The 57,671-nt window shown below is 39.9% G+C and carries 46 protein-coding genes, 1 tRNA gene and 1 riboswitch (1 of these 48 running past the window's edge); of the genes, 40 read left to right on the forward strand and 7 right to left on the reverse strand.

Features of this window, described 5'->3' with window-relative positions:
- From N8M20_RS05980 to N8M20_RS06050, 15 genes are all read left to right on the forward strand, one after another.
- On the forward strand, positions 1–619 hold a 619-nt coding region (locus N8M20_RS05980), incomplete at its 5' end, for a mucin-binding protein (RefSeq protein WP_261079416.1).
- 241 nt (positions 620–860) lie between these two features.
- Complete coding sequence (locus N8M20_RS05985; protein WP_261079417.1) at positions 861–1,736, forward strand: Rpn family recombination-promoting nuclease/putative transposase; 876 nt, start codon at positions 861–863, stop codon at positions 1,734–1,736.
- A 161-nt stretch (positions 1,737–1,897) separates the two neighbouring features.
- Positions 1,898–3,799, forward strand: a complete 1,902-nt coding sequence (gene abc-f, locus N8M20_RS05990; RefSeq protein ID WP_261079418.1) for a ribosomal protection-like ABC-F family protein — start codon at positions 1,898–1,900, stop codon at positions 3,797–3,799.
- A 2-nt stretch (positions 3,800–3,801) separates the two neighbouring features.
- Entirely contained in the window at positions 3,802–4,665 is an 864-nt protein-coding gene (locus N8M20_RS05995) for an Rgg family transcriptional regulator (protein ID WP_261079419.1), read from the forward strand.
- Positions 4,666–4,744: 79 nt separating this feature from the next.
- Entirely contained in the window at positions 4,745–5,923 is a 1,179-nt protein-coding gene (locus N8M20_RS06000; RefSeq protein WP_261079420.1) for an MFS transporter, read from the forward strand.
- Between the two features lie 92 nt (positions 5,924–6,015).
- Complete coding sequence (gene ligA / locus N8M20_RS06005) at positions 6,016–7,974, forward strand: NAD-dependent DNA ligase LigA (RefSeq protein ID WP_261079421.1); 1,959 nt, start codon at positions 6,016–6,018, stop codon at positions 7,972–7,974.
- Positions 7,975–7,976: 2 nt separating this feature from the next.
- Positions 7,977–8,936, forward strand: coding sequence for a diacylglycerol kinase family lipid kinase (locus tag N8M20_RS06010; protein WP_261079422.1), 960 nt, complete (start codon positions 7,977–7,979; stop codon positions 8,934–8,936).
- A gap of 22 nt (positions 8,937–8,958) precedes the next feature.
- Positions 8,959–11,238 carry a type I pullulanase gene (gene pulA / locus N8M20_RS06015; RefSeq protein ID WP_261079423.1) on the forward strand — a complete coding sequence of 760 codons (2,280 nt, stop codon included), beginning with the start codon at positions 8,959–8,961 and terminating at the stop codon, positions 11,236–11,238.
- Between the two features lie 266 nt (positions 11,239–11,504).
- Positions 11,505–12,929 carry an NADP-dependent glyceraldehyde-3-phosphate dehydrogenase gene (locus N8M20_RS06020; protein WP_261079424.1) on the forward strand — a complete coding sequence of 475 codons (1,425 nt, stop codon included), beginning with the start codon at positions 11,505–11,507 and terminating at the stop codon, positions 12,927–12,929.
- Positions 12,930–13,205: 276 nt separating this feature from the next.
- A complete protein-coding gene (gene glgB, locus N8M20_RS06025; RefSeq protein WP_261079425.1) occupies positions 13,206–15,134 on the forward strand; it encodes a 1,4-alpha-glucan branching protein GlgB in 1,929 nt (642 codons plus the stop codon).
- Entirely contained in the window at positions 15,124–16,266 is a 1,143-nt protein-coding gene (locus tag N8M20_RS06030) for a glucose-1-phosphate adenylyltransferase (protein ID WP_020901397.1), read from the forward strand. Before glgB ends, N8M20_RS06030 begins: the two co-directional genes overlap by 11 nt.
- Complete coding sequence (glgD, locus tag N8M20_RS06035) at positions 16,256–17,395, forward strand: glucose-1-phosphate adenylyltransferase subunit GlgD (protein WP_261079426.1); 1,140 nt, start codon at positions 16,256–16,258, stop codon at positions 17,393–17,395. The genes N8M20_RS06030 and glgD overlap by 11 nt, the downstream gene beginning before the upstream one ends.
- Positions 17,392–18,825, forward strand: a complete 1,434-nt coding sequence (gene glgA / locus N8M20_RS06040) for a glycogen synthase GlgA (protein WP_261079427.1) — start codon at positions 17,392–17,394, stop codon at positions 18,823–18,825. Before glgD ends, glgA begins: the two co-directional genes overlap by 4 nt.
- A 58-nt stretch (positions 18,826–18,883) precedes the next feature.
- Entirely contained in the window at positions 18,884–19,528 is a 645-nt protein-coding gene (gene serB / locus N8M20_RS06045; RefSeq protein ID WP_261079428.1) for a phosphoserine phosphatase SerB, read from the forward strand.
- An 8-nt stretch (positions 19,529–19,536) separates the two neighbouring features.
- Complete coding sequence (locus tag N8M20_RS06050; protein WP_261079429.1) at positions 19,537–20,652, forward strand: glycerate kinase; 1,116 nt, start codon at positions 19,537–19,539, stop codon at positions 20,650–20,652.
- On the opposite strand, the gene N8M20_RS06055 is transcribed toward N8M20_RS06050, so the two are convergent.
- The gene (locus N8M20_RS06055) at positions 20,649–21,095 is read right to left on the reverse strand and encodes a DUF1694 domain-containing protein (RefSeq protein ID WP_061760006.1); all 447 of its coding nucleotides are present in this window, start codon (positions 21,093–21,095) and stop codon (positions 20,649–20,651) included. The genes N8M20_RS06050 and N8M20_RS06055 overlap by 4 nt on opposite strands.
- 163 nt (positions 21,096–21,258) lie before the next feature.
- Here N8M20_RS06055 and eno point away from each other — a divergent pair, with 163 nt between their 5' ends.
- The 6 genes from eno (at position 21,259) to N8M20_RS06085 (ending at position 28,101) form a co-directional block, all read left to right on the forward strand.
- On the forward strand, positions 21,259–22,563 hold the full coding sequence (eno, locus tag N8M20_RS06060) for a surface-displayed alpha-enolase (protein WP_000022821.1): 1,305 nt from the start codon (positions 21,259–21,261) through the stop codon (positions 22,561–22,563).
- Between the two features lie 431 nt (positions 22,564–22,994).
- Positions 22,995–24,254, forward strand: a complete 1,260-nt coding sequence (locus N8M20_RS06065) for a UDP-N-acetylglucosamine 1-carboxyvinyltransferase (RefSeq protein ID WP_261079430.1) — start codon at positions 22,995–22,997, stop codon at positions 24,252–24,254.
- Between the two features lie 15 nt (positions 24,255–24,269).
- Positions 24,270–24,821 carry a GNAT family N-acetyltransferase gene (locus N8M20_RS06070; RefSeq protein WP_033677137.1) on the forward strand — a complete coding sequence of 184 codons (552 nt, stop codon included), beginning with the start codon at positions 24,270–24,272 and terminating at the stop codon, positions 24,819–24,821.
- Positions 24,814–26,091: a CBS-HotDog domain-containing transcription factor SpxR gene (gene spxR, locus N8M20_RS06075; protein ID WP_261079431.1), complete on the forward strand. Its 1,278-nt coding sequence runs from the start codon at positions 24,814–24,816 to the stop codon at positions 26,089–26,091. Before N8M20_RS06070 ends, spxR begins: the two co-directional genes overlap by 8 nt.
- 15 nt (positions 26,092–26,106) lie before the next feature.
- Complete coding sequence (locus N8M20_RS06080; RefSeq protein WP_000631543.1) at positions 26,107–26,967, forward strand: methionyl aminopeptidase; 861 nt, start codon at positions 26,107–26,109, stop codon at positions 26,965–26,967.
- A gap of 216 nt (positions 26,968–27,183) precedes the next feature.
- Positions 27,184–28,101: a bifunctional riboflavin kinase/FAD synthetase gene (locus N8M20_RS06085; protein WP_261079432.1), complete on the forward strand. Its 918-nt coding sequence runs from the start codon at positions 27,184–27,186 to the stop codon at positions 28,099–28,101.
- Positions 28,102–28,188: 87 nt separating this feature from the next.
- On the opposite strand, the gene N8M20_RS06090 is transcribed toward N8M20_RS06085, so the two are convergent.
- Positions 28,189–29,037 carry a YitT family protein gene (locus N8M20_RS06090; protein WP_000592057.1) on the reverse strand — a complete coding sequence of 283 codons (849 nt, stop codon included), beginning with the start codon at positions 29,035–29,037 and terminating at the stop codon, positions 28,189–28,191.
- Positions 29,038–29,178: 141 nt separating this feature from the next.
- Between N8M20_RS06090 and N8M20_RS06095 the strand changes: the two genes are divergently transcribed.
- From N8M20_RS06095 to N8M20_RS06135, 9 genes are all read left to right on the forward strand, one after another.
- Positions 29,179–30,018, forward strand: a complete 840-nt coding sequence (locus tag N8M20_RS06095; RefSeq protein WP_261079433.1) for a DegV family protein — start codon at positions 29,179–29,181, stop codon at positions 30,016–30,018.
- Positions 30,019–30,125: 107 nt separating this feature from the next.
- Positions 30,126–30,401 carry an HU family DNA-binding protein gene (locus N8M20_RS06100; protein ID WP_001284637.1) on the forward strand — a complete coding sequence of 92 codons (276 nt, stop codon included), beginning with the start codon at positions 30,126–30,128 and terminating at the stop codon, positions 30,399–30,401.
- 214 nt (positions 30,402–30,615) lie between these two features.
- Complete coding sequence (gene ccdA2 / locus N8M20_RS06105) at positions 30,616–31,323, forward strand: thiol-disulfide oxidoreductase-associated membrane protein CcdA2 (RefSeq protein WP_261079434.1); 708 nt, start codon at positions 30,616–30,618, stop codon at positions 31,321–31,323.
- 11 nt (positions 31,324–31,334) lie between these two features.
- Positions 31,335–31,901: a thiol-disulfide oxidoreductase-associated lipoprotein SdbB gene (sdbB, locus tag N8M20_RS06110; RefSeq protein WP_049500758.1), complete on the forward strand. Its 567-nt coding sequence runs from the start codon at positions 31,335–31,337 to the stop codon at positions 31,899–31,901.
- Between the two features lie 122 nt (positions 31,902–32,023).
- On the forward strand, positions 32,024–33,415 hold the full coding sequence (locus N8M20_RS06115; protein ID WP_261079435.1) for an APC family permease: 1,392 nt from the start codon (positions 32,024–32,026) through the stop codon (positions 33,413–33,415).
- 385 nt (positions 33,416–33,800) lie between these two features.
- Positions 33,801–34,718: a zinc-binding lipoprotein AdcAII gene (adcAII, locus tag N8M20_RS06120; RefSeq protein ID WP_000744916.1), complete on the forward strand. Its 918-nt coding sequence runs from the start codon at positions 33,801–33,803 to the stop codon at positions 34,716–34,718.
- A gap of 7 nt (positions 34,719–34,725) precedes the next feature.
- Positions 34,726–37,746, forward strand: coding sequence for a pneumococcal-type histidine triad protein (locus N8M20_RS06125; RefSeq protein WP_261079436.1), 3,021 nt, complete (start codon positions 34,726–34,728; stop codon positions 37,744–37,746).
- Between the two features lie 162 nt (positions 37,747–37,908).
- On the forward strand, positions 37,909–41,028 hold the full coding sequence (locus tag N8M20_RS06130; RefSeq protein ID WP_261079437.1) for a pneumococcal-type histidine triad protein: 3,120 nt from the start codon (positions 37,909–37,911) through the stop codon (positions 41,026–41,028).
- Between the two features lie 209 nt (positions 41,029–41,237).
- Complete coding sequence (locus N8M20_RS06135; protein WP_261079438.1) at positions 41,238–45,002, forward strand: pneumococcal-type histidine triad protein; 3,765 nt, start codon at positions 41,238–41,240, stop codon at positions 45,000–45,002.
- Between the two features lie 35 nt (positions 45,003–45,037).
- On the opposite strand, the gene pepT is transcribed toward N8M20_RS06135, so the two are convergent.
- Entirely contained in the window at positions 45,038–46,261 is a 1,224-nt protein-coding gene (pepT, locus tag N8M20_RS06140) for a peptidase T (RefSeq protein WP_261079439.1), read from the reverse strand.
- A gap of 153 nt (positions 46,262–46,414) precedes the next feature.
- Here pepT and hemH point away from each other — a divergent pair, with 153 nt between their 5' ends.
- Positions 46,415–47,509, forward strand: coding sequence for a ferrochelatase (gene hemH, locus N8M20_RS06145; protein ID WP_261079440.1), 1,095 nt, complete (start codon positions 46,415–46,417; stop codon positions 47,507–47,509).
- A 40-nt stretch (positions 47,510–47,549) separates the two neighbouring features.
- Here hemH and mscL read toward each other — a convergent pair whose 3' ends face one another.
- Positions 47,550–47,930: a large conductance mechanosensitive channel protein MscL gene (gene mscL / locus N8M20_RS06150; RefSeq protein WP_261079441.1), complete on the reverse strand. Its 381-nt coding sequence runs from the start codon at positions 47,928–47,930 to the stop codon at positions 47,550–47,552.
- Between the two features lie 82 nt (positions 47,931–48,012).
- Positions 48,013–48,444, reverse strand: coding sequence for a GtrA family protein (locus N8M20_RS06155; RefSeq protein WP_261079442.1), 432 nt, complete (start codon positions 48,442–48,444; stop codon positions 48,013–48,015).
- 28 nt (positions 48,445–48,472) lie between these two features.
- Positions 48,473–48,570: riboswitch (PreQ1 riboswitch) on the forward strand.
- Here N8M20_RS06155 and N8M20_RS06160 point away from each other — a divergent pair.
- From N8M20_RS06160 to dapA, 7 genes are all read left to right on the forward strand, one after another.
- Positions 48,568–49,077 carry a QueT transporter family protein gene (locus N8M20_RS06160; RefSeq protein ID WP_261079443.1) on the forward strand — a complete coding sequence of 170 codons (510 nt, stop codon included), beginning with the start codon at positions 48,568–48,570 and terminating at the stop codon, positions 49,075–49,077. It overlaps the preceding riboswitch by 3 nt.
- A gap of 100 nt (positions 49,078–49,177) precedes the next feature.
- Positions 49,178–49,250 (forward strand) — tRNA-Thr (locus tag N8M20_RS06165).
- 818 nt (positions 49,251–50,068) lie between these two features.
- Positions 50,069–50,332: a hypothetical protein gene (locus N8M20_RS06170; protein WP_261079464.1), complete on the forward strand. Its 264-nt coding sequence runs from the start codon at positions 50,069–50,071 to the stop codon at positions 50,330–50,332.
- Positions 50,333–50,364: 32 nt separating this feature from the next.
- Positions 50,365–50,952 (forward strand): ABC transporter ATP-binding protein, encoded by a 588-nt coding sequence (locus tag N8M20_RS06175; protein ID WP_261079444.1) that lies wholly within the window; start codon positions 50,365–50,367, stop codon positions 50,950–50,952.
- 3 nt (positions 50,953–50,955) lie between these two features.
- Positions 50,956–52,140 (forward strand): hypothetical protein, encoded by a 1,185-nt coding sequence (locus tag N8M20_RS06180; RefSeq protein ID WP_261079445.1) that lies wholly within the window; start codon positions 50,956–50,958, stop codon positions 52,138–52,140.
- 282 nt (positions 52,141–52,422) lie between these two features.
- The gene (locus N8M20_RS06185; protein WP_000542463.1) at positions 52,423–53,499 is read left to right on the forward strand and encodes an aspartate-semialdehyde dehydrogenase; all 1,077 of its coding nucleotides are present in this window, start codon (positions 52,423–52,425) and stop codon (positions 53,497–53,499) included.
- A gap of 55 nt (positions 53,500–53,554) precedes the next feature.
- Positions 53,555–54,490 (forward strand): 4-hydroxy-tetrahydrodipicolinate synthase, encoded by a 936-nt coding sequence (gene dapA / locus N8M20_RS06190; RefSeq protein WP_261066063.1) that lies wholly within the window; start codon positions 53,555–53,557, stop codon positions 54,488–54,490.
- 46 nt (positions 54,491–54,536) lie between these two features.
- Here the strand turns inward: dapA and mnmE are convergent, their stop codons facing one another.
- Together mnmE and N8M20_RS06200 are read right to left on the reverse strand one after the other, a co-directional pair.
- On the reverse strand, positions 54,537–55,910 hold the full coding sequence (gene mnmE, locus N8M20_RS06195; protein ID WP_261079446.1) for a tRNA uridine-5-carboxymethylaminomethyl(34) synthesis GTPase MnmE: 1,374 nt from the start codon (positions 55,908–55,910) through the stop codon (positions 54,537–54,539).
- A gap of 137 nt (positions 55,911–56,047) precedes the next feature.
- A complete protein-coding gene (locus tag N8M20_RS06200; protein WP_001117401.1) occupies positions 56,048–56,230 on the reverse strand; it encodes a 4-oxalocrotonate tautomerase in 183 nt (60 codons plus the stop codon).
- Positions 56,231–56,353: 123 nt separating this feature from the next.
- Between N8M20_RS06200 and N8M20_RS06205 the strand changes: the two genes are divergently transcribed.
- Both N8M20_RS06205 and prfA read left to right on the forward strand, forming a co-directional pair.
- Complete coding sequence (locus tag N8M20_RS06205; protein WP_000068143.1) at positions 56,354–56,944, forward strand: thymidine kinase; 591 nt, start codon at positions 56,354–56,356, stop codon at positions 56,942–56,944.
- Positions 56,941–57,671, forward strand: the 5' portion of a protein-coding gene (gene prfA / locus N8M20_RS06210; RefSeq protein ID WP_261079447.1) for a peptide chain release factor 1. Its footprint extends 349 nt past the window's final position; the window shows 731 of its 1,080 coding nt (coding positions 1–731); its start codon is at positions 56,941–56,943; the stop codon falls past the right edge of the window. The genes N8M20_RS06205 and prfA overlap by 4 nt, the downstream gene beginning before the upstream one ends.

Consider the following 57,671-nt stretch of genomic DNA (forward strand, 5'->3'; position numbering starts at 1 on the left):
TAAAACCATCACCCGTACCATCAAGTATGTCGATGCGACTGATGAAACGACAGAAGTAGCTAGACCAGTTACGCAAACAGTTGAGTTAACAAGAACCAACAAGCGTAACAAAGTGACAGGTGAAGTAACAGAAGGAACTTGGTCAACAGGTAACTGGGAAGAAGTGGTATCGCCAGAAATTGCAAATTATGGTAAACCAGATTTACCAAAAGTATCGAATGAAGAAGTAACAGCAAATTCAAAAGATACGACTATTTTGATAAGGTATGACCGTTTATCAACACCAGATAAACCAACTCCAGAAAAACCGGAAATTCCAAACCCTCAGGAGCCCGGTACCCCAGATGTACCTAATCCAGATAAACCAACCCCACAACCAAATCCAGAGCATCCAAGTGTTCCGACACCAATCCCAGAGCCAACTCCAGAACCAGATACTCCAAGACCTGAAACTCCAGTGAGTCCAGATCCAGAAGTTCCGACTTATGAGACAGGTAAGAGAGAGGAGTTGCCAAATACAGGTACCAAAGCCAATGCTACCTTGGCTAGCGCTGGTATCATGACCTTGTTAGCTGGTCTAGGACTAGGATTCTTCAAGAAAAAAGAAGATGAAAAATAAAGCTCTTTATCAACTGTAGCAGGTTGAGAAAAGCTAAGATTAAGAAGAGGCTGAGAAAAAAGCCTCTCAAATCAGAAAAACGCATAGTATCAGGTGTTGAACAACCTTGATATTATGCGTTTTATTGTGGGAAGATTTACTTCATTTTGTTTTTTCTACACTTTTTCCGAATAAATAGATAGAGCTAGAGAATCTAGTAAACCTAGATTGAAAAATGTGCTATAATGAAAGGAGAAGAAATATGACTGTACGTCATCCGGGCATTAGCCCAACTAATGATTTGGTTGCTAAGAAAATCTTTAGCAATCCAGAAATCACTTGTCAATTTATCCGCGATATGCTGGACTTGCCAGCAAAAAATGTGACCATTTTGGAGGGAAGTAATATTCATGTCTTGCCTTCCCTGCCCTACTCGGCCCAGGATTTCTATACCAGTATAGACGTCTTGGCGGAGTTGGATAATGGAACGCAAGTAATTATTGAGATTCAAGTTCATCATCAGAATTTTTTCATCAATCGCCTATGGGCTTACCTGTGTAGTCAGATCAATCAAAACCTAGAAAAAATTCGCCAACGCGAAGGTGATACTCACCAGAGCTATAAACACATCGCACCAGTATACGCTATCGCTATTGTAGATAGTAATTACTTCTCAGATGACTTAGCTTTTCACAGTTTCAGTATGTGCGAGGATACGACAGGTGAGGTTTTAACAATTACAAACAATGGACAGGAAAACCATCTGGTTAAGATGGCATTCTTGGAATTAAGAAAGTACAGAGAAACCAGCAAAGACGAGGTTCGCAAACCGTGGTTGGAGTTTTTCGGGAATAAGCCCTTTACCCAACAACCCGAGCGAGCCATCAGCCAAGCAGACCAACTGCTGGACTACAAGAGCTGGTCCGAGGAGGACAGGAAAATGTTTAGTCAACTACGTATGCGCGAAGAACAGGCCTTGTTAGCACAGGACTATGCCTTGGAACAAGCTGAAGAAAAGGGTATTGAACGTGGAAAACTGCTTGCTTTTTTAGATATGGTTCGTAAGCATCTTTTGACATCTGAGGTTGCCAGTCAGCAGTTGGGTATGTCAGTATCTGAGTTTGAGGCACTATTGTAAACGAGTGAAAATATTTTACCAGCTATCTTGCAAAATAAATAGAGTTTCTAATCAAAATATTTCTGAATACTGAGAATAAGCAGAGCCGGTTTTTCTAGGATATTTGGGTCAAGACTTACGATTATCTTGAATGCCTTAGGGAAACATGCTATACTACTTGTATGATTATTTTACAAGCTAATAAAATTGAACGTTCTTTTGCAGGAGAGGTTCTTTTTGATAATGTCAACCTGCAGGTTGATGAACGAGACCGAATTGCCCTCGTTGGGAAAAATGGTGCAGGTAAGTCTACTCTTTTGAAGATTTTGGTTGGAGAAGAGGAGCCAACTAGTGGAGAAATCAATAAGAAAAAAGATATTTCTCTGTCTTACCTAGCCCAAGATAGCCGTTTTGAGTCTGAAAATACCATCTACGATGAAATGCTTCATGTCTTTGATGACCTGCGTCGGACTGAGAAACAACTTCGTCAGATGGAGTTGGAGATGGGTGAAAAGTCTGGTGAGGATTTGGATAAACTGATGTCAGATTACGACCGCTTATCTGAGAATTTTCGCCAAGCAGGTGGCTTTACCTATGAAGCTGATATACGAGCGATTTTAAATGGATTCAAGTTTGACGAATCTATGTGGCAGATGAAAATTGCCGAGCTTTCTGGCGGTCAAAATACTCGCTTGGCTCTAGCCAAAATGCTCCTTGAAAAGCCCAATCTCTTGGTATTGGACGAGCCAACCAACCACTTGGATATTGAAACCATCGCTTGGCTAGAGAATTACTTGGTAAACTATAGCGGTGCTCTCATTATTGTCAGTCACGACCGTTATTTCTTAGACAAGGTTGCGACAATTACGCTAGATTTGACCAAGCATTCCTTGGATCGTTATGTGGGCAATTACTCTCGTTTTGTCGAGTTGAAGGAGCAAAAACTAGCAACTGAGGCAAAAAACTATGAAAAGCAACAGAAGGAAATTGCAGCTCTGGAAGACTTTGTCAATCGCAATCTAGTCCGAGCTTCAACGACCAAACGTGCCCAATCTCGCCGAAAACAACTGGAAAAAATGGAACGTTTGGACAAGCCTGAAGCTGGAAAGAAATCAGCCAACATGACCTTCCAGTCTGAAAAAACGTCGGGTAATGTTGTCCTGACTGTTGAAAATGCAGCTATTGGCTATGATGGGGAAATATTGTCAGAGCCTATCAATCTAGACCTTCGTAAGATGAATGCTGTTGCTATTGTTGGACCAAACGGTATTGGAAAATCAACCTTTATCAAGTCTATTGTGGACCAGATTCCGTTTATCAAGGGTGAAAAGCGATTTGGCGCTAATGTTGAGGTTGGCTACTATGATCAGACTCAAAGCAAGCTGACACCAAGCAATACTGTACTGGATGAACTCTGGAATGATTTTAAACTGACACCAGAAGTTGAAATCCGTAGCCGTCTAGGTGCCTTCCTTTTCTCAGGAGATGATGTTAAAAAATCAGTCGGCATGTTATCTGGTGGCGAAAAAGCTCGTTTGCTTTTGGCTAAATTGTCTATGGAAAACAACAACTTCTTGATTCTGGATGAGCCGACCAACCACTTGGATATTGATAGCAAGGAAGTGCTAGAAAATGCCTTGATTGACTTTGATGGAACTCTTCTATTCGTCAGCCACGACCGTTACTTTATCAATCGTGTGGCAACTCATGTACTGGAATTGTCTGAGAAAGGTTCGACTCTTTACTTGGGAGATTACGACTACTATGTTGAAAAGAAAGCAGAAGTAGAAATGAGTCAGACTGAGGAAACTTCAACTAGCAATCAAGCAAAAGAAGTAAGTCCAGTCAATGACTATCAGGCCCAGAAAGAAAGTCAAAAAGAAGTTCGTAAGCTCATGCGACAAATCGAAAGTCTAGAAGCTGAAATTGAAGAGTTAGAAAGTCAAAGTCAAGCGATTTCTGAACAAATGTTGGAGACAAACGATGCCGACAAACTGATGGAATTACAGGCTGAACTGGATAAAATCAGCCATCGTCAGGAAGAAGCCATGCTTGAGTGGGAAGAATTATCGGAGCAGGTGTAAAGATGGAACATCTTGGAAAAGTATTTCGTGAATTTCGGACAAGTGGAAATTATTCTTTAAAGGAGGCTGCAGGCGAGTCCTGCTCAACTTCTCAGTTATCTCGCTTTGAGCTTGGGGAGTCTGACTTAGCAGTCTCGCGTTTCTTTGAGATTTTGGATAACATTCATGTCACAATCGAAAATTTCATGGATAAGGCAAGGAATTTTCATAATCATGAACATATTGCCATGATGGGACAAATTGTGCCTCTTTACTATTCAAATGATATTGCAGGTTTTCAAAAGCTTCAAAGAGAACAACTTGAAAAGGCTAAGAGTTCAACGACTCCCCTTTATTTTGAGCTGAACTGGATTTTGTTGCAAGGTCTGATTTGTCAAAGAGATTCGAGTTATGATATGAAGCAGGATGATTTGGATAAGGTAGCAGATTATCTCTTCAAAACAGAAGAATGGACCATGTATGAGTTGATTCTTTTCGGGAACCTCTATAGTTTCTACGATGTGGACTATGTCACTCGGATTGGTAGAGAAGTTATGGAGAGGGAAGAATTTTACCAAGAGATTGGGCGTCATAAGAGATTGGTTTTGATTTTGGCCCTCAATTGTTACCAGCATTGTTTAGAGCATCTTGCTTTTGATAATGCTAGCTATTTCGAGGCTTATACAGAGAAGATTATTGGTAAAAACATTAGTCTGTATGAACGAAATATTTTACATTACCTCAAAGGTTTTGCCTTGTACCAAAAAGGACAGTGTAAAGAAGGCTGTAAGCAGATGCAAGAGGCCATGCATATTTTTGATGTGTTAGGTCTTCCTGAGCAAGTAGCCTATTATCAGGAACACTACGAAAAATTTGTCAAAGATTAATTTTCCCAAATAAGGGAAAAAATAAAAAGCTCCTTTCGGTTTTGATACAATAGTTTCAAAATTTGAGAGGAGTTTTTATATGAATCGCTATGCCGTACAGTTGATTAGTCGTGGAGCTGTTAACAAGATAGGAAATATGCTCTATGATTATGGAAATAGTGTCTGGTTGGCTTCCATGGGGACTATCGGACAGACAGTTTTAGGAATGTATCAGATTTCTGAACTCGTCACATCTATTCTCGTAAATCCTTTTGGCGGAGTCATTTCAGACCGTTTTTCTCGTCGTAAGATTTTAATGGTGACAGACCTTGTTTGTGGGATTCTTTGTCTGGCTATTTCTTTTATAAGGAATGATAGCTGGATGATTGGAGCTTTGATTGGGGCTAATATTGTGCAGGCGATTGCTTTTGCCTTTTCTAGACCTGCAAATAAGGCCATTATCACAGAATTGGTAGAGAAGGATGAACTGGTCCTCTACAATTCTCGTTTGGAGTTGGTCTTGCAGGTTGTCAGTGTGAGTTCTCCTGTACTTTCTTTTCTGGTCTTACAATTTGCAAGTCTTCGCATTACCTTGGTATTAGATGCCCTTAGTTTTTTTCTCGCTTTTGGCTTGGTAGCCCTGCTTCCCAAAAAAGAAGAGAAGACTTTGGGGGAGAAGAAACTTACATTCAAAGTTATTTTTTCTGATATCAAGGAGGGAGTTCACTATATTGTGAAGCAAAAGGAAATCTTCTTTTTGTTAGTCATGGCTTCAAGTGTCAATTTTTTCTTCGCAGCTTTTAATTACCTCCTCCCCTTTTCAAATCAGCTCTATGGAATTCAAGGTGCCTATGCCACTATTTTAACAATGGGTGCTATCGGTTCTATTGTTGGGGCGCTGTTAGCTAGTAAGATTAAAGCCAGTATGGAAATGCTTCTGTTTTTATTGGTTCTGACTGGACTTGGAGTGATGATAATGGGATTGACTCTCCCATCCTATCTGACTTTTTCAGGAAATTTCGTTTGTGAATTGTTTATGACGATTTTCAATATTCACTTTTTTACTCAAGTACAAACCAAGGTTGAAGGTGAATATCTGGGAAGAGTTCTCAGTTCGATTTATACCTTAGCTATACTATTTATGCCTATTGCAACAGGTTTAATGACCTGGCTTCCAAGTGTCCATCTTTATTCTTTCTTGATTATTGGACTAGGAGTTGTAGCCTTATCTTTCTTAGCTCTCGGATATGTTCGAACCCGTTTTGAAAAAGAGACATAAGTTTGCTTGGACTTCAAAAATAATTTCAAACTAAGTGTTTTTTCCGCCCTTCTCGTTTGTGAGGAGGGCTTACTTTATGGTAAAATGGTCTTATGAATAAAAGAATGAATGAGTTAGTCGCCTTGCTCAATCGCTATGCGACTGAGTACTATACCAGCGACAATCCGTCGGTTTCAGACAGTGAGTATGACCGCCTTTACCGTGAGTTGGTTGAGTTGGAGGCTGCCTATCCAGATCAAGTATTAGCAGACAGTCCGACCCATCGTGTTGGTGGCAAAGTCTTAGATGGTTTTGAAAAATACAGTCATCAGTATCCTCTTTATAGTTTGCAGGATGCTTTTTCACGTGAGGAGCTTGAAGCTTTTGATGCGCGTGTTCGTAAGGAAGTGGCTCATCCAACTTATATTTGTGAGCTAAAAATCGATGGTTTGTCAATCTCGCTTACCTATGAAAAGGGGATTTTAGTTGCAGGTGCAACGCGTGGAGATGGTTCTATTGGGGAAAATATCACAGAAAATCTCAAGCGTGTTAAGGATATTCCTTTGACATTACCAGAAGAGTTAGATATCACTGTTCGTGGGGAATGTTACATGCCACGCGCTTCTTTTGACCAGGTTAATCAAACTCGCCAAGAAAATGGAGAGCCTGAATTTGCCAATCCTCGTAATGCAGCGGCAGGAACCCTGCGTCAGTTGGATACAGCAGTAGTTGCCAAGCGTAATCTTGCAACGTTCCTCTATCAAGAAGCTAGCCCTTCAACTCGTGACAGTCAAGAAAAGGTTTTGAAGCATCTTGAACAACTTGGTTTTGTAGTTAATCCTAAGCGAATTCTGGCTGAAAGCATGGATGAGATTTGGAATTTTATCCAAGAAGTAGGACAAGAACGGGACAATCTGCCTTATGATATCGATGGGGTGGTGATCAAGGTCAATGACCTAGCAGGTCAAGAAGAACTTGGTTTTACCGTTAAGGCTCCAAAGTGGGCAGTAGCCTACAAGTTTCCTGCAGAAGAAAAAGAAGCTCAGCTTCTGTCAGTTGACTGGACAGTAGGCCGTACGGGTGTTGTGACCCCAACTGCCAATCTGACACCAGTACAGCTAGCTGGAACAACTGTTAGCCGTGCGACCCTGCACAATGTAGATTATATTGCTGAAAAAGACATTCGCAAGGACGATACGGTTATCGTCTATAAGGCAGGAGATATCATTCCTGCTGTCTTGCGTGTGGTAGAGTCCAAACGGATTTCTGAAGAAAAACTAGATATCCCTACAAACTGCCCAAGTTGTGACTCTGACTTGTTGCACTTTGAAGATGAAGTAGCTCTGCGTTGTATTAATCCGCGTTGTCCTGCTCAAATCATGGAAGGCTTGATTCACTTTGCTTCTCGTGATGCCATGAATATTACAGGTCTTGGTCCATCAGTAGTTGAAAAGCTCTTTGCTGCTAATCTGGTTAAGGATGTGGCGGATATTTACCGCTTGAAAGAAGAAGATTTCCTCCTTTTAGAGGGAGTTAAGGAAAAGTCTGCTGCTAAACTTTATCAGGCCATCCAGGCTTCCAAGGAAAATTCTGCTGAGAAGCTCTTATTCGGTTTGGGCATTCGCCATGTCGGCAGTAAGGCCAGTCAGCTTTTACTTCAACATTTCCATTCGATTGAAAATCTGGCTCAGGCAGATCCAGAGGAAGTGGCTAGTATTGAAAGTCTGGGTGGCGTGATTGCCAAGAGTCTTCAGACTTATTTTGCGACAGAAGGCTCTGAAATTCTCCTCAGAGAATTGAAAGAAGCTGGGGTCAATCTGGATTATAAAGGTCAAACTGTAGTAGCGGATGCAGCCTTGTCAGGTTTGACCGTTGTATTGACAGGGAAATTGGAACGTCTCAAGCGCTCAGAAGCTAAAAGCAAACTCGAAAGTCTAGGTGCCAAGGTAACAGGCAGTGTTTCTAAAAAGACCGACCTTGTCGTTGCTGGTGCAGATGCTGGAAGTAAACTTCAAAAGGCACAAGAACTTGGTATTGAGGTTCGAGACGAAGCTTGGCTAGAAAGTTTGTAACAATGACAGAAGATAGAAAACGTGCGCGTTTAATTTATAACCCAACCTCAGGGCAGGAAATTATCAAGAAAAATATAGCAGAAGTGCTGGATGTTTTGGAAGATATTGGCTATGAAACCAGTGCCTTTCAAACGGCTCCAGAACCTCTTTCGGCACAAAAAGAAGCTGAGAGAGCAGCCAAAGCTGGTTTTGATTTGATTATTGCTGCAGGTGGTGATGGAACAATTAATGAGGTAGTCAATGGGGTTGCCTCGCTCGATAAGAGACCTCAGCTTGCTATCATCCCAACAGGTACGACTAATGATTATGCGCGTGCCCTAAAAATTCCAATGGGTGATCCTGTTGCGGCTGCTCAGATTATTGCTAAAAATGAGACCATTCATATGGATATTGGACGAGCTTTTGGCGACAAATATTTTATTAATATTGCCGCTGCTGGAACCTTAACCGAATTGACTTACAGTGTTCCAAGTGAAGTCAAGACGCGTCTTGGTTATTTTGCCTATGTTGCTAAAGGCATTGAAATGTTTCCTAAGACCAAGGTTCGTCCAGTGAGAATCACACACGATCAGGGGGTCTTTGAAGGAGAGGTGTCCTTGATTTTTGTTGCCTTGACCAATTCCATTGGAGGGTTTGAGCAGTTAGCGCCTGATACCAAGTTAGACGATGGTAATTTTACTCTGATTTTGGTCAAGACAGACAAGCTATTTGATATGTTGGGCTTATTGATACAGGCCATTAATGGTGGTCAGCATGTCTCAGACGTCAATATCGAATACCTTAAAACTAGCAAACTACGTTTAGAAGTTTTAGATGATCAAGAACCATTTATGCTGAACCTAGATGGGGAATATGGAGGAGATACCCCAGTTGAACTTCAAGTCTGCCATCATCACATCGAATTTTTTGTCAATCGAGACGAGATTGGTCAAGAATTTATTAGTGAAATAGAAACGAATTAAAAAGTAAAAAGGAAAAATAAAAATGTATAACTACCCTATGCGCATTCATTACCATCGCAAGAATGGTGAATACGACACTTGCTCTTTTGTAAAGAGTAAGGATCAACGAATTGATTTACTAACTTACCAAGAAGATTATTTTGGAGCCTTATTTAGCTTTGAACACCCAAGTGCTCATCCCTTAGAAAGCTTGAATTTTGTGGTTCATACAGGCCAAACTAGTAAAGAATATGCTATCCGTTTTAATCACTATCCCCTCTTAACAGAGGTCTGGATTTTGGAAGGCGATGATAGAATTTATTATTCTGAAAATCCTGCTATTGCCAGTCCTTTCTATAAGAATCAAAATCCTTTTGCCTTTGACAAGGCTATTAACAGTGCTAGTTTTGATCACCATTGGGGCTACCAAGGTGAATTGGGTTGCCGTGTAGAGGACAATCAGGCTCATTTTGCTCTATGGGCTCCAACAGCGACAGAAGTGCAGGTTGTCGTTTATGAATCAGCTGCTAATGATGCTCCTGTTTGGAAGACCTTTGAGATGGAGAGAGGCAATAGCTACTCCTATAATCACAAGGACAATACAATCGGTGTCTGGAGTTTGGATGTTGAGGAAGATTTGACTGGTAAGGCTTATCAGTATCAAGTCCAATTCCCTCACCACCAAACAGTGACACGCGATCCCTATACCATCGCGACCAGTCCTGATGGCAAACGTTCAGCTATCCTGAGCCATGAAGAAAAGCAAGTTGCAAACTTCGAGGTCAAGCACGGTTCAGAGGCTACTTGGCGCTTGGCAAATCCATGTAAGGCAGTTATTTGTGAAATGCACATTCGTGATTTGACCAAATCACCGACCTCAGGTGTGGATGAACATCTTCGAGGAACTTTCTTAGGTGCTGCACAGACTGGAACAGTTAACCAGTACGGCCAAGCAACTGCTTTTGATTACATCAAGAAGCTGGGCTACAATTATGTTCAGTTGCAACCAATTGCAGACCGTCACAAAGAATACGATGAGGATGGGAATGTAACCTACAACTGGGGTTATGACCCACAAAACTATAACGCACCAGAAACGAGCCTTTCAACTAATCCAGACGACCCAGCTCAGGTTATTCGTGATTTGAAGACCATGGTTCAAGCTTACCACGATGCGGGTATTGGTGTTATTATGGATGTGGTCTATAACCATACCTTCTCAGTTGTTGATGCACCTTTCCAAACAACTGTCCCTGATTACTATTATCGTATGAATCCAGACGGTACCTTCCAGAATGGAACAGGCGTTGGAAATGAAACAGCCAGTGAACACGAAATGTTCCGCAAGTATATGATTGATTCTCTTCTATACTGGGTGCAGGAATACAACATTGACGGTTTCCGTTTTGACTTAATGGGGATTCATGATGTCAAGACTATGCAGATGATTCGTCAAAGCTTAGATGAAATCGACCCTAACATTATCCTCTATGGAGAAGGTTGGGACATGGGAACAGGTCTTGCCCCTTATGATAAGGCTAAGAAAGACAACGCCTACGAAATGCCAAATATTGGTTTCTTTAATGACAATCAGCGCGATGCTGTCAAAGGTGGAGAAGTTTACGGTGCAATTAAATCAGGTTTTGTCAGTGGTGCTGCGACAGAGCCAATTCTTGCCAAAGCAATCCTAGGCAGTCGTGAATTAGGAACCTATACACATCCAAATCAAGTACTTAACTATGTGGAAGCCCATGACAATTACAATCTTCACGATTTATTGGCAACTCTTCATCCAGACCAAAGTTCAGAACAAATCATGCGCAAGGTTGAGACAGCCACAGCTATGAACCTACTCATGCAAGGGATGGCCTTTATGGAAATCGGTCAAGAATTTGGTCGTACCAAACTAGTTGCGACTGGTGAAAATGGTGAGTTGACCCATGATGATAGAGAGCGTGCTATGAATAGCTATAATGCTCCAGACAGTGTGAACCAAGTGAACTGGGACTTGATTAATGAGCGTCAAGATAGTATTGAGTTTATCCGTCAGATGATTCGATTGAAGACAGGAACCGGTGCCTTTTCTTACCCTACTTATGATGAAATTTACCATCATGTTTTTATTCATTCAGCAAATGAACATAGTGGTTTGATTGTCTATGAAATTCATGGAGAAGATCACCTCTTGGTAGTCTTTAATGCTAAAGGACAAGACTTCCAGTTTGAAAATGCTGGAAATCTAGAACTATTGGTGACCAATAGCCATTTAAGTGATAAAGACATGGTTGGTGGCGTCAGTGCCAGCGTCTTTAAAGTCTTGTAGAAAAAATCAAAAGTTTTAAATTGTGTAGTATAATTTCTAGGATATCTTCTTGCTAAAAATTATAAAACTCAATGAAGAATAACATAGCATGAAAAAGGTTTAGTTCCTCTAAGCCTTTTCTTCTTGTACTGACTGCTTAACAAAAGAGTTCAAATAGTTTGAAAAGTCAAGCTTGTGAAAATAATCTCAAAAATATTGCAAAAAGGGTTGTAATTTTCTGAAAATTTGGTAAAATATATCTTAATCATTTTCAGGAGGACGAGAATTTGACAAGATATAATAATTTAGTAAATGGAGAATGGAAATCATCTGAAAAAGAAATTACGATTTATTCACCAATCAATCAAGAAGAATTAGGGACAGTACCTGCTATGAGCCAAGCAGAAGTAGATGAGGCTATGCAAGCTGCGCGTGCAGCCCTGCCAGCATGGCGAGCTTTATCAGCAGTTGAACGTGCGTCTTATTTGCATAAAACAGCAGCTATTTTAGAACGTGATAAGGAAGAAATTGGTACTATCCTTGCCAAAGAAGTAGCAAAAGGGATTAAAGCAGCCATTGGAGAAGTAGTGCGTACAGCAGACTTGATTCGTTATGCTGCTGAGGAAGGTCTCCGTATCACTGGACAAGCAATGGAAGGTGGTGGTTTTGAGGCAGCAAGTAAAAATAAACTGGCTGTTGTCCGTCGTGAGCCGGTTGGAGTCGTGCTAGCTATTGCTCCCTTTAACTATCCAGTCAACCTTTCTGGATCTAAGATTGCTCCGGCCTTGATTGCAGGGAATGTGGTTATGTTTAAGCCACCAACACAAGGTTCTATTTCTGGTCTCTTGTTGGCTAAAGCCTTTGAAGAAGCAGGAATTCCAGCAGGTGTTTTCAATACCATTACGGGACGTGGTTCAGAAATTGGGGATTATATCATTGAGCACAAAGAAGTCAACTTCATCAACTTTACAGGATCAACCCCTATCGGAGAACGTATTGGTCGTTTAGCTGGTATGCGTCCTATCATGCTGGAGCTTGGTGGGAAAGATGCAGCTCTTGTACTAGAAGATGCAGATTTGGAACATGCTGCCAAGCAAATTGTTGCAGGTGCCTTTAGCTACTCAGGGCAACGTTGCACGGCCATTAAACGTGTTATTGTTCTCGAAAGTGTTGCAGATACATTAGTTACTTTGCTTCAAGCAGAGGTTGCTAAATTAACAGTTGGTGACCCATTTGACAATGCTGATATTACACCTGTTATTGACAATGCTTCAGCCGACTTCATCTGGGGCTTGATTGAGGATGCACAAGCAAAAGGGGCTCAGGCTCTTACACCAATCAAACGTGAGGGCAATCTTCTCTGGCCAGTGCTTTTTGACCAAGTTACAAAAGATATGAAAGTAGCATGGGAAGAGCCATTTGGCCCTGTTTTACCTATTATTCGTGTGGCTAATGTAGAAGAAGCAATTGTCTTTGCCAACGAATCTGAATTCGGCCTTCAATCCTCAGTCTTTACAAATGATTTCAAAAAAGCCTTTGAAATTGCTGAAAAACTTGAAGTGGGTACAGTTCATATTAATAATAAAACCCAACGTGGTCCAGATAATTTCCCCTTCCTTGGTGTCAAAGGTTCTGGTGCTGGTGTTCAAGGAATTAAATATAGCATTGAAGCGATGACAAATGTCAAATCCATTGTTTTTGATGTGAAATGAAATGTAAAATCAGGAAATTGTTTTCCTGGTTTTGTTTTTTACATAAAAACAATGCTATATTTGGATAAAATACGAACTTTGTGATATGATAGTAATCAAAAAGAGGAAGTTTTCACAAACTATCTGTCTTTCCTTGATTTATAAGTGAATGGATAAGTTCATTTTTTGAAGATTTTCAAAAGAATTTTTACCAAATATGGTAATTTACTTGAATCTTACATAAAAAGGTAGTATAATAAATCTATAGAAAACGCTTACAGAAAAAAGGGGGATATTATGGATAAAAGAGAAGCTTTGCGCACCTTTATGACAGGAGAAAATTTTCACCTTCAGCATTATCTAGGAGCACATAGGGAAGAACTAAATGGAGAGTACGGTTATACATTTCGTGTGTGGGCTCCCAATGCTCAGGCTGTCCACTTGGTGGGGGATTTCACGAATTGGGTAGAAAATCAAATTCCGATGGAACGAAATGAATTTGGGGTCTGGGAAGTCTTTACCAGCCTTGCTCATGAAGGCCAAATTTACAAGTATCATATCACACGTGCAAATGGTCATCAGCTGATGAAGATTGATCCTTTGGCTGTACGGTATGAGGCACGTCCGGGTACTGGAGCTATTTTAACAGAGATTCCAGAAAAGAAATGGAAGGATGGGCTTTGGTTAGCTCGCAGAAAACGTTGGACTTTCTTTGAACGTCCTGTCAATATCTACGAAGTTCATGCTGGATCGTGGAAGAGAAATCCAGATGGAAGTCCTTATAGTTTTGCTCAATTGAAAGATGAACTCATTCCTTACCTAGTTGAGATGAACTATACTCATATTGAATTTATGCCCTTAATGTCCCACCCACTCGGTTTGAGTTGGGGCTATCAGCTTATGGGTTACTTCGCTTTAGAGCATGCCTATGGTCGCCCTGAAGAGTTTCAAGATTTTGTTGAGGAATGTCACTTAAACAATATTGGGGTTATTGTAGACTGGGTACCTGGTCATTTCACCATTAATGATGATGCCTTAGCTTATTATGACGGGACACCGACTTTTGAGTACCAAGACCATAATAAGGCTCATAACTATGGTTGGGGAGCACTCAATTTTGACCTTGGAAAGAATGAAGTCCAGTCTTTCTTGATTTCTAGCATTAAGTTTTGGATTGACTTTTACCATCTAGATGGTATTCGAGTGGATGCAGTTAGCAACATGCTCTATCTTGACTACGATGATGCTCCATGGACACCTAATAAAGATGGTGGCAATCTCAACTATGAGGGTTATTATTTCCTTCAACGTTTGAATGATGTCATTAAACTAGCACATCCAGATGTGATGATGATCGCAGAAGAAAGTTCGTCAGCAACCAAGATTACGGGAATGAAAGAGCTTGGTGGTCTAGGATTTGACTACAAGTGGAATATGGGCTGGATGAATGATATCCTCCGATTCTACGAAGAAGACCCTATTTACCGTAAGTATGACTTTAACCTGGTGACTTTCAGCTTTATGTATGTTTTCAATGAAAACTATCTCTTACCATTCTCACATGACGAAGTGGTTCATGGCAAGAAGAGTATGATGCACAAGATGTGGGGAGATCGCTATAATCAATTTGCAGGCTTGCGCAATATCTACACTTACCAAATTTGTCACCCTGGTAAGAAATTGCTCTTCATGGGTAGTGAATACGGCCAATTCCTAGAATGGAGATCTGAAGAGCAGTTGGAATGGTCTAATCTAGAAGACCCTATGAATGCTAAGATGAAGTATTTCACTTCTCAGCTAAACCAGTTTTACAAAGATCATCGCTGTCTGTGGGAAGTCGATACCAGCTATGATGGTATTGAAATCATTGATGCGGATAATCGAGACCAGAGTGTTCTTTCCTTCATCCGTAAGGGTAAGAAGGGCGACATGCTAGTCTGCGTCTTTAATATGGCACCTGTTGAACGAAAAGATTTTACCATTGGTCTGCCTGTTGCAGGGATTTACGAAGAAGTCTGGAATACTGAGTTAGAAGAGTGGGGAGGCGTTTGGAAAGAACATAATCAAACTGTTCAAACGCAAGAAGGACTATGGAAAGATTATGAGCAGACCTTAACCTTTACCCTACCGGCTATGGGAGCAAGTGTTTGGAAAATCAAACGTCGCTTGAAATCTGCAAAAACCGTCACAAGTAAAAACCAAAAAGGAGTAGAAAATGAAGAATGAAATGTTAGCTTTGATTCTTGCTGGTGGGCAAGGAACTCGTCTCGGTAAACTCACTCAAAGCATCGCAAAACCAGCTGTGCAATTTGGTGGGCGCTACCGTATCATTGACTTTGCTCTTTCAAACTGTGCCAACTCAGGGATTCACAATGTTGGAGTCATTACACAGTACCAGCCACTTGCTCTCAATAACCATATTGGGAATGGTTCAAGCTGGGGACTAGACGGTATTAATTCTGGTGTCTCTATTCTTCAACCGTATTCTGCAAGTGAAGGAAATCGTTGGTTTGAGGGGACTAGCCACGCTATTTACCAAAATATTGATTATATCGACAGTGTCAACCCTGAGTATGTCTTAATTCTCTCTGGGGACCACATCTATAAAATGGACTATGATGATATGCTCCAGTCTCACAAGGATAACAATGCCAGTTTGACAGTAGCAGTTCTTGATGTTCCCCTGAAAGAAGCTAGTCGTTTTGGTATCATGAATACCGATGCTAACAATCGTATCGTTGAATTTGAAGAAAAACCAGCCCAACCTAAATCTACAAAAGCTTCTATGGGAATTTACATTTTTGATTGGCAACGTCTGCGCAATATGCTCGTTGCTGCTGAAAAGAGCAATGTCGATATGTCAGACTTTGGTAAGAATGTCATTCCAAATTACCTTGAGTCAGGTGAAAGTGTCTATGCCTATGAATTTAATGGTTACTGGAAAGACGTCGGTACGATTGAGTCGCTTTGGGAAGCGAACATGGAGTACATTTCTCCAGAGAATGCCTTGGACAGCCGTAACCGTCAATGGAAGATTTACTCAAGAAACTTAATTTCACCACCAAACTTCCTTGGGGCAAATGCTCATGTGGAAGATTCCTTGGTTGTTGATGGCTGTTTTGTAGATGGAACTGTTAAACATTCTATCCTTTCAACAGGTGCGCAAGTTCGCGAAGGGGCAGAAGTAGTAGATTCAGTTATCATGAGTGGTGCAATTGTTGGTCAGGGAGCTAAAATCAAACGTGCCATTATTGGTGAAGGTGCAGTTATTTCTGACGGTGTCGAAATTGATGGAACAGAAGAAGTACAAGTTGTAGGATATAATGAAGTAGTGGGGGTAGCAACAGATGAAGATTGATAAATATTCTGCCATTTTAGGAAATACAGTTGGTTTTCATGATATGTCAACACTGACAGACCACCGTCCAGTAGCTAGTTTGCCATTTGGTGGTAAATATCGCTTGATTGACTTCCCGCTTTCAAGTCTTGCTAATGCAGGTGTCCGTAGTATCTTTGGTATTTTCCAACAAGATAATATCAGTTCTGTCTTTGACCATATCCGTTCAGGACGTGAGTGGGGCTTATCAACTCTTCTCAGTCACTATTATCTAGGTATTTACAATACCCGTGTAGAAAGTAGCACAGTTGGAAAAGAATACTACCAACAGCTGCTCACCTATTTAAAACGCTCTGGCTCAAACCAAACGGTTGCCCTCAACTGCGATGTCTTGATTAACATTGATTTGAACCAAGTTTTCCATCTACATAGTACAACAAAGGGACCTATCACTGTAGTTTATAAAAAGCTAGCTAAGAAAGACATTTCAGAAGTAAACGCAATCTTGGAAGTGGATGAAACAGACCATGTTCGTTCTCATAAACTCTTTGATAGCAAGTTACCAGATCAAATCTATAACATGTCTACAGATATCTTTGTCGTTGATACACCTTGGTTGATTGAACGCTTAGAAGAAGAAGCTAAGAAAGAACATCCAGAGAAGTTGCGCTATGTTTTACGGGATTTGGCTGCAAAAGAAGGGGCTTTTGCCTACGAGTACACAGGTTATCTGGCAAATATTCACTCTGTAGAGTCTTATTATCAAGCTAACAAAGATATGCTTGAATCACAAAAATTCTACTCTCTCTTCTCACCAAATCAAAAGATTTATACAAAGGTCAAAAACGAAGAGCCAACTTACTATGCCAATACATCTAATGTAAGTACTTCTCAGTTTGCTTCTGGTAGTATCATTGAAGGTCAAGTGGCTAATTCTGTTCTATCACGTAATATTCATGTCCATAAGGATAGCTTGGTTAAAGATAGTCTACTCTTCCCTCGCGTTGTTATTGGAGAAGGTGCTCAGGTCGAATATGCTATCTTGGACAAGGGTGTGGAAGTTGAGCCAGGTGTTGTGATTCGAGGAACTGCAGAACATCCAGTTGTCGTTAAGAAAGGTAGCAAAGTAACAGAGGATATTCATTCATGAAAATTTTATTTGTAGCAGCTGAGGGTGCACCCTTTTCAAAAACAGGTGGTTTGGGAGATGTCATTGGCGCTCTTCCTAAATCACTAGTAAAAGCGGGACATGAAGTTGCAGTAATTCTCCCCTACTATGACATGGTAGAGGCTAAATTTGGAAATCAGATTGAAGATGTTCTTCATTTTGAAGTGAGTGTTGGTTGGCGTAGACAGTACTGTGGGATTAAGAAAACCGTCTTAAACGGTGTAACCTTCTACTTTATTGACAGCCAATATTATTTCTTCCGTGGTCATGTTTACGGTGATTTTGATGACGGAGAGCGATTTGCCTTTTTCCAACTTGCTGCCATTGAGGCTATGGAAAGGATTGATTTTATTCCTGACCTTCTCCATGTTCATGACTACCATACAGCCATGATACCGTTCTTGTTAAAGGAAAAATACCGTTGGATTCAAGCCTACCAAGGAATTAAAACTGTTTTAACCATTCATAATTTGGAATTCCAAGGACAATTTTCAGAAGGAATGTTATGGGATTTGTTTGGAGTTGGCTTTGAACGTTACGCTGATGGCACCCTTCGATGGAACAACTGTTTGAACTGGATGAAGGCAGGTATTCTCTATGCGGATCGTGTTTCAACTGTTTCGCCTAGCTATGCTCATGAAATTATGACCAGTCAGTTCGGATGTAACTTGGATCAAATTCTTCGAATGGAGTCTGGCAAGGTGTCTGGTATCGTGAACGGGATTGATGCTGACCTGTATAATCCTCAGACGGATGTTCTTTTAGACTATCATTTTAATCAGGAAGATTTGTCTGGGAAGGCCCAAAACAAGGCAAAATTGCAAGAAAGAGTTGGCTTGCCAGTTAGAGCTGACGTTCCACTGGTGGGAATTGTTTCTCGTTTGACACGTCAAAAAGGTTTTGATGTGGTGGTCGAAAGTCTTCACCATATCTTGCAAAATGATGTTCAGATTGTTCTTTTGGGAACTGGCGATCCAGCATTTGAAGGAGCTTTCTCATGGTTTGCTCAAATATACCCAGACAAGCTATCAGCAAATATCACTTTTGATGTCAAACTAGCTCAAGAAATCTACGCTGCTTGTGACCTCTTCCTCATGCCAAGTCGTTTTGAACCATGTGGCTTGTCTCAAATGATGGCTATGCGTTACGGAACCTTGCCGTTGGTCCATGAAGTTGGAGGCTTGCGAGATACCGTTCAAGCCTTTAATCCGATTGAAGGAAGTGGTACTGGCTTTAGTTTTAACAATCTATCACCTTACTGGTTAAATTGGACTTTCCAAACAGCTTTGGACTTGTATAGAAACCATCCTGATGTTTGGAGAAATTTACAAAAACAAGCTATGGAGTGTGATTTCTCATGGGATACAGCTTGCAAGTCATATCTTGACTTGTACCATAGTTTAGTTAATTAATAGATAAAATCGTATGATGACTTCATACGATTTTTAGGCTGTTTAGAGAGGAGAACTGATGTCTCAAGTAAAAGGCTTGTGTGTTATGGATGTAGATGGAACCTTAATCCTAGAAGAAGTGATTGATCTTTTGGGAAGAGAGGTAGGTCGTGAGGAGGAAATTTCGCTGATTACAAGTCGGGCAATGCAAGGAGAGTTGGACTTTGAAAGCAGTTTACGAAAAAGAGCGTCCTTGTTGGAAGGTCTTCCTGTTTCGGTTTTTGATAAAGTCTTCAACACTATTCATCTAACGTCAAATGCCCAGGAATTCATTTCCATTCTCCAAAAGAATGGAATCCTAGTTGGTCTGGTGTCCGGTGGATTTACTCCAATAGTTGAGAGATTAGCAAAATCCCTCGACATTGCCTATTTCTCTGCCAACCAACTTGAAGTCAAAGACGGTTTTCTAACAGGAAAGTTAGTTGGACAAATTATTAATCCCGAAGTCAAAAAAGCAACTCTGGAAAAATGGACAGAGGAACTAAAACTTTCTAAAGAAAGAACGATTGCAATCGGTGATGGGGCCAATGATTTATTAATGTTGAAGTCGGCGGGGCTAGGAATCGCCTTTTGTGCCAAAGAAGTGCTCAAAAAAGAAATACCGAATCATGTTGACAAGAGGGATTTTTTAGAAGTTCTTCCTTTGATTGACTGGTTAGAATGAGGGAAAATATGAAGATTGTAATTGCACCAGATTCATTTAAGGAAAGCTTGACAGCTCAACAGGTAGCTGAAGCAATAAAAAGAGGCTTCCAACAATCGATAGCAGATGTAGAATGCCTCCTCTGCCCTGTTGGTGATGGTGGCGAAGGTACAGTAGATTCCATTCGACATTCTCTTGACCTTGAAGAAAAATGGATCCAAGTGACAGGACCTTTTGGACAAAAAGTAGAAATGCGCTATTTTCAAAAAAGTCAACTGGCACTATTTGAAGTTGCCGACTTGGTTGGCCTTGGAAAAATTCCGCTAGAGAAACGAAATCCACTTCAAATCCAAACTTGTGGTATTGGAGAGTTGATTCGTCATCTCATTGCTCAAGGGATTAAAGATATCTATATCGGCGTTGGTGGCACGGCCAGTAATGACGGAGGAATTGGGATCGCTGCTGGTTTAGGTTATCGATTTTATGATAGGGATGGAAATGTCTTGCCCGCTTGCGGGCAGTCCTTATTAAACTTAGCTTCTATGTCAACAGAAAATCGCTATGAAATTCCTGAAGATGTTCAAATTCGTATTTTAGCAGATGTCGTGAGTCCCTTATGTGGATATCAAGGTGCGACCTACACTTTTGGCAAGCAAAAAGGTTTACATCCTGCTATGTTTCCAGTCCTAGATCAGGCAATACAAGATTTTTATGAAAAAGCCTCACCTGTAACATTGGAAATTAAAGGAGCAGGAGCTGGTGGAGGCCTTGCTGGCGGTTTGTGTGCCTTTGCTCAGGCAAATATCGTGTCTGGAATTGATACATGCTTGAACTTAATCAACTTTGATAAGAAAGTTTTACATGCTGACTTGGTTGTTGTAGGAGAAGGAAGGCTAGATCGTCAAAGTTTAGCAGGTAAAGCCCCTATAGGTGTTGCAAAAAGAACCCCTGTCGGAGTTCCTGTCATTGCTATTTGTGGTAGTCTTGCTGAAGATTTACCTTCCCCACCATTTGAAAATATCCAAGCAGCTTTTTCTATTTTAGAGAAAAGCGAACCTTTAGAAGATAGTTTGAAAAATGCCAGCCTCTATCTGGAGCGCACGGCAGCCAATATCGGGCGTTTATTAAGTATGCGCAATGTTTAGCCAAACCATTTTTTCCATAAGGATGTTTTGGATGGTTCTTCCTTTTTAACTTCCCAAAGTTTTGCAAAAGCAAGTCGAAGATTCTTTTCTTCTACTTGAACGGGTGCATTGGTGTGGATAATCAGGCCAAAAGGAGAAGAAGTATGCTCTTCAGATACAATGGTAGCTTGACTATCAGTTTCTTTTGCTTCTTTTAAGTAGAAAACTTGTTTGTCAAATTCGATAGTTGGTGAAATCTTCACAAATAGTGGCTCTGCTTTTTCCTGAAGATTTTCTAAAATAGATAAAAAACCTTTTTCTAACTGAGGGCTATTTGCTGTGTCAATATCTGCATATCCAAGAACTCTTTCCTCAAAAGTGCCAAGATAGCGTCTTTGCTCATCCGGATTTAATTTTGGTCCACCATGAGCTTTTTCAAGTAATTGTTTTGATAAATCTGTCATGAAAACAGTATATCATAAAAGCTAGAATAAAACAGACAAAAGAAAGCGATTACTTTATAAAGTTAAGGAAAATTTGCACAAAGATAACGTTTTTTCTTGAAAAAGGAGGGGTTTTAAGGTATTATAGAGGTGTAAAAAATTTAACTCATAAGGAGAGTAAAAAATGTCAATTATTACTGATGTTTACGCTCGCGAAGTCCTAGACTCACGCGGTAACCCAACACTTGAAGTAGAAGTTTACACTGAATCAGGTGCTTTCGGACGTGGTATGGTTCCATCAGGAGCTTCTACTGGTGAACACGAAGCAGTTGAACTTCGCGACGGTGACAAATCTCGTTACGGTGGTCTTGGTACACAAAAAGCTGTTGACAACGTAAACAACATCATTGCTGAAGCTATCATTGGCTACGATGTACGTGATCAACAAGCTATCGACCGTGCTATGATCGCTCTTGACGGTACTCCTAACAAAGGTAAATTGGGTGCAAACGCAATCCTTGGTGTGTCTATCGCTGTAGCTCGTGCTGCTGCTGACTACCTTGAAATCCCACTTTACAGCTACCTAGGTGGATTCAACACTAAAGTTCTTCCAACTCCAATGATGAACATCATCAACGGTGGTTCTCACTCTGACGCTCCAATCGCTTTCCAAGAATTCATGATCGTACCTGCTGGTGCGCCATCATTCAAAGAAGCTCTTCGTTGGGGTGCTGAAATCTTCCATGCTCTTAAGAAAATCCTTAAATCTCGTGGTTTGGAAACAGCCGTAGGTGACGAAGGTGGATTTGCTCCTCGTTTTGAAGGAACTGAAGACGGAGTTGAAACTATCCTTGCTGCTATCGAAGCTGCTGGGTATGTTCCTGGTAAAGACGTATTTATCGGATTTGACTGTGCTTCATCAGAATTCTACGATAAAGAACGTAAAGTTTACGACTACACTAAATTCGAAGGTGAAGGAGCAGCTGTACGTACTGCTGCAGAACAAATCGATTACCTTGAAGAATTGGTAAACAAATACCCAATCATCACTATCGAAGATGGTATGGATGAAAATGACTGGGACGGTTGGAAAGCTCTTACTGAACGTCTTGGTGGTAAAGTTCAATTGGTTGGTGACGACTTCTTCGTAACAAACACTTCTTACCTTGAAAAAGGTATTGCAGAAGGTGCTGCTAACTCAATCCTTATCAAAGTTAACCAAATCGGTACTCTTACTGAAACATTCGACGCTATCGAAATGGCGAAAGAAGCTGGTTACACTGCCGTTGTATCACACCGTTCAGGTGAAACTGAAGATTCAACAATCGCTGACATCGCAGTTGCAACTAACGCAGGACAAATCAAGACTGGTTCACTTTCACGTACAGACCGTATCGCTAAATACAACCAATTGCTTCGCATCGAAGACCAACTTGGTGAAGTAGCTGAATACCGTGGATTGAAATCATTCTACAACCTTAAAAAATAATCGTTGATTTAACAACGTTTCTAGCCCCTCGGATTTTATCCGAAGGGCTATTTTTGTATTTAGGGGGCAAAAAAGGGGCATAGCGATTCGAGAAAGATTATACTCTTCGAAAATCTCTTAAAACCACATCAACATCGCCTTGCCGTAGGTATAGGTAACTGACTTCGTCAGTTCTATCTACAACCTCAAAACAGTGTTTTGAGCTGACTTCGTCAGTCTTATCTACAACCTCAAAGCAGTGCTTTGAGCAACCTGCGGCTAGTTTCCTAGTTCGCTCTTTGATTTTCATTGAGTATTAATAATTCAGTTACTAACTCGTCAACTCTGATTTATCCAATAAAATTGAAAAGGATGGAAAAAAGGATAAATTTATGATATACTTTATTTTAAAGACCTTATTAGAAATCTTGAAAGAGTATTAAAAACTTAGAATGAGAAAAATTGTTATCAATGGTGGATTACCACTACAAGGTGAAATCACTATTAGTGGTGCTAAAAATAGCGTTGTGGCCTTAATTCCGGCTATTATCTTGGCTGATGATGTGGTGACTTTGGATTGTGTTCCAGATATTTCGGATGTAGCCAGTCTTGTCGAAATTATGGAATTGATGGGAGCTACTGTTAAGCGTTATGACGATGTCTTGGAGATTGATCCAAGAGGTGTTCAAAATATTCCAATGCCTTATGGTAAAATTAACAGTCTTCGTGCATCTTACTATTTTTATGGGAGCCTCTTAGGCCGTTTTGGTGAAGCGACAGTTGGTTTACCGGGAGGATGTGATCTTGGTCCTCGTCCGATTGACTTACACCTTAAGGCTTTTGAAGCTATGGGTGCCACTGTTAGCTACGAGGGAGATAACATGAAGTTATCTGCTAAAGATACAGGACTTCATGGTGCAAGTATTTACATGGACACGGTTAGTGTAGGGGCAACGATTAATACGATGATTGCTGCGGTTAAAGCGAATGGTCGTACTATTATTGAAAATGCAGCCCGTGAACCTGAAATTATTGATGTAGCTACCCTCTTGAATAATATGGGAGCCCATATCCGCGGTGCAGGAACTAATATCATCATTATTGATGGTGTTGAAAGATTACATGGAACCCGTCATCAGGTGATTCCAGACCGTATCGAAGCTGGAACATATATTTCTTTAGCTGCTGCAGTCGGCAAGGGGATTCGTATAAATAATGTTCTTTACGAACACCTAGAAGGATTTATTGCTAAGCTGGAAGAAATGGGAGTGAGAATGACTGTATCTGAAGACAGCATTTTTGTCGAAGAGCAGTCTAATTTGAAAGCAATCAATATTAAGACAGCTCCTTACCCAGGCTTTGCAACTGATTTGCAACAACCGATTACCCCACTTTTACTAAGAGCGAATGGTCGTGGTACAATTGTTGATACGATTTACGAAAAGCGTGTAAATCATGTTTTTGAACTAGCAAAGATGGATGCGGACATTTCGACAACAAATGGTCATATTTTGTACACAGGTGGACGTGATTTGCGTGGGGCAAGTGTTAAAGCAACTGACCTGAGAGCTGGGGCTGCGCTAGTCATTGCTGGGCTTATGGCTGAAGGTAAAACTGAAATTACAAATATCGAGTTTATCTTACGTGGTTATTCTGATATTATCGAAAAATTACGTAATCTAGGAGCGGATATTAGACTTGTTGAGGATTAAACCGTAGAGGTGTTTATGAATATTTGGACCAAATTAGCAATGTTTTCTTTTTTTGAAACGGATCGCTTGTATTTGCGTCCTTTCTTTTTTAGTGATAGTCAAGACTTCCATGAGATAGCCTCAAATCCTGAAAATTTACAATTTATTTTCCCAACTCAGGCAAGTCTGGAAGAAAGTCAATATGCACTGGCCAATTACTTTATGAAGTCCCCTTTGGGAGTGTGGGCAATTTGTGACCAGAAAAATCAACAAATGATTGGTTCTATTAAATTTGAGAAGTTAGATGAAATCAAAAAAGAAGCTGAGCTTGGCTATTTTTTGAGAAAAGATGCTTGGTCGCAAGGATTTATGACAGAGGTTGTTAGAAAAATTTGTCAGCTTTCTTTTGAGGAATTTGGCTTAAAACAATTATCTATCATTACCCACCTTGAAAATGAAGCTAGCCAAAGAGTTGCTCTTAAGGCTGGATTTAGTTTGTTCCGTCAGTTTAAGGGAAGTGATCGCTACACAAGAAAAATGCGGGATTATCTTGAATTTCGATATGTAAAAGGAGAATTCAATGAGTAAGCATCAGGAAATTCTAAGCTATTTGGAGGAATTACCAGTAGGTAAAAGGGTGAGTGTTCGTAGTATTTCCAACCATCTGGGAGTCAGTGATGGAACTGCCTATCGGGCCATTAAAGAAGCTGAAAACCGTGGAATTGTGGAGACCCGTCCTAGAAGTGGTACTATCCGTGTTAAATCACAGAAAGTTGCGATTGAAAGATTAACTTTTGCTGAAATTGCAGAAGTGACTTCTTCTGAGGTTCTGGCTGGGCAAGAAGGTTTAGAGAGAGAATTCAGTAAGTTTTCAATTGGTGCCATGACTGAACAAAATATCTTGTCTTACCTTCACGATGGGGGGCTTTTGATTGTCGGAGACCGAACCCGTATTCAGTTGCTAGCCTTGGAAAATGAAAATGCAGTTCTGGTTACAGGGGGATTTCAGGTTCATGATGATGTGATTAAACTGGCCAATCAAAAAGGTATTCCAGTTCTGAGAAGTAAGCATGACACTTTCACTGTCGCGACCATGATCAATAAAGCCTTGTCAAATGTTCAAATCAAAACAGATATTCTGACAGTTGAGAAGCTTTATCGTCCAAGTCATGAATATGGTTTTCTGAGAGAGACAGATACCGTTAAAGATTATTTGGACTTGGTACGTAAGAATCGTAGTAGCCGTTTCCCAGTTATCAATCAACACCAGATTGTTGTTGGAGTTGTAACCATGAGAGACGCTGGTGATAAGTCACCAAGTACCACAATTGACAAGGTCATGTCTCGTAGTCTATTTTTGGTTGGATTATCGACAAATATTGCCAATGTGAGTCAACGGATGATTGCTGAAGACTTTGAAATGGTACCGGTTGTTCGAAATAATCAAACCTTGCTTGGAGTTGTGACGCGACGAGATGTCATGGAGAAGATGAGCCGTTCCCAAGTTTCGGCTCTACCGACTTTTTCTGAGCAGATTGGTCAAAAACTCGCTTATCACCATGATGAAGTAGTGATTACAGTGGAACCCTTTATGCTTGAGAAGAACGGTGTTTTGGCTAATGGTGTATTGGCGGAGATACTGACTCACATGACCCAAGATTTAGTTGTGAATAGTGGTCGCAATCTCATCATCGAGCAAATGCTGATCTACTTTTTGCAGGCTGTTCAGATAGATGATATACTGCGCATTCAAGCACGCATTATCCACCATACTAGACGATCAGCTATTATTGATTACGATATTTATCATGGTCATCAGATTGTTTCAAAAGCAAATGTGACTGTTAAAATTAATTAGAAACTAGGAGAAATAATGATAACATTAAAATCAGCTCGTGAAATCGAAGCTATGGATAAAGCCGGTGATTTCCTCGCAAGTATTCATATCGGCTTACGTGATTTGATTAAGCCTGGCGTAGATATGTGGGAAGTTGAAGAGTATGTCCGTCGTCGTTGTAAGGAAGAAAATTTCCTTCCACTTCAGATTGGTGTCGATGGTGCCATGATGGATTATCCTTATGCTACCTGCTGCTCTCTTAACGATGAAGTAGCTCACGCTTTCCCTCGTCACTATATCTTGAAAGATGGTGATTTGCTCAAGGTTGATATGGTTTTGGGAGGCCCAATTGCTAAATCGGATCTTAATGTCTCAAAATTAAATTTCAACAATGTGGAGCAAATGAAAAAATACACTCAGAGCTATTCTGGTGGTCTTGCAGACTCATGTTGGGCTTATGCTGTTGGTACACCGTCCGAAGAAGTGAAAAATCTGATGGATGTAACTAAAGAAGCCATGTATAAGGGGATTGAGCAAGCTGTTGTTGGAAATCGTATCGGGGATATCGGTGCAGCTATTCAAGAATACGCTGAAAGCCGAGGTTACGGTGTAGTGCGTGATTTGGTTGGTCATGGTGTTGGCCCAACCATGCACGAAGAACCAATGGTTCCTAACTATGGTATTGCTGGTCGAGGACTCCGTCTCCGTGAAGGAATGGTCTTAACCATTGAACCAATGATCAATACTGGAGACTGGGAAATTGATACAGATATGAAAACTGGCTGGGCGCATAAGACCATTGACGGTGGATTGTCATGTCAGTATGAACACCAATTCGTGATTACGAAAGATGGTCCTGTTATCTTGACTAGTCAAGGTGAAGAAGGAACTTATTAATAGAAAGCGGAAATACTGCTGGAAATTCATTTTGTTAGAAAACCCATTAAATCTTTTCATAAAAAACGCATTGTATCAAGCTTTTAAGTGCCTGGTATAATGCGTTTTTCTGATTTTAAAAACATAGTTCTTCTAAAATAGTACACTTCAGGTTAAAAAAACGACATTTTAGATTTTCTGTTCCAGAAATAGCTATCGCTATGATATAATTATTTTATGATTATTACTATTCCTATAAAAAACCAAAAAGATATTGGCACACCATCTGATTCAGTCGTTGTTCTCGGCTATTTTGATGGTATACACAAGGGGCATCAGGAATTATTTCGCGTTGCCAATAAGGCTGCGAGAAAGGACTTATTGCCTATCGTCGTTATGACCTTTAATGAATCTCCAAAGATTGCTTTAGAGCCTTATCATCCTGATCTGTTTTTACATATTTTGAACCCTGCTGAACGTGAGAGGAAACTAAAGCGTGAAGGCGTAGAAGAATTATATCTCCTTGATTTTAGTAGTCAATTTGCTAGTCTCACGGCAGAAGAATTTTTTGCAACTTATATCAAGGCTATGAATGCCAAAATTATTGTTGCAGGTTTTGACTATACATTTGGTTCTGACCAAAAAACGGCAGAAGACTTAAAGGATTACTTTGATGGAGAAGTCATTATCGTTCCACCTGTAGAAGATGAGAAAGGAAAGATTAGTTCAACTCGTATCCGTCAAGCTATTTTAGATGGAAATGTGAAAGAAGCAGGAGAACTTTTGGGGGCACCGCTTCCATCAAGAGGTATGGTGGTTCATGGCAATGCTCGTGGTCGTACGATTGGTTATCCGACAGCGAATTTGGTGCTTTTAGATCGTACTTATATGCCAGCAGATGGCGTTTATGTCGTTGATGTTGAGATTCAAAGACAGAAGTATCGTGCTATGGCTAGTGTCGGGAAAAATGTGACCTTTGATGGAGAAGAAGCACGTTTTGAAGTCAATATTTTTGATTTTAATCAAGATATTTATGGGGAAACCGTCATGGTTTATTGGCTTGATCGCATTCGAGATATGACCAAATTTGACTCAGTCGACCAATTAGTGGATCAGTTAAAGGCTGATGAAGAACTAGCCCGGAATTGGTCTTAAGAAATTGAGTAAACAAAAAAGAGGTTGTCTGTAACCCAAAAGATAGATGAATAAGTCTAACTTTTGAGGTCACTACACTACCTCTTTTTATTCTTTTTCAAAGGTGAATCCTTCTCCAAGGATTTCATGGGCTTCTGTAATGGTTATAAAGGCTTGAGGATCGATTCGATGAATCATTTCCTTCATTTTCACAATCTCATTTCTACCGACAATACAGTAAATGATTTTCAAATTTTCTTTACTATAGTAGCCTTGACCAGAAATAAAAGTAACGCCTCTTCCTAGGTCATCATTAATCGCTTTAGCAAGTTGGTCAGGACGTTTTGTGATAATCATAAATCCTTTACCAGCATAGCCACCTTCTCCAATCAAATCAATGACACGAGAAACGATAAAATCAAATAAGAGCGTGTAGGAAACCAATCGCAAATCCTTGAAGATTAGGAGAATAAGCATGAGAATACAAAAATCTAAGATAAAGAGCAGTTTTCCCATTGATATATGAGTGTATTTATTGAGAATACGAGCTAGAATATCAGTACCACCAGTTGTACCTCCAGCATTAAAGATAATTCCAAGACCAATTCCCAATAGAATCCCAGCTATAAGTGCAGTAATCAGTAAATCACCTTGAAGATCAATATGAAGGGGAATACGCTCAAAAAAAGCCAACCAAGCTGACAAAGCTAAGGTTCCTAGCAAACTAGAATAGAGGGATTTTGCTCCAAATATTTTCCAAGCTAGGATGAAAAGGGGAATGTTAATCAGCAAGTTCATGAGCGAAACAGGGATTTTAAAAAGATAAAAGGTGATGAGGGTAATACCTGTCGCCCCTCCTTCAAAGAGATGATGAGGAACTACAAAATAAGTCAGCCCAAAAGCATAAATAGCAGCACCTAGTAAAATGGTAAAAATGGGGTAAATTTTTTTAATCATAGGAAACCTCTTTTCTTATAAGTTGATTATATCAAATTTTTACGGAAAATTTGATTGACTCCATTAGGATTTTTAATCTTTTTTTGATATAATTAGAAGTAAGAAAACCAATCTGAATCCTAAAATAGAAAGATTGATACTATGACAAAAATTAAGATTGTAACCGATTCATCTGTTACTATTGAACCTGAACTCGTAAAACAATTAGATATTACAATTGTTCCATTATCTGTAATGATTGATAATGTTGTTTATTCTGATGCTGATTTGAAAGAAGAAGGTAAATTTCTTCAGTTGATGCAAGCAAGTAAGAATCTTCCTAAGACAAGTCAACCGCCTGTAGGTGTCTTCGCTGAAGTTTTTGAGGACCTATGCAAAGATGGTAGCCAGATTCTTGCTATTCATATGTCCCATGCTCTTTCGGGGACTGTAGAAGCAGCACGCCAAGGTGCCAGCCTATCTACTGCCGATGTGACAGTTATAGATAGTTCCTTTACTGACCAAGCCTTGAAATTCCAAGTTGTTGAGGCTGCGAAATTAGCACAAGAAGGCAAAGATATGGCGGAAATTTTATCTCACGTTGAAGAGGTTAAAAACCACACAGAACTTTATATTGGTGTTTCAACTTTGGAAAATCTTGTTAAAGGTGGACGAATTGGCCGTGTAACTGGATTGTTGAGTTCTCTTCTTAATATCCGTGTTGTCATGCAGATGAAGGACCATGAATTGCAGCCAATGGTTAAAGGTCGTGGTGCTAAAACTTTTAAAAAATGGTTGGATGAGTTGATAACATCACTCGCTGAACGTTCTGTAGCAGAGATTGGAATTTCATATTCTGGTAGTGCTGATTGGGCAAAAGAGATGAAAGAAAGCTTACAAGCTTATGTTGAACAGCCAATTTCTGTTTTGGAAACGGGTTCCATTATTCAAACGCACACAGGTGAGAATGCTTGGGCTATTTTGGTACGTTACCACTCCTAAAAAAATAAAGAAAATGGGAAGAAATAGCGTTTTTAACTTGACCTAAAAGGGATTTTAGGATATGATTATATTTGTTAATTAGAAATTAATTTGGAGGAATCATTAACATGGCAAACAAACAAGATTTGATCGCTAAAGTAGCAGAAGCTACAGAATTGACTAAGAAAGACTCAGCAGCAGCAGTTGAAGCTGTATTCGCAGCAGTAGCTGACTACCTTGCAGCTGGTGAAAAAGTTCAATTGATCGGTTTTGGTAACTTTGAAGTTCGTGAGCGTGCTGCACGTAAAGGTCGCAACCCACAAACTGGTAAAGAAATCACAATTGCAGCTTCTAAAGTTCCAGCATTCAAAGCCGGTAAAGCTCTTAAAGACGCTGTTAAATAATCAGCCTTTAAAAATCCTATTGTATCAAGCTTTCTAGCTTGGTCAGTAGGCTTTTTTGTTTGCTTTGGGGCATTTTGGGGGCAGAATCTGAATGAACTAATACCGGAACAAATCTTTCAAATACTGGCTAATTCAATTTGCGTAGCAGAAATCATACAAATGAAATTGATTATAGTAAAATAGGATTAGAAATCTTAAGAAAGTTGGTTCTTTATTGGAAACGATAGTATTTTCAATCTCCGTTTTTTTAGCAGGGATCTTGTCCTTCTTTTCCCCTTGCATTTTTCCTCTGTTACCTGTTTATACTGGAATTTTGCTGGATGATCAGGAAAGCGCAAAAAGTTTTTCTTTGTTTGGGAGAAAGGTTCTCTGGTCAGGTTTGATTCGAACACTTTGCTTTATCGCAGGTATTTCTCTCATTTTCTTTATTCTTGGCTTTGGTGCTGGTTACTTTGGTAATATTCTTTATACCAATTGGTTTCGCTATACCATGGGAACAATTATTATCATTTTAGGTCTTCATCAGATGGAAATTTTTCATTTTAAGAAATTAGAGGTTCAAAAAAGCTTTACTTTTAAGAAATCAGAAGCCAATCGTTATTGGTCAGCCTTTTTACTCGGTATTACTTTTAGCTTTGGTTGGACGCCTTGTATTGGTCCAGTTTTGAGTTCTGTTTTAGCGCTTGCGGCTTCTGGAGGCAATGGTGCTTGGCAAGGAGCGATTTATACCTTGATTTACACTCTAGGGATGGCTATTCCTTTCTTGGTTTTGGCTCTAGCTTCAGGTGTAGTGATGCCTTATTTTAGTAAAATCAAACGCCATATGATGTTACTGAAGAAAATTGGTGGTTTCCTCATTATTTTAATGGGAATTTTATTACTATTAGGACAAGTAAATGTTCTAGCTGGAATTTTTGAATAAAGGAGAAAAAGATGAAAAAAGTAATGTTTGCTGGCTTAAGCCTTTTGTCATTAGTTGTATTGATGGCCTGTGGTGAGGAAGAGACTAAAAAGACTCAAGCTCCACAACAATCCCCAAAACAACAGCAACAAACGACTGTACAACAAATTGCTGTTGGAAAAGATGCACCAGACTTTACCTTGCAATCTATGGATGGTAAAGAAGTTAAGTTATCTGATTATAAGGGGAAAAAAGTCTACTTAAAGTTTTGGGCTTCATGGTGTGGTCCATGTAAGAAAAGTATGCCTGAGTTGATGGAATTAGCGGCGAAACCAGATCGTGATTTTGAAATTCTTAGTGTCATTGCACCAGGTATTCAAGGTGAAAAAACTGTCGAGCAATTCCCACAATGGTTCCAAGATCAAGGTTATAAAGATATCCCAGTTCTTTATGACACCAAAGCAACCACCTTCCAAGCTTATCAAATTCGAAGCATTCCTACAGAATACCTGATTGATAGTCAAGGAAAGATTGGAAAGATACAATTTGGTGTTATCAGTAATGCGGATGCAGAAGCAGCCTTTAAAGAAATGAACTAGAATAGATAAAAATCTGATTACAAGAGAGTAGTCAGATTTTTTTAGAAAATTATTTTATAAATATTCACAAATGTCCTATATTTATGGTAAAATAGAATCATCATTTTATTTTGGAGTCAAAGATGAATATATTTAGAACAAAAAATGTTAGTTTAGATAAAACGGAGATGCACAGGCATTTGAAGTTATGGGATTTGATTTTGCTGGGTATCGGAGCCATGGTAGGGACAGGTGTCTTTACAATCACAGGTACTGCAGCCGCAACTCTAGCTGGTCCAGCCCTAGTGATTTCAATCGTCATTTCTGCCTTGTGTGTGGGATTATCAGCCCTCTTTTTTGCAGAATTTGCTTCGCGAGTACCCGCTACAGGTGGTGCCTACAGTTATCTCTATGCTATTTTAGGAGAATTCCCTGCCTGGTTGGCTGGTTGGTTAACCATGATGGAGTTCATGACAGCCATATCAGGCGTAGCTTCGGGTTGGGCAGCTTATTTTAAAGGCTTGCTTTCTCAATACGGGATAGCCCTTCCTCAGGCTTTAAATGGCACCTTTAATCCTCAAGCTGGCACATTTGTTGATTTATTACCTATTCTTGTCTTAGTTTTAGTTACCTCGCTTGTTTTACTAAATGCCAAGGCAGCCTTACGCTTTAATTCTATTCTAGTGATTTTGAAATTTTCCGCTTTAGCTCTCTTTGTTTTAGTAGGAATTTGGAATATTAAGCTTGATAATTGGAGCAATTTTGCTCCTTATGGTTTTGGACAAATCTATGGTGCTAGTACTGGTATTATTGCTGGTGCGTCCTTGATGTTCTTCGGTTTTTTGGGCTTTGAATCCATCTCTATGGCTGTAGATGAAGTCAAGACTCCTCAAAAAAATATTCCTAGAGGGATTGTCTTATCGCTTTCTATCGTAACCATTCTTTATGCCTTGGTGACGCTTGTCTTGACTGGTGTGGTTCATTATAGCCATCTAAATGTCGACGATGCTGTTGCGTTTGCCCTTCGTAGTGTTGGGATTAGTTGGGCAGCCAACTATGTGTCATTAGTGGCTATCTTAACCTTGATTACGGTTTGTATCTCGATGACCTATGCCCTATCGCGTATGATTTACAGTTTAGCGCGTGACGGCTTGATGCCTGCTGCCTTTAAAGAACTGACCAAAACAAGCAAGGTGCCGAAGAATGCTACTATCTTGACAGGTCTAGCTTCAGCAGTAGCAGCAGGAATATTCCCTCTTGCTAGTATCGCAGCCTTCTTAAATATTTGTACCTTGTCTTACCTGATCATGTTGGCTTATGGTTTGATTCGCTTACGGAGAGAAAAGGGGATGCCCAAAGCTGGAGAATTTAAAACACCACTGGTACCATTATTACCAATTTTATCAATCATCATTTGTTTGTCCTTCATGTTGCAGTATAATGTGGAAACTTGGATTGCTTTCCTAGTTGCGTTGTTAGTAGGAAGTATTATTTACTTCACTTATGGTTATAAGCATTCTACCATAGAAGAATAATACTTTTCGAAAATCTCTTCAAACCACGTCAGCTTCGCCTTGCCGTATGTATGTGACTGACTTCGTCAGTCTTATCTACAACCTCAAAACAGTGTTTTGAGCTGACTTCGTCAGTTTCATCTACAACCTCAAAAACATGTTTTGAGCTGACTTCGTCAGTTCTATCTGCAACCTCAAAGTCGTGCTTTGAGCAGCCTGCGGCTAGCTTCCTAATTTGCTCTTTGATTTTCATTGACTATATAAAGTGAGAATCTGTTGAGTTATTGAAACTCAGCAGATTTTTATATGTGAAAGAAATTTCAATTTTTTTCTTAAAATAGCTTGACAGATTAAATTTTTAGGAGTAGAATGTTTACCAGTTAATTAAATAGTTAAGGGGTTATCCATGAAAAAACAAAGTTTATTTTTAGTATTGTTAAGTGTCTTTCTTTTGTGTTTAGGTGCTTGTGGTCAAAAAGAAAGCCAGACAGGGAAAGGGATGAAAATTGTGACCAGTTTCTATCCTATCTACGCTATGGTTAAGGAAGTATCTGGTGACTTGAATGATGTTCGAATGATTCAGTCAAGTAGTGGGATTCACTCCTTTGAACCTTCAGCAAATGACATCGCGGCTATCTATGATGCAGATGTCTTTGTTTACCATTCTCATACGCTAGAATCTTGGGCAGGAAGTTTAGATCCCAATCTAAAAAAATCTAAAGTGAAGGTTTTAGAGGCTTCAGAGGGAATGACTTTAGACCGCGTCCCAGGGCTAGAAGATGTAGAAGCAGGGGATGGAGTTGATGAAAAAACGCTCTATGACCCTCACACTTGGCTAGATCCTGAAAAAGCTGGCGAAGAAGCTCAGATTATCGCTGATAAACTTTCAGAGGTGGATAGTGAGCATAAAGAAACTTACCAGAAAAATGCGCAAGCCTTTATCAAAAAAGCTCAAGAATTGACTAAGAAATTCCAGCCTAAATTTGAAAAAGCTACTCAGAAAACATTTGTAACACAACATACAGCCTTTTCTTATCTAGCGAAGAGATTTGGACTTAATCAACTTGGTATTGCAGGTATCTCTCCTGAACAAGAACCAAGTCCAAGACAACTAACAGAAATTCAGGAATTTGTTAAAACCTATAAGGTTAAAACGATTTTTACAGAAAGTAATGCTTCTTCAAAAGTAGCTGAAACTCTTGTCAAATCAACAGGTGTGGGGCTTAAAACTCTGAATCCTTTAGAGGCAGACCCACAAAATGACAAGACTTATTTAGAAAATCTGGAAGAAAATATGAGTGTTCTTGCAGAAGAATTGAAATGAGGAAAGAATGAAAATCAATAAAAAATATGTGGCGGGTTCGGTGGCAGTCCTTGCCCTAAGTGTTTGCTCCTATGAGCTTGGTCGTTATCAAGCTGGTCAAGTTAAGAAAGATTCTAATCGAGTAGCTTATATAGATGGTGATCAGGCTGGTCAAAAGGCAGAGAACTTGACACCAGATGAAGTCAGTAAGAGAGAGGGAATCAACGCTGAACAAATCGTCATCAAGATTACGGATCAAGGTTATGTGACCTCTCATGGAGACCATTATCATTACTATAATGGCAAGGTTCCTTATGATGCCATCATCAGTGAAGAACTGCTGATGAAAGATCCGAATTATCAGTTGAAGGATGCAGATATTGTTAATGAAATCAAGGGTGGCTATGTGATTAAGGTAGATGGGAAATACTATGTTTACCTTAAAGATGCGGCTCATGCGGACAATATTCGGACAAAAGAAGAGATTAAACGTCAGAAGCAGGAACACAGTCATAATCATGGAGGCGGTTCTAACGATCAGGCGGTAGTTGCTGCCAGAGCTCAAGGCCGTTATACAACGGATGATGGTTATATCTTCAATGCCTCTGATATCATTGAGGACACGGGTGATGCCTATATTGTTCCTCATGGCAATCACTTCCACTATATTCCGAAGAGTGATTTGTCTGCTAGTGAATTAGCTGCCGCCCAAGCCTTCTTATCTGGAAAAGGTGGGCAATTAAGTACGGTTGAATATCGTTCAAGCAGAGCTGAAACAAGATCTAGTGTGAGAATGAGTCAATCTGAGACACCTCAAAATCCTACAACAGATTCTGAAAGTCAAAGTGAGGATTTAGCTAGTCTCCTTCAAGAATTGTACGCCTTACCACTTAGCCAACGTCATGTGGAGTCTGATGGCTTGGTGTTTGACCCAGCACAGATTACAAAACGTACTACCAATGGTGTGGCAGTTCCTCACGGGGATCATTTCCATTTCATTCCTTATTCGCAAATGTCTGCTTTGGAAGAAAAATTGGCTCGAAATCTTCCAATTGGAGGTCAGCCAGTTCAAAGTCATACCGATAATCCGAAACCAAGCAGTACAGATAAACCAAGTTCAACACCAAGTTCAACGATTAAACCAAACTTTAATCTCAATACGCCGGCACCGAATCGAGCAACTGGAGGCGCCTATACAACGGATGATGGTTATGTCTTTAGTCCGACAGATGTAATTGAAGATACAGGAGACGCTTTTATTGTACCGCACGGCAACCATTTTCACTATATACCAAAAGGCGCTTTGTCTGCAGGGGAATTAGCTGCCGCCCAAGCCTATTGGAATGGGAAGCAGGGCTCACATTCTGCTACAAGCTCAAGTAAACCAAGTAGTAACAATCCAAATCCGGCTCCAGCCCAACCAAGTTTGACAGAGACTCCAAACCTGACTGTCACCCCAACTTATCATCAAAATCAAGGGGAAGATATCCCAACACTTTTAAGTGAATTGTATGCCAAACCTTTATCAGAACGCCATGTAGAATCTGATGGACTCGTCTTTGATCCGGCCCAAATCATCAAACGTACTGCAAATGGTGTCGCAGTGCCTCACGGAGACCATTATCACTTTATCCCTTATTCACAAATGTCACCGCTGGAAGAAAAATTGGCTCGTATGATAGCCGTCAAGGGACAAAATGGCAGTGTCTTGCCAAGTGTTACTCCACTGAAGCCAGCCCCTACTACCAAACCTCTAGCACCAGTGGAAAATAAACCGACAGAATTTGATGTCAATCAGGTTGTTAGAAAAGTTGGTGATGGATATATTATAGAAGATAAGGGCGCTAGTCGTTATGTTCTAGCTAAAGACTTAGCCAAGGATAAGATTGACGCTATTGAAAATCTCTTGTCTAAGAAAACTCAAGAGACGCATGCCCTAGTTGCGAAGAAAGAAAATGTCGCTCCTCGTGACCAAGAATTTTATGATAAAGCATATAATTTATTGGCCGAGGCTCATAAAGCCTTGTCTGAAAATAAGGGTCGTACTTCTGATTTCCAAGCCTTAGACAAATTAGCAGAACGCTTGAATGATGAATCTTCTAATAAAGGAAAATTAGTAGATGATTTATTGTCATTCTTAGCACCAATTACTCATCCAGAACGTCTTGGTAAACCAAATTCTCAAATTGAATATACCGAAAACGAAGTCCGTATTGCACAATTAGCTGATAAGTATACAACCTCAGATGGCTACATTTTTGACGAACATGATATTATCAGTGATGAAGGAGATGCCTATGTAACGCCTCATATGGGTCATAGTCACTGGATTGGAAAAGATAGCCTTTCTGATAAGGAAAAAGCAGCTGCTCAATCTTATACTAAAGAAAAAGGTATCCTACCTCCATCTCCAGATGCAGACGCTCAAGCAAATCCAACTGGAGATAGTGCAGCGGCCATTTACAATCGTGTGAAAGGTGAGAAACGAATTCCACTCGTTCGACTTCCATACATGGTAGAGCATACAGTTGAGATAAAAAATGGTAATTTAATCATTCCACATAAGGATCATTACCATAACATTAAATTTGCTTGGTTTGATGATCACTCATACAAAGCTCCAAACGGTTATACCTTGGAAGATTTATTTGCGACGATTAAGTACTATGTTGAACATCCTGATGAACGTCCACATTCTAATGATGGATGGGGTAATGCCAGCGAGCATGTCTTAGGTAAGAAAGACCACAGTGAAGATCCAAATAAGAACTTCAAAGCAGATGAAGAGCCAGTAGAGGAAACACCTGCTGAGCCAGAAGTCCCTCAAGTAGAGACTGAAAAAGTGGAAGCCAAACTCAAAGAAGCAGAAGCTTTACTTGCTAAAGTAACAGATGCTAGTTTGAAAGCCAATGCAACAGAAACCCTAGCTGGTTTACGAAATAATCTGAGTCTCCAAACCTTGGATAATAATGGTATCATGACAGAAGCAGAAAAATTGCTTGCTTTGTTAAAAGGTAGTAATCCTACATCTGTAAGCAAAGAAAAATAAACTAATGAAAAATGAAAGTCTCGATAAAGAGGCTTTCATTTTTATTATGTATATACGAAAAATTCTTGACAAGTAATACTAAAAAGAGTAAACTATTAACTAGTTAATTAACCGGTTCATCGTTTTGTGGTGAATCAAATAGGCTTAAGAAATGAGAAAAGAATGAAAATCAATAAAAAATATGTGGCGGGTTCGGTGGCAGTCCTTGCCCTAAGTGTTTGTTCCTATGAACTTGGACGGTATCAAGCTGAACAAGTTAAGAAAGATTCTAATCGAGTTGCTTATATAGACGGTGATCAGGCTGGTCAAAAGGCAGAGAACTTGACACCAGATGAAGTCAGTAAAAGAGAGGGAATTAACGCAGAACAGATCGTCATCAAGATTACGGATCAAGGTTATGTGACCTCTCATGGAGACCATTATCATTACTATAATGGGAAGGTTCCTTATGATGCCATCATCAGTGAAGAACTCCTCATGAAAGATCCGAATTATCAGTTGAAGGATTCAGATATTGTCAATGAAATCAAGGGTGGCTATGTGATTAAGGTAGACGGGAAATACTATGTTTACCTTAAAGATGCGGCTCATGCGGACAATATTCGGACAAAAGAAGAGATTAAACGTCAGAAGCAGGAACATAGTCATAATCATAATACAAGCACAGATAATGCTGTTGCTGCAGCCAGAGCCCAAGGTCGCTATACAACGGATGATGGTTATATCTTCAATGCATCTGATATCATTGAGGACACGGGTGATGCCTATATCGTTCCTCATGGCAATCACTTCCACTATATTCCTAAGAGTGACTTGTCTGCTAGTGAATTAGCTGCCGCCCAAGCCTTCTTATCTGGAAAAGGTGGTCAATTAAGTACGGTTGAATATCGTTCAAGCAGAGGAGAAGCAAGATCTAGTGTGAGAACGAGTCCATCTGAGACACCTCAAAATCCTGCAACAGATTCTGAAAGTCAAAGTGAGGATTTAGCTAGTCTCCTTCAAGAATTGTACGCTTTGCCACTTAGCCAACGTCATGTGGAGTCTGATGGCTTGGTATTTGACCCAGCACAGATTACAAAACGTACTGCAAATGGTGTGGCAGTGCCTCACGGGGATCATTTTCATTTCATTCCTTATTCGCAAATGTCTGCTTTAGAAGAAAAATTGGCTCGAAATCTACCAATTGGAGGTCAGCCAGTTCAACGTCATGCTGATAATACGAAACCAAGCAGTACAGATAAACCAAGTTCAACACCAAGTTCACCGATTAAACCAAACTTTAATCTCAATACTCCGGCACCGAATCGAGGAACTGGAGGCGCTTATACAACGGATGATGGCTATGTCTTTAGTCCGACAGATGTGATTGAAGATACAGGTGACGCTTTTGTTGTACCGCACGGCAATCATTTCCACTATATTCCTAAGAGTGATTTGTCAGCAGGAGAATTGGCTGCAGCCCAAGCTTATTGGAATGGTAAACAGGGCTCACATTCTACTACAAACTCAAGTAAACCAAGTAGTGATAATGATAAACCAGCCCAACCAAGTTTGACAGAGACTCCAAACCTGACTGTCACCCCAACATATCATCAAAATCATGGGGAAGACATTTCAACACTTTTAAGTGAATTGTATGCCAAACCTTTATCAGAACGACATGTAGAATCGGATGGCTTAGTCTTTGATCCGGCACAAATTATCAAACGTACAGCTAACGGTGTTGCAGTGCCACACGGAGATCATTATCACTTTATCCCTTATTCACAAATGTCACCGCTGGAAGAAAAATTGGCTCGTATGATAGCTGTTAAGGGACAAAATGGCAGTGTCTTGCCAAGTATTACTCCTCTGAAGCCAGCCCCTACTACCAAACCTCTAGCACCAGTGGAAAATAAACCGACAGAATTTGATGTCAACCAGGTTGTTAGAAAAGTTGGTGATGGATATATTATAGAGGATAAGGGCGCTAGTCGTTATGTTCTAGCTAAAGACTTAGCCAAGGATAAGATTGACGCTATTGAAAATCTCTTGTCTAAGAAAACTCAAGAGACGCATGCCCTAGTTGCGAAGAAAGAAAATGTCGCTCCTCGTGACCAAGAATTTTATGATAAAGCATATAATTTATTGGCCGAGGCTCATAAAGCCTTGTCTGAAAATAAGGGTCGTACTTCTGATTTCCAAGCCTTAGACAAATTAGCAGAACGCTTGAATGATGAATCTTCTAATAAAGGAAAATTAGTAGATGATTTATTGTCATTCTTAGCACCAATTACTCATCCAGAGCGACTTGGTAAACCAAATTCTCAAATTGCTTATACAGACGATGAAATTAAATTAGCGAAATTAGCAGGTAAGTATACAACAGAAGATGGCTATATCTTTGACACTCGTGATATTACCAGTGATGAGGGAGATGCTTATGTAACTCCACATATGTCTCATAGTCATTGGATTAAGAAAGAGAGCTTGTCTGAAGCTGAAAGAGTGGCAGCTCAGGCTTATGCTAAAGAGAAAGGTTTGATACCTCCTTCAACAGAGAATCAGGGTTCAGGAAATACTGAGGTTAAAGGAGTAGAAGCAATCTATAATAAAGTGAAGGCAGCTAAGAAGGTTCCACTTGATCACATGCCTTACAATCTCCAACATACTGTTGAAGTTAAAAACGGTAGCTTGATTATACCTCATTACGACCATTACCATAACATTAAATTTGGGTGGTTTGACGAAGGACTTTATGAGGCACCTAAAGGCTATAGTTTAGAGGATCTCTTTGCGACTGTAAAATACTATGTAGAACATCCAAACGAACGTCCGCATTCAGATAATGGATGGGGAAACGCAAGTGACCATGTTCGTAAAAATAAAGTAGAAGACAGTAAACCTGATGAAGATAAGGAACATGATGAAGTAAGTGAGCCAACTCGCCCTGAATCTGATGAAAAAGAGAATCACGCAGGTTTGAACCCTTCAGTAGATAATCTTTATAAACCAAGCACTGATGAAGACGAGACAGAAGAAGTATCTAAAGATACAACAGACGAAGCTGAAGTACCTCAAGTCGAAATCGAAAAAGTAGAAGCCAAATTCAAAGAAGTAGAAGCTCTACTTGCTAAAGTAACGGATGCTAGTTTGAAAGACAATGTGACAGAGAGCCTAGCTGGTTTACGAAATAATCTGAGTCTACAAACCATGGATAATAATGGCATTATGACAGAAGCAGAAAAATTACTTGCTTTGTTAAAAGGTAGTGAGTCAGTAACGACGAAACCAGAAGCATAAGTTTATCCTATTAAATCAAAATGATGTAAGAGTCAGTAGCAATACTGGCTTTTATTTTTTAAAATAACATAAAAATCTTGACAGATAAACTTAAAAAATGTAAACTATTTACTGGTTAATTAATTGGTTAAATAACCAATTTAGAAAACTATTTAATCAAGTAAAGGAAGTTAAGAAAAAGCTTCATCATTTATTGAAATGAGGGATTTATGAAATTCAGTAAAAAGTATATAGCAGCTGGATCAGCTGTTATCGTATCCTTGAGTCTTTGTGCCTATGCACTGAACCAGCATCGCTCGCAGGAAAATAAGGACGATAATCGTGTCTCTTATGTGGATGGCAGCCAGTCAAGTCAGAAAACTGAAAACCTGACACCAGATCAGGTTAGCCAGAAAGAAGGAATTCAGGCTGAGCAAATTGTCATCAAAATTACAGATCAGGGCTATGTGACGTCACACGGTGATCACTATCATTACTATAACGGGAAAGTTCCTTATGATGCCCTCTTTAGTGAAGAACTCTTGATGAAGGATCCAAACTACAAACTTAAGGATGGAGATATTGTCAATGAGGTCAAGGGTGGTTATATCATCAAGGTCGATGGAAAATATTATGTCTACCTGAAAGATGTAGCTCATGCTGATAATGTTCGAACTAAGGATGAAATCAATCGTCAAAAACAAGAACACGTCAAAGATAATGAGAAGGTCAGCTCTGATGTTGCTGTAGCAAGGTCTCAGGGACGCTATACGACAGATGATGGTTATGTCTTTAATCCAGCTGATATTATCGAAGATACGGGTGATGCTTATATCGTTCCTCATGGAGGTCACTATCACTATATTCCAAAAAGTGATTTGTCTGCTAGTGAGTTAGCAGCAGCAAAAGCTCATTTAGCTGGCAAAAATACGCAACCAAGTCAGCTAAGCTATTCTTCAACAGCTAGTGATAATACTAATCAAGCTATAGAGAAAGAATCAACTAGCAAGCCAGAAAGCAAAGTTGAAAATCTCCAAAGTCTATTGAAAGAACTCTACGATTCACCTAGCGACAAACGTTACAGTGAATCAGATGGTTTGGTTTTTGACCCTGCTAATATTATCAGTCGTACACCAAATGGTGTTGCGATTCCGCATGGTGACCATTATCACTTTATTCCTTACAGCAAGCTCTCTCCTTTAGAAGAAAAGATTGCTAGAATGGTACCTATCAGTGGAACTGGTTCTACAGTTTCTACAAATGAAAAAACTCATGAAGCAGCGTCTAGTCTTGGAAGGCTTTCAAGCAGTCCATCTACTTTGAGTCATCCTTCCTTGCTTACAAATAAGGCTATCTCTTCAACATCTGATGGTTATATCTTTAATCCAAAAGATATCGTTGAAGAAACAGCTGCAGCTTATATCGTCAGACATGGTGATCATTTCCATTACATTCCTAAGGCGAATCAAATTGGTCAACCGACTCTTCCTAACAATGGTCTAGTAGCACCTTCACCATCTCTTCCAGTCAATCCTGGTGTTTCACATGAGGAACATGAAGAAGGTGGACACGGCTTTGATGCCAATCGTGTCATCAGTGAGGATGAGCAAGGATTTGTCATGAGTCACGGAGACCACAATCATTACTTCTTTAAGAAAGATTTGACAGCTGAACAAATTAAGGCAGCGCAAGACCACTTGAAAGGGGCAAATACAACACCAGCACATGATGCCGATCACGACGAAGATAATAATGGACACCATCATGATGAAGACCATGATCACGGCTTTGATGCCAATCGTGTCATCAGTGAGGATGAACAAGGCTTTGTCATGAGTCATGGTGACCACAATCATTACTTCTTCAAGAAAGATTTGACAGCAGAGCAAATTAAGGCAGCGCAAGATCACTTGAAAGGGGCAAATACAGCTACACCAAGTCCAGCACATGATGACGATGACGATCACGATGAAGATCATCATGGACACCATCATGATGAAGACCATGATCACGGTTTTGATGCCAATCGTGTCATCAGTGAGGATGAGCAAGGATTTGTCATGAGTCACGGAGACCACAATCATTACTTCTTCAAGAAAGATTTGACAGCAGAGCAAATTAAGGCAGCTCAGGATCATTTGAAAACACATCATGATGTAGAGCCTGTAAAACCTCTTGCTAAAACGGTAGAGTCTTTCTCAAGAGATGCTAGTGATGAAGAAAAGATTGCTTATATCTCTAAAACTTATGGAGTTCCACTTGAAGCGATTAGAATTTCAAACGGATTCTTTGTTTTTGGAAATCCAGACCAAGCCTACGATCCAACTCATATCCATCCCTATGCTGTTCGTAAGGAACACGTTCGGATTCCTCTTCAAACTGGCAATCCAGAACTTGATTTCCTAAATGAACTTTATACTACTGCTTTGCGAGATGGTGTGTCTCCTTATAGTTTACAGGTAGAAAATGGTAGTTTTGTGATTCCTCATGGCGATCACAATCACTACATCAAGGTTCAAACCAAGGGCTATGAAGTAGCTTTGAAAAACAAGATTCCAGCCCTACAATCCAATTATCAACCTGGAGCTTTTGATGAGAAGGTAGTTTTGGAAAAAGTAGACCAACTTCTAGCTGAAAGCAGAAACATCTATAAAGACAAGCCTATCGAACAAAGACAGATTGAGTTAGCCTTAGGTCAGTTTACTGAGAACATGAAGAAACTGGCAACTACCTCTACAGCAGGTTATCTTGCGACACTTGATCTTTTTGATAAGCAATATATCCATATTGATGAAAGTATTAAACCTGTTGAAACAAGCGCTCTAGATAAGAAATATCAAGCCTTGATTGATAAAATCAATACTCTTGATACAGACTCTTATGGGCTTCCTAAGAAAGACCTTCTCGTTCGACTCCAGGAAGCTAAGTTGGCTAAAGATGAGGCTGGTTTAGCAGCGGTTGAATCACAACTTCAAGCTCTTCAAGACTTTAATGATCGAACAGGCGTTACAACAGTTGAATACATCAAGTACTTCTACGAACACGTAAATGACGGTCGTTTGAGTGATGAACTTCGAAACAAAGTAGCTCAGTTGACTTGGACTTTGTATCAATCACAATCCTTCCTTAAAGCAGCAGAATTGAACAAATTATTCCCAAGTATCTATCAGGCAAAACAAGAAGTGGAAGAAGCTTTGAAAGCTCAGCCAACTACTGCGAAATCAAGTCAGACAGTTCTAGATACTGAAAAAGTTGATAATCAAAGTGCCAAGACAGCTATTTATGGCTTTTTGAAAGAATTGTACGGAGACTTTATGCCTGAAGAGCATATGAATCATGTTAGCAAGGAACAAGTAGAAAGTCTCTTAAGCAAGGCAACTCAACTCTTGGAACAAATCCAAGAAGAAGGTATCAGACAATCCTTGGCAGAAGAAGTAGAAAATCTCAAAGCTGCTACAAATAAGGCAGATGCAGACTTGGATGAAGTAAATAGTCAGGTGAAAGATGTCTTGACTCGTATCGCCAGCGCTCTTCAACAAGAGAAAGAAAATGCTGAGCAAGATCCTCAGACACTTGTACTCTATCAAAAACTTTACGATATCCTCATGTCACTTCACGCTTACTTAGAAAACAATAAGGGTTCTGATGCAGACTTTGATAAAGTGGATGCATTACTAGATCAACTTTCTGCTAAGAGTAAAGATAAAGCTGCTTTACTTGAATTGACAAAAGCTATTCTAGTCTTGAATCAAGAAATCAAGTCAAAATCAAGTGCGAGTGAAGAAGCAAGTCCAGTGACAAATGCTGAGTCGAATGGTGATAACACCAGTGTTGAGAACCAACCAAATGTAGCTGCAGAATCTAACAGTGAAACTGCCAGTGACGAAAACAAACCGAGCAACGCAACAGATTCTAAACCTGCTGAATCAGCTTCAGAAAAGGAAACCACAGAATCTACAACAAGTGCTGGAAATCAAGAAAAACCAGTAGAATAAAAAGAAAGGCGAAGTAGCTGAGCTACCTCGTCTTTTTAGTCTTTATAAGCTACGATACCAATGATGGTATCAACTGCACGTTCCATAGTCTGAAGGCTAACGTACTCAAAACGTCCGTGCATATTCTCGCCACCAGCAAAGATATTAGGGGTTGGGATTCCCATAAAGGAAATCTTAGAGCCGTCTGTCCCTCCACGGATTGGTTCGATAATAGGCGTGATACCTAAATCTTCCATAACGGCCTTAGCAATGGTAATTGGAGTCATATCTTTTTCAATGACTTCTTTCATATTGTAGTACTGGTCTGTCAAGTTTAGGGTTACACGGTCGCTACCAAGTTCTTGATTCATCTTATTAGCGATAGACTGCATAGTTGCTTTACGCGCTTCAAAGGCATCTTTTTCAAAATCGCGAATGATGTAGCTTGCACGCGCCTCCTCAACGCTTCCAGCCACATCCATAAGATGATAGAAACCTTGGTAGCCATCAGTTAACTCAGGTCGGTCATTCTCTGGAAGTTGATTGTGAAAATCAATTGCTAGCTGAAGTGCGTTGACCATCTGACCTTTGGCAGTACCAGGGTGGACATTGCGTCCTTGGAAATGCAATTCAGCACCCGCTGCTGAAAAGGTCTCGTACTGAAGCTCACCTAATGGACCACCATCAACTGTGTAGGCAAAGTCAACATCAAAATCTTCTGCATCAAATTTATTAGCACCAACACCGATTTCTTCATCTGGACCAAAGCCAACACGAATCTCACAGTGCTTGATTTCAGGGTGAGCAGTCAGATATTCAATGGCAGTCATAATCTCAGCAATTCCTGACTTGTCATCAGCTCCTAGCAAGGTTGTTCCATCGGTTGTGATGAGCGTTTGTCCTGGATATTTCTCAAGACTCTTGAAGTCGGCTGGATCTAGTTTAAAACCAGAATTTCCTAGTTCAATCACGCCCCCATCGTAGTTGTCAATTACCTGTGGATTGACTCCTTCGGCATTAAAGTCAGCAGTATCCATGTGGGAGATGAAGCCAATCTTACGTGTTAAAGATGGATCATTGGCTGGTAAGGTCCCAATCGCAAAACCATTAGGAAGGTAGTAGACATTTTGCAGACCAACACGTTTCATTTCTGGAATCAGGACATTGGTTGCAAAGTCAACCTGACTCTGCGTACTTGGAGTAGTAGTAGAGTGTTCATCAGAGCGCGTGTTGACCTTAACGTAGGTCAAGAAGCGATCCAAGAGATTTGGATAAGTCATAAAAAACTCCTTTTGAATTCATTTTTTCCATTGTATCATAGAAAGAAGAGAAAAACAAAAGACAGAAGTTAGGAAAATTCGCTATGTTGGCGTTTACTTATTAATGGATAAATGATAAAATAAACTTGATAAAAATATCACAAGGAAGCGATTATGAAAAAAGCAATTTTAATGATGACTTTCGGTTCGCCAGAAGAGATTACCTTTGAAGGTGTAGCTGATTTTTTCACAAATATTCGTCGTGGGGTGAGACCCCAAGACCACGAGATTCAGACTCTCTATGATAATTATGTACGAATTGGAGGCACGCCTCTGCAAAAAATTACCCGTGAAGAGGTTGCCTTGGTAGAAGCTAGGCTGGGGAATGAGTATAGTGTCTATTTTGCCAATAAATTTTCCAGACCCTTTATCCCAGATGTGATTGGTCAGATGGAAGCAGACGGAATTGAGCAGTGTATTTGCTTGATCTTGGAGCCCCATTATTCTTTTTACTCTGTCATGGGATACGAGAAATTTTTAGAAAGCAAACAAATTCAATTTTTAGTTATCAAGGACTGGTATCAAGAAGAAGCGCTCTTAAACTATTGGGCAGATGAAATTGCTAAAATTTTAAAAGAAGAAGTAAAGCAGGATAGCTTTAAAGTCATCTTTTCAGCCCACAGTGTGCCCATTTTTGCCTTGGATTTTGGTGACCCTTATATTGACCAAATTTTTGAAAATAGCAAGCTAGTCGCTGAAAAACTAGGTTTGAGTTCAGAGCAATATACTAACACTTGGCAGAGTGAAAGTGATATCGGGATTCCATGGATTAAGCCAGATGTTTTAGAGTATCTCAGAGAACAGAAAGAACATCCAGACCATTATATTTTTGTTCCTATCAGCTTCATTAGCGAGCATATTGAAGTCTTGTTTGACAATGATGTGGAATGTTATGACTTATGTCAGGAATTTGGTGTAAACTACCATCGTCCACCAATGCCAAATACAGATTCTCGGTTGATTGATGCCTTGGTTAATACCGTCAGAGCTAATGAGGACAAAAAATTTAAGGAATTTCTCCCAGAAGAAGAAACCTTTGATGAATTAGTTCCTTCAGATGAGACGAAAAACATTTTGGCCGAATCTGAAGATTTACAAATGCCAGAATTTGTGAAAAAACTGATTGAGAAAAAAGGTCGTGAAAATGTTAAGATGCCTTATTTGATCAAGAAAATGCTTGAGAAAGCAGGTAAGTTACCAAAAGAGTAAAGAAAAAGGATTTAGCTTTGTGCTAGATCCTTTTAATCGATTATTTTTTCTCAAGAAGAGCTTTGATTTCTTGAAGTACTTCCAATTCAGTTGGTCCAGCTGGAGCTTCTTCAGCAGCTTCTTCTTTCTTAGTAAGGTTTTGAGCTTTTTCCATTGCTTTAATCACAAAGAATAGCACAGTACCAACTACAAGGAAGTTGATGACAGCACTCAAGAAGTTACCGTAAGCAACTCCATTCCATGAAAGTTCAGCTATACGTTCGATTTTTGCAGCTTTCAAAGCAGGGTTCAATAGAAGTGGAGTGATGATATCATTAACGAATGAAGTTACGATAGCACCAAAAGCAGAGGCAATGATCACACCGACAGCAAGGTCAACAACGTTACCACGAAGCAAAAATGCTTTAAGATCTTTTAACATTTTCATAATTTCCTTTCAAAAAAAGTTTACACTTTATTATATATTAATTAAGAAAAGCTTGCAAGCTATATGCTCAGAAATTTTATTTTTTAAAAATAAAAACCTTACTAAAGATGTAATTAAGGATAATTATCAATAATTGTGCAAGAACTGTTTCGATTGCATTTACTTTATCAAGATTCCCGTTTACGAACTGACCAATAATATTAGGAAACTGGGTTACAAACAGAAAAGTAAGAAGCAAGTCTAACAGAAAAGTAGAAAGGCGGGCAAGAGAAAATTTCACTAAACGGATAAGTCGCTCCTTCCTTGCTTGCTTAAATACAATCCTATCATTTGTGATGAAGGCAAATAGGATACCAATACTATTTGCTAGGGCAGTAGCAAGGAGTTCCTGATGACTTAGTTGATAAATGACGAATCGTGAGAGAATCGAAACTAGAGTTGTTCCAAGACCAAAAAAGAGATAGGCTAAGATTTCATTGTTAAAAAATTTTTGAATAAGAATTTTCATGGTTTAAGTATAGCATAAAGCAGGCTATTGTGCTATACTAGTAAGGTTGAATAAAGCAACCCTTGGTGCTTAGCTTCTTTCACCAAGCATATTACACGCGGATAACCCGCTAAAGGAGAAAAGATGAAAAAATTAACTATTCGTGATGTTGCAGATATCGCAATCGTCGCTGCTATCTATGTCGTTTTGACTGTCACACCGCCTCTAAATGCCATCAGCTATGGTGCTTATCAGTTCCGTATTTCAGAAATGATGAACTTTATGGCTTTTTACAATCCTAAGTACATCATCGGAGTTACCATCGGTTGTATGATTGCTAATTTCTTTAGCTTCGGACTACTAGATGTCTTTGTTGGTGGTGGATCAACCCTAGTATTCCTCAGTCTAGGTGTTTGGCTTTTTGCAAAATACAGCAAAGATTACCTCTTTAATGGATTAATTCGAAAAGATCATTTCTTTTTTTCAATCCTCTTTTCAATTTCCATGTTTACTATCGCTGCAGAGTTGAATATCGTAGCGCAATTACCATTTTTCCTTACTTGGTTCACAACAGGAGTTGGTGAATTTACCTCATTGATTATTGGAGCGATTATTATTGGTAAAATTGGTCGTCGAATTGATTTAAGCAAATAGAAGAAGACAAGCTAGGTAGCTCTTACCTGGCTTTTTCTTATGGAAAATTTTTAAGGAAAACTTGACAGGATTTTCTGATTATAGTATACTTTTCAAGTAAGCTGATTTAGCTCAGTTGGCAGAGCGCATCCATGGTAAGGATGAGGTCGCCGGTTCAATCCCGGCAATTAGCATAAAATAGACAGAAAAGCCCTTGATTTACAAGGTTTTTTGTTATGTTTGCCCCAAATTTTTCAAAGATATTTCTTATGCACCTGTGTAAATAAAACTAATACTCAATGAAAATCAAAGAGTAAACTAGGAAGCTAGCCGCAGGTTGCTCAAAGCACTGCTTTGAGGTTGTAGATGGAAATGACGAAGTCAGCTCAAAACACTGTTTTGAGGTTGTAGATGAAACTGACGAAGTCAGTAACCATACATACGGTAAGGCGACGCTGACGAAGTTTGATTTGATAGTATAAAGAGTTTCGTCTGTTGACAAAAGTGATTCTCTTTAGTAGAATAGAAGATGCGATGAGTCGATAGGTAGTCTTCAGGCTACTATTGAGCATAAGGAGGTCATAACGCAGGAGCGGACCTTGATGAGTTGTGTGAACCTGCTCATCACATGAAGATGCCTCTTAGTCCCTGGTCTAGCGACTGGGGATTTTTATTGGAAACTTCTAAAACTAACTTCCAGTTTCCCACAACCTAGCTTTTAGTATGAGAAAAACGCGTGAAATCAGTGGAAATTCGTCTTAGACTAACTTCCACTGGTTTTCTTTTTCTTGATATATAAGGGTTCAAAAGCGAAAAGACTTAGAAAAAAGTGCACGACAAATAGCCCTAAAGCAGAGTCGTCTTAGAGTAAATTCCAGTTGCTAGCGTTTAGTGTGAGACTTTTCGGATAAAAAAATTATTACATAACAAATAAAAAACTATTGCACAACAGATAAAAAAATGATATAATTAAAGCGCTTTCGAAAGTAAATATATTAGTGAGGTGGAAGCCATGAAAAAATCAGCAAAAGTTGTTTTATTAGCTAGTTTGTTATCTGTTGGTCTTTTTCAGTCCAGTGTATCTGCTAAGACCGTTCTTAAAAGTTATCGCTATGATTGGAATACCTACTATAGGTCTAGTATGAATTACCATGCATATAGATATAATGTCATTTCGGAATGGTCTTATTATTATAGCTATTCTGAGTATAAAGTTGACGGAGGCTGGAACTACGATCGTTATGAGGTAGTAAACCATTACAGCGGAGGCTATTAATCCTTAAAGAGTGATAAAAAGGAGGGCAAGATATGTTGCATCTTACTCATGTGACCTTAAAAACGCGACAAGTCATCTTACAAGATGTTGATTTTACATTTGAAAAGGGTAGGATTTATGGCGTTCTTGCTATAAATGGCTCTGGAAAGACGACCCTGTTCCGCGCCATTAGCAATTTAATTCCTATAAGTAGTGGAAATATCGCAGTCCCTCCTTCTTTATTTTATTATGAGAGTGTTGAATGGCTGGATGGAAACTTAAGTGGGATGGACTACCTTCGTCTTATCAAAAACATCTGGAAATCAGATTTAAACTTGAGGGATGAAATTGATTACTGGGAAATGTCTGACTATATCAGCCTTCCCATTCGCAAGTATTCCTTAGGCATGAAGCAACGCTTGGTGATTGCCATGTATTTCCTGAGTCAGGCGAAATGCTGGCTCATGGATGAGATTACAAATGGCTTAGATGAGTATTATCGTCAGAAGTTTTTTGATAGGCTAGCACAAATCGATAGACAAGAACAGCTGATTCTTTTAAGTTCCCACTATAAGGAAGAGTTGGTTGATGTCTGCGATAGAGTAGTAACCATTCATCAGGGGCAGATAGAAGAGGTTTAGTTTATGAAAGATGTTAGTCTATTTTTATTAAAAAAAGTTTTCAAAAGTCGCTTAAACTGGATTATCTTAGCTTTATTTGTATCTGTACTCGGTGTTACCTTTTATTTTAATAGCCAGACTGCAAACTCAGTCAGCTTGGAGAGCAGGTTGGAAAGTCGTATTACAGCCAACGAGAGAGCTATCAATGAAAATGAAGAGAAGCTCTCCCAAATCTCTGACACCAGCTCGGAGGAATACCAAATTGCTAAAAGTGATTTAGACTTGCAAAAAAATCTTTTGACACGAAAGACAGAAATTCTGACTTTATTAAAAGAAGGGCACTGGAAAGAAGCCTACTATTTGCAGTGGCAAGATGAAGAGAAGAATTATGAAATTGTATCAAATGATCCAACTGCTAGCTCTGACTTAAAAATGGCGGTTGACCGCGAACGAAAGACTTACCAAGTCCTGTATCCCTTGAACATAAAAGCCCACAATTTAGATTATCCGACCCACGGGATTGATCAGATTGTCTGGATTTTAGGGGCTATCATCCCAAGCTTGTTTGTGATTGCTATTATTTTTATGCTAACGCAACTATTTGCAGAAAGATATCAAAATCATCTGGATACAGCTCAGTTATATCCTTTTTCAAAAGTGGCATTTGCCATGTCCTCTCTTGGAGTTGGGGTGAGCTATGTAACTGTGCTGTTCATCGGAATCAGCGGATTTTCTTTTCTAGTGGGAAGTCTGATAGGTGGTTTTGGACAGTTAGATTATCCCTACCCGATTTATAGCTTAGTGAATCAAGAGGTAACTATTGGAAAGATACAAGATGTGTTATTTCCTAGTTTGCTATTAGCTTTCTTAGCCTTTATCGTCATTGTGGAAGTTGTGTATTTGATTGCTTACCTTTTCAAGCAAAAAATGCCTGTCCTCTTTCTTTCACTTATTGGGATTGTTGGCTTATTGTTTGGCATCCAAACAATTCAGCCTCTTCAAAGGATTGCACATCTGATTCCCTTTACTTACTTGCGTTCAGTGGAGATTTTATCTGGAAGATTACCTAAGCAAATTGATAATGTCAATCTAAATTGGAGCATGGGGATAGTCTTACTTCCTTGCCTGATTATCCTTTTGTTAGTGGGGATTCTATTTATCGAAAGATGGGGAAGTTCACAGAAAAAAGAATTTTTTAATAAATCCTAACTTTCCTATACGGAGAATAAGGAAAAATTAACATAGGGAGGGAATCAACTTGATTCTCTCTTTTTGATGCGGAAATCAAGACAAAATACAAACACAAACTTTTCAAAAAAGGTAACTTCTCAAAGTAACTTCCAGTTTTGGGAGAGAGATGGAAGTTACTTTGAGAAGTTACGGGGGATTTTTATTTTCCAAAAAATGATGAAAAAGCTTTGCAATTCATGGAAAAAGTAGTATAATACATCTATTATAGAAATTTTTAGAAAATTCCGAAAGAGGTTATTTATGGGATATACAGTTGCTGTAGTCGGCGCGACAGGTGCTGTCGGTGCTCAGATGATAAAAATGTTGGAAGAATCAACACTTCCAATCGATAAAATTCGTTTACTTGCTTCTGCACGTTCAGCAGGCAAGACTTTGAAATTTAAAGATCAAGATATTACGATTGAAGAAACGACTGAAACAGCTTTTGAGGGAGTTGACATTGCTCTCTTTTCAGCAGGTGGTTCTACATCAGCTAAATATGCACCATACGCAGTTAAAGCTGGAGCGGTAGTAGTTGATAATACATCTTACTTCCGTCAAAATCCAGATGTTCCTTTGGTTGTTCCAGAGGTCAATGCTCATGCACTTGATGCCCACAATGGTATCATTGCCTGCCCTAACTGTTCAACAATTCAAATGATGGTGGCTCTTGAGCCAGTTCGCCAAAAATGGGGCTTGGACCGTATCATTGTTTCAACTTACCAAGCAGTTTCAGGTGCTGGTATGGGAGCAATTCTTGAGACACAACGTGAACTTCGTGAAGTCTTGAATGATGGTGTAAACCCACGTGATTTGCATGCGGAAATCTTGCCTTCAGGTGGTGACAAGAAACACTATCCTATCGCCTTTAACGCTCTTCCACAAATCGATGTCTTCACTGACAATGATTACACTTACGAAGAGATGAAGATGACTAAGGAAACTAAGAAAATCATGGAAGATGATAGCATTGCAGTATCTGCAACATGTGTGCGCATTCCAGTCTTGTCAGCTCACTCTGAGTCTGTTTACATCGAAACAAAAGAAGTGGCTCCAATTGAAGAAGTGAAAGCAGCTATCGCAGCCTTCCCAGGCGCTGTCCTTGAAGATGATGTAGCTCATCAAATCTATCCTCAAGCCATCAATGCAGTTGGTTCACGTGATACCTTTGTTGGTCGTATCCGTAAAGACTTGGATGCAGAAAAAGGAATTCACATGTGGGTTGTTTCAGATAACCTTCTCAAAGGTGCTGCTTGGAACTCAGTTCAGATTGCTGAAACTCTTCATGAACGTGGATTGGTTCGTCCAACTGCCGAATTGAAATTTGAATTAAAATAGTCATATCGTTTAGGAGTTCAGATGAACTCCTTCTTTGAAATAGAGAGGTGTTTTCATGTCTTATCAAGATTTAAAAGAGTGTAAAATCATCACAGCCTTTATTACTCCCTTCCACGAGGATGGTTCCATCAACTTTGATGCTATTCCAGCCTTGATTGAGCATTTGTTGGCGCATCATACAGACGGAATTCTTCTCGCAGGGACCACTGCTGAGAGTCCAACTTTGACCCACGATGAGGAGTTGGAGTTGTTTGCGGCTGTACAAAAGATTGTAAATGGACGCGTTCCTTTGATTGCGGGTGTAGGTACCAATGATACGCGTGACTCGATCGAGTTTGTCAAAGAAGTAGCAGAATTCGGTGGTTTTGCTGCTGGACTTGCTATTGTACCTTACTACAACAAACCTTCTCAAGAAGGAATGTATCAGCACTTTAAGGCAATTGCAGATGCTTCTGACCTACCAATTATTATCTATAACATTCCAGGTCGTGTGGTTGTCGAATTAACTCCAGAAACCATGCTTCGTTTGGCTGACCATCCAAATATTATTGGTGTCAAAGAATGTACTAGCTTGGCTAATATGGCTTACTTGATTGAGCACAAGCCTGAAGAATTCTTAATTTATACAGGTGAGGATGGAGATGCTTTCCATGCCATGAACCTTGGTGCAGATGGGGTTATTTCTGTTGCCTCTCATACAAATGGGGATGAAATGCACGAGATGTTTACTGCAATTGCAGAAAGCGACATGAAGAAAGCTGCAGCTATTCAGCGTAAATTCATTCCTAAGGTCAATGCCCTCTTCTCTTATCCAAGTCCTGCTCCTGTTAAGGCAGTTCTGAACTATATGGGATTTGAAGCTGGACCAACTCGTCTACCTCTTGTTCCAGCACCAGAAGAAGATGCCAAACGCATTATCAAGGTTGTTGTAGATGGCGACTACGAAGCGACTAAAGAAACCGTAACAGGTGTCTTAAGACCAGATTATTAATGAAGACAATAAAATCCATGACCGAATGAAGGATCATGGATTTTTCTTATTTTCCTAAACAGAATTGGCTAAAGAGTTGGGTGATGAGTTCATCAGGAGCAGCATCCCCAGTGATTTCTCCGAGGATTTCCCAAGTACGAGTTAAGTCAACTTGAAGTAAATCAACTGGCATACCTAGTTCCAGCCCTTCATTAACAGCTTGCAAACTTTCAACAGCCTTCTCAATCAAGGAAATATGACGGACGTTTGACAAGTAAGTAGCATCTTGCTCAACCAAACCAGCATTTTCAAAGAAGAGGTTGTTGATTCTCTCTTCGATTTTATCGATGTTTTGGTTTTTAAGGACTGAAATACGAATAAGGTCTTCAGGTAGTTCCGAAGTTTCAATCGCTTCAGGCAGGTCTGTTTTATTAAGTAGAATAATACGGTTAGTATCTTGACTAATTTCAAGAAGTTGTCTGTCTTGAGCAGTCAGTGGTTCACTGGCATTTAGCACTAGTAGAACCAAGTCGGCTTCCTTAAGAGCTTTTTTCGAACGCTCAACACCGATTTGTTCAACGATATCATCCGTTTCACGGATACCAGCTGTGTCAATCAATTTTAGAGGAACACCGTTGATGTTGACGTATTCTTCAATGACATCTCGAGTTGTACCAGCAATGTCTGTAACGATAGCCTTGTCTTCACGCAAGAGGTTGTTGAGGAGGCTGGATTTTCCAACGTTAGGACGGCCGATGATAGCTGTTGAAATTCCCTCACGGAGGATTTTGCCGCGACGGGCTGTCTTAAGGAGATTAGTTAGCAATTGCTCAAACTCCATAGTCTTCTCACGGACAACAGCAGTAGTGGCTTCCTCAACATCGTCGTACTCAGGATAATCAATATTGACCTCGACTTGGGCAAGTGTATTGAGGATTTCTTGACGGGTATTATTGATAAGATCAGAAAGGGAACCATCAAGTTGTTTGACCGCAATGTTCATGGCCTTGTCTGTCTTGGCGCGGATGATATCCATTACCGCCTCAGCCTGAGTCAAATCCACACGACCATTTAAAAAGGCACGTTTGGTAAATTCACCAGGCTCTGCCATGCGAGCCCCTTCACGGATAGCTAGTTGGAGAATCTCATTGGTCACCGCAATCCCACCGTGGGTGTTAATCTCGATAATATCCTCACGAGTGAAGGTCTTTGGAGACTTCATAGCCCCAACCATAACCTCGTCCATGACCTTACCAGTAAGAGGATCAACAATGTGACCGTAGTTAAGAGTGTGGCTAGCAACCTTGCTTAAGTCTTTTCCTTTAAAAATCTTTTGCACAATGGCAAAACTGTCAGTTCCGCTCAAGCGGACAATACCAATTGCCCCTTCACCTAGTGGAGTAGAAATAGCAGCGATGGTATCAAATTCACGTGTAATCATAATGTTTCCTTTAATTAATAGCTCTTTTCTTGGAAATTTCTCCAAGTCTCTTTTAAAATTGTAACAAATTTGGACTATTTCTTCAATGGATGCTACTTGGAGATTGAAAAAGCCTAAGCATTTCTGCTTAAGCTAGCTTATTTGGTGCGCATTTCCCCTTGTGGGAAGTAAGTTCCTTCTGGCATGTCGTTGATGATGACATGAACAGCAGATTGAGGGGCTCCAGTGTTGCGGACAACCGCTTCCGTTACTTCCTTAGCAAGAGCTTTCTTTTGCTCGAGCGTGCGTCCTTCAAATAAATCGATGCGTACAAATGGCATAATAGCTTCCTCCACTAGTTTTTGATTTCTTCTATTTTACCACATTTTGCCGTTTAAAGCTTCAGAAAATTATGATATACTAGAATGTAGCAAAAATTTAGAAATGGACGTGAAGCAAGAAACATGGCACAGTTGTATTATCGTTATGGGACCATGAACTCTGGTAAAACGATTGAGATTCTTAAGGTGGCCTATAACTACGAAGAGCAAGGAAAAGGTGTTGTAATTATGACCTCGGCTCTGGATACACGTGACGGTGTTGGCTATGTATCGAGTCGAATCGGTATGAAACGCCCTGCTCTTGCAATTGAGGAGACGACGGATATCTTTGGCTATATCCGAGACTTACCAGAAAAACCTTACTGTGTGTTGGTAGATGAAGCCCAGTTTCTCAAGCGTCACCATGTTTACGACCTAGCTCGTGTTGTTGATGAGTTAGACATACCCGTCATGGCTTTTGGTTTGAAAAATGACTTTCGCAATGAGCTATTCGAAGGTTCCAAATATCTCTTGCTTTTAGCAGATAAGATTGACGAAATCAAGACCATTTGTCAGTATTGCAAGAAAAAGGCGACAATGGTTTTACGAACACAGGATGGACTGCCCGTTTATGATGGTGAGCAGATTCAGATTGGTGGTAATGAAACCTATATCTCAGTTTGCCGTAAACATTATTTTGCGCCTGAAATCAATAAGGAGAATGAAGAAAAATGAACATCTATGATCAACTACAAGCCGTAGAAGACCGATATGAAGAATTAGGAGAATTGCTGAGTGACCCAGATGTCGTCTCAGACACCAAGCGTTTCATGGAGCTTTCCAAAGAAGAGGCTTCAAGTCGTGATACGGTAACAGCCTACCGTGAGTACAAACAAGTCCTTCAAAACATCGTTGATGCTGAAGAAATGATTAAGGAATCAGGAGGAGATGCGGACTTGGAAGAAATGGCCAAGCAAGAGCTCAAAGATGCCAAGGCTGAAAAAGAAGAATACGAAGAAAAACTGAAGATCTTGCTCCTTCCAAAGGATCCAAACGATGACAAGAACATCATCCTTGAAATTCGTGGAGCGGCTGGTGGTGACGAAGCGGCACTTTTCGCCGGAGACCTTCTAACCATGTACCAAAAGTATGCGGAAGCCCAAGGCTGGCGCTTTGAAGTTATGGAAGCTTCTATGAACGGTGTCGGTGGTTTTAAAGAAGTGGTTGCCATGGTTTCGGGTCAATCTGTATACTCTAAACTTAAGTACGAATCAGGTGCTCATCGTGTGCAGCGTGTCCCTGTGACAGAAAGCCAAGGTCGTGTCCATACATCAACTGCCACAGTTCTTGTCATGCCTGAAGTGGAAGAGGTTGAATACGATATTGATCCAAAAGACCTTCGTGTTGATATCTACCACGCATCAGGTGCTGGTGGACAGAACGTCAATAAGGTTGCGACTGC

Origin of the sequence: Streptococcus mitis (assembly GCF_946190275.1) — a bacterium.
GTDB classification, from domain to species: Bacteria; Bacillota; Bacilli; order Lactobacillales; family Streptococcaceae; genus Streptococcus; species Streptococcus mitis_DC.

Excerpts from the sequence above, each read along its gene's own strand:
- N8M20_RS05985 (WP_261079417.1), top strand. The coding sequence starts at position 861 with ATGACTGTACGTCATCCGGGCATTAGCCCAACTAATGATTTGGTTGCT.
- abc-f (WP_261079418.1), top strand. The coding sequence starts at position 1,898 with ATGATTATTTTACAAGCTAATAAAATTGAACGTTCTTTTGCAGGAGAG.
- N8M20_RS05995 (WP_261079419.1), top strand. The coding sequence starts at position 3,802 with ATGGAACATCTTGGAAAAGTATTTCGTGAATTTCGGACAAGTGGAAAT.
- N8M20_RS06000 (WP_261079420.1), top strand. The coding sequence starts at position 4,745 with ATGAATCGCTATGCCGTACAGTTGATTAGTCGTGGAGCTGTTAACAAG.
- ligA (WP_261079421.1), top strand. The coding sequence starts at position 6,016 with ATGAATAAAAGAATGAATGAGTTAGTCGCCTTGCTCAATCGCTATGCG.
- N8M20_RS06010 (WP_261079422.1), top strand. The coding sequence starts at position 7,977 with ATGACAGAAGATAGAAAACGTGCGCGTTTAATTTATAACCCAACCTCA.
- pulA (WP_261079423.1), top strand. The coding sequence starts at position 8,959 with ATGTATAACTACCCTATGCGCATTCATTACCATCGCAAGAATGGTGAA.
- glgB (WP_261079425.1), top strand. The coding sequence starts at position 13,206 with ATGGATAAAAGAGAAGCTTTGCGCACCTTTATGACAGGAGAAAATTTT.
- N8M20_RS06030 (WP_020901397.1), top strand. The coding sequence starts at position 15,124 with ATGAAGAATGAAATGTTAGCTTTGATTCTTGCTGGTGGGCAAGGAACT.
- glgD (WP_261079426.1), top strand. The coding sequence starts at position 16,256 with ATGAAGATTGATAAATATTCTGCCATTTTAGGAAATACAGTTGGTTTT.
- glgA (WP_261079427.1), top strand. The coding sequence starts at position 17,392 with ATGAAAATTTTATTTGTAGCAGCTGAGGGTGCACCCTTTTCAAAAACA.
- serB (WP_261079428.1), top strand. The coding sequence starts at position 18,884 with ATGTCTCAAGTAAAAGGCTTGTGTGTTATGGATGTAGATGGAACCTTA.
- N8M20_RS06050 (WP_261079429.1), top strand. The coding sequence starts at position 19,537 with ATGAAGATTGTAATTGCACCAGATTCATTTAAGGAAAGCTTGACAGCT.
- N8M20_RS06055 (WP_061760006.1), bottom strand. The coding sequence starts at position 21,095 with ATGACAGATTTATCAAAACAATTACTTGAAAAAGCTCATGGTGGACCA.
- eno (WP_000022821.1), top strand. The coding sequence starts at position 21,259 with ATGTCAATTATTACTGATGTTTACGCTCGCGAAGTCCTAGACTCACGC.
- N8M20_RS06065 (WP_261079430.1), top strand. The coding sequence starts at position 22,995 with ATGAGAAAAATTGTTATCAATGGTGGATTACCACTACAAGGTGAAATC.
- N8M20_RS06070 (WP_033677137.1), top strand. The coding sequence starts at position 24,270 with ATGAATATTTGGACCAAATTAGCAATGTTTTCTTTTTTTGAAACGGAT.
- spxR (WP_261079431.1), top strand. The coding sequence starts at position 24,814 with ATGAGTAAGCATCAGGAAATTCTAAGCTATTTGGAGGAATTACCAGTA.
- N8M20_RS06080 (WP_000631543.1), top strand. The coding sequence starts at position 26,107 with ATGATAACATTAAAATCAGCTCGTGAAATCGAAGCTATGGATAAAGCC.
- N8M20_RS06085 (WP_261079432.1), top strand. The coding sequence starts at position 27,184 with ATGATTATTACTATTCCTATAAAAAACCAAAAAGATATTGGCACACCA.
- N8M20_RS06090 (WP_000592057.1), bottom strand. The coding sequence starts at position 29,037 with ATGATTAAAAAAATTTACCCCATTTTTACCATTTTACTAGGTGCTGCT.
- N8M20_RS06095 (WP_261079433.1), top strand. The coding sequence starts at position 29,179 with ATGACAAAAATTAAGATTGTAACCGATTCATCTGTTACTATTGAACCT.
- N8M20_RS06100 (WP_001284637.1), top strand. The coding sequence starts at position 30,126 with ATGGCAAACAAACAAGATTTGATCGCTAAAGTAGCAGAAGCTACAGAA.
- sdbB (WP_049500758.1), top strand. The coding sequence starts at position 31,335 with ATGAAAAAAGTAATGTTTGCTGGCTTAAGCCTTTTGTCATTAGTTGTA.
- N8M20_RS06115 (WP_261079435.1), top strand. The coding sequence starts at position 32,024 with ATGAATATATTTAGAACAAAAAATGTTAGTTTAGATAAAACGGAGATG.
- adcAII (WP_000744916.1), top strand. The coding sequence starts at position 33,801 with ATGAAAAAACAAAGTTTATTTTTAGTATTGTTAAGTGTCTTTCTTTTG.
- N8M20_RS06125 (WP_261079436.1), top strand. The coding sequence starts at position 34,726 with ATGAAAATCAATAAAAAATATGTGGCGGGTTCGGTGGCAGTCCTTGCC.
- N8M20_RS06130 (WP_261079437.1), top strand. The coding sequence starts at position 37,909 with ATGAAAATCAATAAAAAATATGTGGCGGGTTCGGTGGCAGTCCTTGCC.
- N8M20_RS06135 (WP_261079438.1), top strand. The coding sequence starts at position 41,238 with ATGAAATTCAGTAAAAAGTATATAGCAGCTGGATCAGCTGTTATCGTA.
- pepT (WP_261079439.1), bottom strand. The coding sequence starts at position 46,261 with ATGACTTATCCAAATCTCTTGGATCGCTTCTTGACCTACGTTAAGGTC.
- hemH (WP_261079440.1), top strand. The coding sequence starts at position 46,415 with ATGAAAAAAGCAATTTTAATGATGACTTTCGGTTCGCCAGAAGAGATT.
- mscL (WP_261079441.1), bottom strand. The coding sequence starts at position 47,930 with ATGTTAAAAGATCTTAAAGCATTTTTGCTTCGTGGTAACGTTGTTGAC.
- N8M20_RS06155 (WP_261079442.1), bottom strand. The coding sequence starts at position 48,444 with ATGAAAATTCTTATTCAAAAATTTTTTAACAATGAAATCTTAGCCTAT.
- N8M20_RS06160 (WP_261079443.1), top strand. The coding sequence starts at position 48,568 with ATGAAAAAATTAACTATTCGTGATGTTGCAGATATCGCAATCGTCGCT.
- N8M20_RS06170 (WP_261079464.1), top strand. The coding sequence starts at position 50,069 with ATGAAAAAATCAGCAAAAGTTGTTTTATTAGCTAGTTTGTTATCTGTT.
- N8M20_RS06175 (WP_261079444.1), top strand. The coding sequence starts at position 50,365 with ATGTTGCATCTTACTCATGTGACCTTAAAAACGCGACAAGTCATCTTA.
- N8M20_RS06180 (WP_261079445.1), top strand. The coding sequence starts at position 50,956 with ATGAAAGATGTTAGTCTATTTTTATTAAAAAAAGTTTTCAAAAGTCGC.
- N8M20_RS06185 (WP_000542463.1), top strand. The coding sequence starts at position 52,423 with ATGGGATATACAGTTGCTGTAGTCGGCGCGACAGGTGCTGTCGGTGCT.
- dapA (WP_261066063.1), top strand. The coding sequence starts at position 53,555 with ATGTCTTATCAAGATTTAAAAGAGTGTAAAATCATCACAGCCTTTATT.
- mnmE (WP_261079446.1), bottom strand. The coding sequence starts at position 55,910 with ATGATTACACGTGAATTTGATACCATCGCTGCTATTTCTACTCCACTA.
- N8M20_RS06200 (WP_001117401.1), bottom strand. The coding sequence starts at position 56,230 with ATGCCATTTGTACGCATCGATTTATTTGAAGGACGCACGCTCGAGCAA.
- N8M20_RS06205 (WP_000068143.1), top strand. The coding sequence starts at position 56,354 with ATGGCACAGTTGTATTATCGTTATGGGACCATGAACTCTGGTAAAACG.